Source organism: Azospirillum sp. 11R-A, from assembly GCF_049472615.1.
GTDB lineage: Bacteria > Pseudomonadota > Alphaproteobacteria > Azospirillales > Azospirillaceae > Azospirillum > Azospirillum palustre.
On sequence record NZ_JBCEBL010000031.1, the window covers coordinates 1 to 57,241 of the forward strand.

The window sequence follows — 57,241 nt, forward strand, 5'->3', positions numbered from 1 at the left end:
CAGGACCGCCTAGGCGATCTCCTGAAACGTCGATACTGATACAGTTTCTCTGCTCAAAAGATGCACAGACGATCCTCGATTGTGCCGATCCCCAACTGAGAACCAACACCCCAAGGCCGCAACGGCTACCAACTGCCGCCGCCTGCGCATCCCTTCTCGACTTCACGATCTACAATGTCCAAGATCCATTCCGATCACGACAGATCATCGTCCGGTGAACCGGCTTGATGCATCGTCATTTTAAGATCGGAAGAGCGCAAACCGGTCGGTTCGCGCTGGCAGGCAACTTTTCTATCTCTTTCAGCCGAACGGGTCAAGCCCTTTTTTCGGCATCTCCACCGAAGCGTCGGCGAAGCAATGAGAAGAAACGCAGCTGCCCCAATCCATCGGGGCCTCGGCCCTTGGCGTCTTCGCTTTCGTGAAGGGCACCGTCGGTCGAGGGCCGGGTATATACGCAGCCCTTTGCGGCTCGTCCAGGATAAAATGCACCGTCATAGCGATTTTGCCTTACCCCGCCTGTCGCAACGTAACGCTTTGCGTTCGGCGGGGAAATGGCGGCCTTACGGTGCCATCGCGCTTGCGGAAGGGGCAAGTGGGGGACGATACAGGGGCGCCCCTGCTCCAATCTTCCTATCCGGCCATGCACGACCCTGCCCTTCTGTTCGACGTCCTGTTCCTGCTGCTGGCCGCGATTCTGGTGGTGCCGCTGTTCCAGGTTCTGCGCATTCCCGCGGTTCTCGGATATCTGGTGGCGGGCGCGATGCTCGGCCCGCACACGCCGGGTCCAGTGGTCGATCTGGCGGTGCCGCAGGTGCTGTCGGAATTCGGTGTCGTCTTCCTGCTGTTCGCCATCGGGCTGGAACTGCCGGTCTCGCGCCTGCGCGCCATGAGGCATTACATCTTCGGCCTGGGGCTGATGCAGGTCGGGCTGACCAGCGCCGCCATCGGCGGTGCCGCCTGGTGGCTCGGCCTGGCGCCCGAGGCGGCACTGATCGTCGGCGGCATGCTGGCCTTCTCCTCGACCGCAACGGTGTTGAAGCTGCTGGTGGAGCGTGGCGAGACGGTCGCCCGCTTCGGCCGTATTTCCGTCGCCGTGCTGATCTTCCAGGATTTGGCGGTGGTGCCGCTGCTGACCCTGCTGCCGCTGCTGGCCGATCCCGATGCCAGCATTCCGCTGGCCCTGGCGCTCGCCGCGGCGAAGGCGGTTGCCGCGATCCTCGGCATCATGCTGCTGGGCCGCTTCGTGGTGCGCCCGGCCTATCGCTTCATCGCCTCGGCCGGCAATCCGGAGCTGTTCACCGCCACCAACCTGTTTGTGGTGCTGGCGGTCGGCTGGCTGACGGCGGAAGCCGGCATGTCGATGGCGCTGGGCGCCTTCCTGGCCGGGATGCTGCTGGCCGATACCGCCTATCGCCATCAGGTCGAGGCGGACATCGAGCCGTTCCGCGGCCTGCTGCTCGGCCTGTTCTTCATGACGGTCGGCATGTCGCTCGACCTGCCGGCGATGGCGGTGGAGGCGCAGACCATCGCGGCGCTGACCGTCGCCCTGCTGGTCGGCAAGAGCCTGCTGCTGTTCCTCCTCTGCCGGCTGTCGGGGCTGGGACTGGCGACCTCGCTCCGGATCGGGCTGCTGCTGTCGCAGGGTGGCGAGTTCGCCTTTGTCCTGATCGGCAAGGCAGTCGGCCTGTCTGTGCTGGACGGCCACACCGGACTGTTGCTGTCGTCTTCGGTGGCGCTCAGCATGGCGGTGACTCCGGCGATCGGGGCGGTCGCCCAGCGCATTGCCCAGTTGATCGAGGCCAGGCTGGGCGCCGAGGCATTCGGCATCGAAACCAGCGATCTGAAAAGCCATGTGCTGATCTGCGGCTATGGCCGTGTCGGCAAGGCGGTCGCCAAGCTGCTGACCGAGCACAACATCGCCTATGTCGCGTTGGATCTGGAGCCGCAGCGCATCGCCGCCGCACGGCATGACGGGCTGCCGGTCTATTACGGCGACGCCAGCCAAGGCACTGTGCTGCGCGCCGCCGGGATCGAACGGGCGCGGGCCGCCGTCATCACGCTGAACCGGCCGGACGCCGCCCACCGCGCCGTGGAGGCGATCCATGCCACGGCCCCCAATCTGCCGATCATCGCCCGCGCCCACGATCTGGGCCAGAGTGCTGCACTGGCGAGTGCGGGCGCCAGCGCCATCGTACCGGAAACCATGGAGGCCAGCCTGCAGTTGGCCGGCCTAGTCCTGCGCAGCGCCGGGGTCGAGGCCGCGGCGGTGGACCTCAGCCTGAAAGCCCACCGCGACGGCAATTACCGGACTTTCGCCGATCAGCAGTCGGCGGGCTGACAGACTCCAACCTTTTGGTTTTCCGTGTGATCGTTTCAAGCGTTTCCGCTTGAAACGATCACACTCTAGCGAGCGAACACCCGCGCCCGGTCGATGTGGATCGCGCAGCGGTCGCCGGCGGCGATGCCGAGCGTGGCGAGGCGTTCGCGGTCCATCTCCGCCTCCAGCGACAGGCCGGCGAGGTCGATGTCGATCCGGGCATCCGGCCCGACGACATGGATGCCGGAAATGCGTGCCGGACCGGCCGAGGCCGGGGTGACCCCAAGGTCGTGCGGGCGGACATAGGCGACCGCCGGCCCCTGCACGCCGCCCTGGGTCGGGATGGCCAGGGCGCCGCCGCCGACGTGGGCGATGCCGCCCTCCACCGTGCAGTCGAAACGGTTCACCTGGCCGAGGAACTCGTAGACGAAGGCGGAGGCCGGGTGATCGTAGACCTCCGCCGGCGTGCCGATCTGCTCGATCCGGCCCTGGTTCATCACGACGACCCGGTCGGCCAGTTCCAGCGCCTCCTCCTGGTCGTGGGTGACGAAGACGGAGGTGATGTGGATGTCGTCATGCAGCTTGCGCAGCCAGCGCCGCAGCTCCTTGCGGACCTTGGCGTCGAGGGCGCCGAAGGGTTCGTCGAGCAGCAGCACCTTCGGCTCGATGGCCAGAGCGCGAGCCAGCGCCACGCGCTGGCGCTGGCCGCCCGACAGCTGCGCCGGATAACGCCCGGCGAAGGGCGACAGCTGCACCAGTTCCAGCAGCTCGGTCACCCGCCGCTTGATTTCGGCCGAGCCGGGGCGCTCGCCGCGCGGCCGCACCTTGAGGCCGAAGGCGACGTTGTCGAACACCGTCATGTGGCGGAACAGGGCATAATGCTGGAAGACGAAGCCGACCTGCCGGTCGCGCGGCTTCAGCCCCAGCGCTTCCTCGCCATTCAGCAGCAGACCGCCACCATCGGGGCTTTCCAGCCCGGCCATGATGCGCAGCAGCGTGGTCTTGCCCGAGCCGGAGGGGCCGAGCAGGGCCAGAAGCTCCCCCGACTTCACCTCCAGATCGACGGAATCGAGGGCGGTGAAATCGTTGAAGCGCTTGGTGATGCCTGAAACCTGGATCGCCATTGGTCCCGTTTTCCTCTCCAGAGCCCGGCGATCAGTGCCGGGACGCCGCCAGCTCGTCCCCGAAGCGCCACTCCAGCGCGGTCTTCACGACCAGCGTGACCAGGGCCAGCATGGCCAGGAGCGAGGCGACCGCGAAGGCGGCGACGAAATTGTATTCGTTGTAGAGAATCTCGACATGCAGCGGCATCGTGTTGGTCTCGCCGCGGATATGGCCGGAGACGACCGACACGGCGCCGAACTCGCCCATCGCGCGGGCATTGCACAGCAGCACGCCGTAGAGCAGGCCCCATTTGATGTTGGGGATCGTCACCCGCCAGAAGGTCTGCCAGCCGGACGCGCCCAACACCAGTGCAGCTTCCTCCTCGTCGGAGCCCTGTTCCTGCATCAGCGGGATCAGTTCGCGCGCCACGAAGGGGAAGGTGACGAAGATGGTGGCGAGCACCAGTCCGGGCACGGCGAAGATGATCTGAACGCCCATGTCACGCAGGTAGGAGCCGAACAGCCCGTTCATGCCGAACAGCAGGACGTAGATCAGGCCGGAGATCACCGGCGACACCGAGAAAGGCAGGTCGATCAGCGTGATCAGCAGATTCTTGCCGCGGAAGTCGAACTTGGCGACGCACCAGGAGGCGGCGACGCCGAACAGCAGGTTGGCCGGCACCGAAATGGCGGCGACGATCAGCGTCAGCTCGATCGCGGCGACCGCGTCCGGTTCGGTCAGCGCCAGCCAATAGGCACCGAAGCCGCGGCGCAGCGCCTCGGCGAACACCGCCACCAGGGGAAGCAGCAGGAACAGCGCCAGGAACAGCAGGGCTCCGCCGATCAGGAGCGCCCGGACCCAGCCGGGTTCGGTCAGCGCGGATCGCCCCTGCGGCACCTGGATGGAGACCGGGGCGGTTATGCTGGTGCTTGCAGACGTCTCAGCGGGCATGGCGCGACCTCATCCACTGCTGAAGGAGGTTGAGGATCAGGAGCATGACGAAGGACACCCCCAGCATCGCCGTACCGACCGCGGCAGCGCCGGCATAGTCGTACTGCTCCAGCTTGATGACGATCAGCAGCGGCAGGATCTCCGTCAGGCCCGGCATGTTGCCGGCGATGAAGATGACCGAGCCGTATTCGCCGACCCCGCGGGCGAAAGACAGGGCGAAACCGGTGACCAGCGCCGGCAGGATGGCCGGCAGGATGACACTGCGGAAGGTCTGGAAACGCGAGGCGCCCAGCGAGGCCGCTGCCTCCTCCTCCTCCGCCGGCAGGTCCTGCAGGATTGGCTGCACCGTGCGGACGACGAACGGAAGGCCGATGAAGGTCAGCGCGATGGCGATGCCGAGTGGCGTGAAGGCGACCTTCATGCCGAACAGCTCGTTCAGCGGCTTGCCCAGCCAGCCGTTAGGGGCATAGAGCGCACTCAGCGCGATGCCGGCCACCGCCGTCGGCAGGGCGAAGGGCAGATCGACCAGCGCATCCACCAGCCGCTTGCCGGGGAAGTCGTAGCGGACCAGCACCCACGCAACGAGGAAACCGAAGATCGCGTTGGTCAGCGCCGCGGCGAAGGACAGCCCGAAGCTGACCTCGAAGGCGGCGAGAACGCGGGGTGTCGTCACCGCCGACCAGAACCCGCTCCAGCCAAGCCCGCTGGACCTGACGATCAGGGCGGCCAGCGGGACCAGCACGATGATGCCGAGATAGCTGAGCGTGAAGCCCAGCGTCAGCCCGAATCCGGGGAGAACGCTGGGCTTCCGGAAGAGAGGAACGGGGGCGCGGACCGTCACCGCACCCCCCTTTCCTGCCAGAGCGCCGTCGCTGTCGGCAGCGGCGACCATAGGTCAACGCCCCTTCTGGAAGATCTGGTCGAAGACACCACCGTCCGAGAAATGCTTCTCCTGTGCGGCACGCCAGCCCCCGAATTGGTCGATGGTGACCAGCTTAACATCGGCGAAGCGTCCCGCATACTGGCTCGCCAGTTCCGGGAGACGCGGACGGTAGAAGTTCTTGGCGGCGATCTCCTGTCCTTCGCGGGTATAGAGGAACTGGAGATAAGCCTCGGCCACCTTGCGGGTTCCCTTGCGGTCGACGACCTTGTCGACGACGGCAACCGGCGGCTCGGCCAGGATCGACAGGCTGGGGACAACGATTTCAAACTTGTCGGCGCCGAATTCCTGCAGAGACAGGTAGGCCTCGTTCTCCCAGGCCAGCAGCACGTCGCCGATCTCGCGCTGGGTGAAGGTCACGGTGGCGCCGCGGGCGCCGCTGTCGAGAACCGGGACGTTCTTCAGCAGCTGCGCCACGAATTCCTTGGCCTTGCCCTCGTCACCGCCGTTGGCCTGGAGGGCATAGGCCCAGGCGGCCAGATAGTTCCAGCGCGCGCCGCCCGACGTCTTCGGGTTCGGGGTGATGACCTGGACGCCCGGCTTCACCAGATCGTTCCAGTCCTTGATCCCCTTCGGATTGCCCTTCTTCACCAGGAACACGATGGTCGAGGTGTAGGGGGAGCTGTTGTTCGGCAGGCGGCTCTGCCAGTCCTTCGGCAGCAGCCCGGTATCGGCGATGGCGTCGATGTCGTAGCCCAGCGCCAGGGTCACGATGTCGGCATCCAGCCCGTCGATCACAGAACGCGCCTGCTTGCCGGAGCCGCCGTGCGACTGGCGCACGGTCAGGGCGCGGCCGGTTTCGGCTTCCCACTTCTTGGCAAACGCCTTGTTGAACTCAACATAGAATTCCCGGGTGGGATCGTAGGACACGTTCAGCAGCGAGTCCTTGGAATCGGCGGCGGCCACACCCAGCCAGGCCATGGTCAGACCGGCGGCGAGAAGAGTCAGGCGGCGAAGCGACATGACAGAAGGTCTCCTTCGGTGGCTCCTGAATTGCACGGGAATTTTTCGTGATACCCGCGGCAACTTTTCTATTTCTTGTGTAGAGTTTGCCGATGGCTGGTGCGCTTGGGAAGTGGTTTTTTCGCCGATTTCCGCGGGAAATCCGCAAGACGCAATCAACCCATTGGCGGTAAAGCAAAAAGCGCTTCCAGAAAATCCGTGCCGCCTCTTGTCGCCAAGCCCGCGCCGTCTGGGGGCAGATGGGGAAGGATGGCCGGAAGCGGCAACTTTACCGGCCTTGCCTTGTTGATTACCGACAGATCGACACTGTCAGGAGCAAACGCAATGGCTGGCCCTTCCCGGAATGTGGGCACCGAACTCCCCAAGGCCGGCACCTCGCGGGGCCTGGGGCGCCCCGCCATGTGGACCATTCTTGGCATCCTCGCGGCGCTCTCCCTGCTGCTGCTGTTCTTCCCGACGTGGTAATGGCAGCCGGCGGCCACGTGCCTTCCCGATCCGGGGCGGCATGTGGCGACCGACATGGCGACCGTGTCGCGGAGCGAGTGCATTGACAGCTGCCGGCATCGCACCTATCGGTGGAAACGGATGCCGGCACAATCCCGCCCCGTCGAGGCGCCGCCGGTGGCCGCTGCGCCAGCCGGGATTTTTCCAACGATGCAAGCCTCCGATTCACATGCCACGGAACTGATCGACCTGATTGCCCGTCTTTGCGGTCCGGCCGGAACCGGCGAGGCGCTGAAGGCAATCTCCGACAGCTGCGAGTCCGCCAGGGCCGCGGGGCTGGGGCGGGATGCGGTGGCGATGGAAAGGCTGGACGGCGTGACCGCCGGCCTGGACCCTATCCTGCGCGAATCGGCGCTGGCCTATGTCTCCGGCGATCTGCACCGTTACCTGCATATCCTGGAGATGCTGGACACCGTGCTGGATCTGGCATCGCTGGACGGCATCAACCAGATCTACTGGTCGATGCAGCGCCAGCTGTTCCTGATGCGGATGGACTTGGGCGCGGTGCCCGATTTCGTCGTCGGACACCTCTTTCCCTTCTACGAACGGTTCCTGCGGCAGGTTGCGGTGCGGCTGGAGCTGGTTCCGGCCGGACGGCAGGCAGGCATGCCCGATGCGGGACGGGTGGTCATCGTGACCAACCAGTTCCTGTCCGCCGAACACCAGCCGTCGCGCGACCTGCTGCTGCTGGCGGTGCGGTTGCAGCGCTACCTGGGCCGGACGGTGCTGGTGCTGAACACCAACATGATGCCGGACCGCTATTACAGTGCCTTCGTCCCGCCCTTCGCCGCCGCGGTCGAAGACCGGCTGTCGGGAGAGCAGACGATCCGCTGCGGCGGCGAGCGGATCCGCATGCTGTCCTCCACCGTTCCCGGCCTCACCGCCGACAAGCTGTCCGGCTTCCTGTCGGCGGTGGAGGTGTTCGACCCCGATCTGGTGATCGGCTTCGGCGGTTCGGTGATCGTCGCCGACCTGTTGGGAAACGCGTATCCGGTCATGTGCGTCCCCACCACCAGCGGGCAGACCGTGTCGCTCGCCGACATCGTGCTGGATTTCGGCGGCCATGTGCGACCGCCGGGAAGCGGACGGCTGGCACAATCCTGGCGTCCGGCACGCTTCGGCCTGTCGCTGCGCCACACCGGGGAGACGGCGGCACGGGCGGAGTTCGCCTTGCAGGAGGGCGATTTCGTCTGCGTCATCGTCGGAAACCGCCTTGATGCGGAGACCGGCGGCGGGTTCCTCGATCTGCTGGGCCGGATCCTGGATGCAATCCCGCGGGCGCTGGTGCTGTTCGCCGGCGGGGTGGAAAGCCTGCCCGGACGGCTTGCCGCCGACCGCCACGCCGGACGTCTGCGCAGCCTGGGCCATGTCGACCGCGTGGAAGCGCTGATGTCGGTCTGCGACCTGTTCGTGAACCCGCGCCGTGCCGGTGGAGGGGCGGGAGCGGCCCAGGCGATGGCCGGCGGCGTGCCGGTGCTGTCCTTCGACGGCGGCGATGTCGCCAGCGTGGCCGGACCTTCCTTTCTGGTCGACGACAACGACGCCTTCGTCGCCCGTGCCGTCGCCCTGGCGGGCGATCCGGCGCTGCTGGCCGGGGCTCGGCAGGAAGCCCGTAGCCGCATCGAGGCAGTCGAGCGGGAGGGCGCCGACAACGGCCAGCTTTCCGCCTACATGGCCGAGGCGGTCAGCCTGTTCGACAAGCGGAGATAGCGGCATGCGCTTCCTGCTGTGCGGACAGGGCACGTCGGAAATCCTGTGGTCGATCCAGGCGGCTCTGGTCGATCTGGGGCATGAGTCGGTGCTGGCGCTGCCCGACATCTCACAGGATGTGATCGACCGCCGCATTGACGCCCTGTTCGTGCTGAATTTGTTCGAGATCCCCAGGCCGACCGTGGAGATGCTGCGCGACTACATCGCGCAGTTCGGCACTCCGCCGGCCATCGTGCATGTGTGCCTGAAGCACCCGCTGGAGGAGATCGGCGCCGCCAATGCCGAACAGATCCGCGATGCCGACCGCTGGATGGCCGAGAACGACGTTTCCATGTGGTGCATGTGCCAGGGATCGGCGGAGCAGGCCGTCCGACTGGGGCTGAGCCGGGTCTTCCACGAGCCGCTGGGCGTCCATCGCTGGATCTGCACCGCCCCCGCGGCGGACGGATCGGTCGATCTCTACAAGCGCTGGATGGCACCGGACACGCCCGGACTGCAACGTCACCCCTATGCCGCGATGAAGGGACAGTTCGATGCCGATGCGGAATCGTCGGTGCGGGACCGTGTCCTCTATCTGGGACAGGGCTGGCCCGAGCATCTGGAAGCCGGGCGTGAGCCGGTGGCTCCCTCGATCCAACGCGATGCGCAAGCAGTGGCGGCGGCGATGACGGAGCGGCCGGCACTGCACAGGGTGCAGGCCATGGACCGTTGCGGGCTGGCCGACCGCTCGGCTGAGCCGGCCTGGACGCTGGACTTCAACCGCGCCTTCACCATCGCCTTCGCGGTGGAAAACCGCCGCCGCTTCGCCACCGCGCTGCGCCGCGGTCTGGGCGAAGGCTTCTCGCTGTGGGGCAATGGGTGGGAACGGTTCGGCCTCAAGGCCGGCCCGGTCTCGCCGGCACCGCGCAACGCCTACCCCGACGCGGCGGCCTGCCTGGATTTCGGCAGCCTCGCCTTCGACACGGCGATTTTTCCCAGAACGCTGGAAATCGTCAAACGCAACGGGCTGCTGGTCAGCTGGCGCCATGCCGACACCGACCGGCTGTTCGGACCGACTGAGGACCGGTTGACCTTCGCGGGAGAAGACGACGCCGTCAGCCGTCTCGCAGCTCTGTCCGTCGACGCCGACCGCCGCGCGAAGCTGCGGTCGGCGCATCTGGAGCATTGCTTCGACACCCTGGCGCTCACCGCCATCCTGCCGCGGGTCATCGGCCACGCCCGTCGCTGAAAGGGGCTATTCCCGCTTTCGCCGCTGTGCCTTGCGGACGATCGTCTCGATGCAGTCGAGCACGCGGGACGCATTCGCCAGCCGGCTTTCGGCATCCGGCGCCTCCAGCGCTGCCGACAGGCGGTCGTCCTGGGCTCGCAGGACGCCTTTCGAGCGCTTCGCCAGCGTCGCCGCCCTGGCCGAGGCGCGCTCGCCCCGCAGGGTGACCGCCACGCCCGCCGGGCCGCAGCCGAGCGAGGCGATGCCCAATGCCCGGCAGCGGCAGCGCAGCCCGGCGATGGCCAGCAACCGCTCCATCGGGACCGGCAGCGGGCCGAAGCGGTCCTCCATCTCCTCGCGCAGGGCGTCCAGCTCGCCCGCCTCGCGGGTGCGGGCGATGCGGCGGTGCAGGCCGATGCGCAGCTCCTCTTCCGGGATGTAGGCCGACGGGATGCCGTGCGGCACGGCGACCGTCACCTCCGGATCCCAGCGCGCATCGGGCTGGCGGCGGAGCGCCCGCAGGGCGTCGGCCAGGATGCGCTGGTAGAGTTCGGTCCCAACCGCACGCAGATGGCCGCTCTGGTCCTCGCCCAGCAGGTCGCCGGCCCCGCGCTGGTCGAGGTCGAGCATGCTCAGCACGAAGCCGCCACCCAGGCTTTCGATCACCTCCAGCGAGCCGAGCCGCCGCGCCGCCCGCTCCTCCAGCGGGTGGTCGGGGTCGGTCAGCAGGTAGGCGTAGCCCTGCACCGCACCGCGCCCGACCCGGCCACGCAGCTGGTGCAGCTGGCCCAGCCCGAACAGGTCGGGGCGGAACAGCAGCAGCGTGTTGGCCCGCGGAATGTCGATGCCGGATTCGATGATCGGCGTCGCCAGCAGGATATCGCTCTCGCCATCGACGAAACCCATCACCGCATCGTCCAGCGCCGCCGCTCCCAGCCGGCCATGCGCCACGGCGATGCAGGCCGACGGGACGAGCCCGCGGATCCACTCTTCCAGTTCGCCGAGGTCGGCGATGCGCGGGGTGACGCAGAAGACCTGTCCGCCGCGTCCCAGCTCACGCAACAGGGCGGCACGGGCCGTGGTCGGGTCGCGGGGCGTGACGGCGGTCCGTACCGGCCGGCGGCGGGCCGGCGGCGTATCGATAATGCTGAGGCCGCGCAGACCCGCCAGGGCGCCCTGCAAGGTGCGCGGAATCGGGGTGGCGCTGAGCGCAAGGCTGTGGACGCCCTTGATGCGCCGCTTCAACGCCTGCTTCTGCGTCGCGCCGAAGCGCTGTTCCTCATCGACCACCATCAGGCCGAGACGCTGGAAGCGGACATCCTTGGACAAGAGGGCATGGGTGCCGATGACGATGTCGACCGACCCGTCGGCCAGCCCGGCGCGCACGCGGTCGCTCTCGGTCTTGGTCATGGCGCCGGTCAGCGGCTCCAGCCTGATGCCGAAGCCGGCGAAGCGGCGACGGAACACCTCCAGATGCTGGCGGGCGAGGACGGAGGTCGGCGCCATCACCGCGACCTGATGGCCGGCGAAGGCGACCGCGGCGGCGGCGCGCAACGCCACTTCGGTCTTGCCATAGCCGACGTCGGCGCAGACCAGATGGTCCATCGGCTGGCCCTGGCGCATGGCATCGAGCACAGTCTGGATGGCGCGGCGCTGCCCCTCGGTCGGGTCGAAGCCGAACCGGGCGCCGAAGCGGCGCATACGGTCGACCGGCGGGTCAATGACCGGCGCCGACTCCCGCGCGCGGCGGCGGGCTTCGCGCAGGATGCCCTTGGCGGTCTCGCCGATCTCCGCCTCCAGCACGGCGCGGCGTTCCAGCCAATGAGCGTTCTTCAGGCTGTCGAGCTTCGCACCGGTGTCGGCCGAGCCGTGGCGCCACAGCCGGTCGAAATCGGCGGTCGGCACCAGCAACCGGTCGTCATGGGCATAGTCCAGCACCAGGAAATCGGCGGTGTCATCCTCGCCGTCGCCGGAGGCGATGGTCTCCAGACCGATCAGCCGGCCGATGCCGTAATCGAGGTGCACGACGAAATCGCCGGTCGACAATTCGGACGGGGCCAGCGGTGGCCGGACCTGCGCCTCCCCGCCGCGCTCCTCGGCATGGCGGGGAGCGACCAGCACGGTCATGCCGTCGCAGGTGAAGCCGCCGGCGCTCCGCAACGCCAGTACGGCGCAGTCTCCCGCCGCCAGCGGCGGCTCGGGCCAGCGGTCCAGCCTGGGCACCGGGCGCCCCAATGCCGAAGACATCCGCTCGGCCAGCCGGTCGGCCTCGCCCGCACCGGATCGGGCGGCGAGCAGCACGGCACGGCCCTCCCCGACCAGACCCACCGACCGGCGCAGCAGCGTGCGCTCGGTGCGTACCGCCTCCACGACAGGGCCGTTCGTCACCTCCACCGGCAGCAAGGTCCGGGCGGCCAGTTTTTCGTCCAGCGCGTCGGCATCGATCAGCCGGCGTTCCAGCGGCGGGACCGGCAGCAGACAGGGATCGTCGCGCCGGATGCGCCTGTCGATCCCTGCCTCGGCCAGATCGTCGGCCCGTGCCTCGATGCGGTCGCGCGCACCGGCGTCCAGCACGACCAGCGCCTCCGGCAGCAGGTCCAGCAGCAACGGGCAGTCATCGAAAACATTGGGAAGCTGGAGGTCGAAGGCATAGGGCCGGCGACCTTCCTCCAACTCCCGCCGCAGCCCCTCCGGCAGGGCGGATCCCAATCGGGCAAGGCTGGCAGCCAGCCGGTCGAGCATCTCCGGCCCGACGATCAGGTCGGTGACCGGCCCCAGCGCAAGCTCGTCGATCGACTCGACCGAGCGCTGGGACACCGGATCGTAGAGGCGCAGGTCACGCACCACCCCGTCGGCGATGTCGCAGCGGACCGGGCGGTCGCAGTGGCCGGGAAAGACCTCGACCACCGCTCCCCGGATCGCCACCTCGCCGGGCTCGTCGACCCGGTCGTCCATCACATAGCCGGTGCGGGCGAACCAGCCGCGCCAAGCGGCTTCGTCATAGGCCATGCCGCGGGTCAGGCGGAAATGCCCGCCCGCCCAGGCCTGCGGCGGCGGCACCCTCTGCAAGGCCAGATCGGCGGAGGCCACCACCAGCCGCCCAGAGGCCGGCTCTCCCCTTTCGGCAAGCCGCATCAACCCGGCGGCGCGGCGGCCCAGCACGGCCCGCGATGGGGCGGCACGGTCGCCGGCCGCCGTCTCGTCGATGGGCAGCAGAATGGTGTCGAGATCGGGAAAAAGGTCGCCCACCAGCCGCGCCAGCCGGGTGGCGCGCGCATCGCTGCGGGCAAGCAGCAGGGCACCGCCGGGCCGCCGGGCGAGCGCGGCGAGCCGGACGGCCAGTTCGCCCTCGCTGCCGACGGATAAGCTCGTGGGGGACGATGCCGGGACCGGAAACGGCGCATCGGGGGCGGGTTCGGCGACGGGAAATCCGTCAAGCATGTGGGCAGGCTCCGCTTTATCGCACCGCACGGCCCCCGATGGGAGGGACGCCGGGGCCGCGAAGGGTAAACACCGCCGGGTCCCCCGCGGTTGCCTACTCTTCAGTCTAGCGGAACCGTCCCGATCAGTGCAGCACCAGCCAGCCGACCAGAACCGCCAGGAAGGCGCCGGCCGTCGACCCCAGCACGGTCAGCAGCGGTGACCACCCTGCCCCGCCGGTCTTTTCCGCCGATGCGCTGTCCAGTCCGCGCAGGCTCTGGTCCATCCGCATCAGGAAAACCTCCAGGCCGCCGACACGCTCGGACAGTTCGCGCACGGACTCGGCCAGGGCTTCGGAACGCTCGCCATGAGCTGTTTCCAGGCGGGTGGTGTCGGCCCGCAGCGCCGTCACCCCCTCGCCCGCATCGCGCAGCAGCCGGCCGATGGTCTGCTGGGCGGCGGCAAGCTGGCGCTGGTCGCGGCGCAGAGCGTCGATCCGCTCGCCGATGCGGTGCAGATGCGGCCCCAGCAGCCGGTCGAGCCGCTGGTCCTCCGGATTCGGCTGGGCGAAGGTCGCCGTCTCGCCGGTGGAGGGCGACCTCACCACCGCCACCACCCGCGACGGGTCCGCCCCCTCCGGCAGGATCACCTCCGCTTCGAAGGCATGGGCGCCATCGCCGATGCCGCCGCCGGCCAGATCGGGCCGCGGACGGTCGGCCGCCACCCGTGCCAGCGTTTCCGGCGGACCGCCGTCCCACTCCAGCCGCAACTCGATCTCCAGCCGGTCGGCCGGATGGTTGCCGTCCCAGGCCCAACCGAAGACACGCCCCCCCTGCAAGGCGTCGATATGACCGACAATGGCCGCCGCTTGGCGCGCGTCGAGGGGATCGGCCACGGGGGTGGAGTCGCGAAGCTCGACGATCTTGGCAGTGGCGGACATGGGACCGGTTTCCGGTTGTTCTGGACGATTGTCGGGCTGGAAAAAGGCGCGTCTGCGCTTATGCCGCCTTGCGTTCCGTGGTGCGGCGCAGGGTGTGGCTGGGCATGCGGTGAGGAACGTAGTTCTCGTCCAGGAACTCCCGCATGTCGCGATAGCGCTGGTAGTAGGTGCGGTTGAACTTCTCGAACAGGCTCTGGTCCCAATATTCCTCAAGGACGAAGGGCTTGTCGGAATAGACGTTGTAGCAGGGGATCGCGAAGGTCTCCGCGAACTCCGCCGTGCGGCTGTCATAGCTGAAGTAAACCGACGGCGTGGCGTTCGACAGGGCCATCAGGTTGCCGTGCAGGCGATAGCCGAGCACGAGATCCTTCGACCGCACGAGGTTCTCATAATCGGCGACGACGTCCGAATACCACAGCCGCTCACGGTACAGCGCATCCATCTCGTCGTCGAAATACCACTGCTTCAGCCAGGCGCTGTCATGCAGGTGCGCCCAGGCTTCCGCCTTCTGCTCCTCGGTGCCCCAGAGCAGCTTCTTCTCCTCGACCTCGCCCTGCATCATCAGCACGGTGTCGAAGCGGCGGGAGATGTCCTTCACGAAGTCGCGGTGGCGCTCCAGATACTTGCGCACATCCGGAGAATAATGCTTGGAGACCTCGCGGCGCATGGTGATGCCGACCTTGCGCACGCTGTCGAGAGCCGGCAGGTCGATGCGCAGCTCCGGGTCGCGGTTGCGGAAGGCGGTCGGGCAACCGACGATCCGGGTGTTCTTGATGCCGAGATCCCACAGCACTTCTGCGGTGTAGGTGCCGCGCACGCCGAGCGTCGTCGATTTGTCGGCGATCATCCGCCAGATGCGCTTGCTTTCCTCGGTCAGCGTCAGCTTGCCGGTGGCCGGCGCCTGGGCCCCGACGCCGAAGCCGATGACGGGGATGCGCAGCTTGGCCAGCACCTGGATGGTCGCCGCCGGCCAGTCCATCGAATCGTGGATGTAGTTGCTGCCGCGCAGGAAAACATAGTCGTATTCGGCATTGATCCGGTCGACCACCTCCTGGCGGAACTCACGGATCTCCAGCACATCCAGCTTGTCGTAGGTCAGCAGCTTCAACGAGGAGTCGAAGACGAAGGCGTCGCCGATGTTGTGGTAGTGGTCGATGCTGCGCTGGATGTCCTGATAGCTGTACCAACGCACGCAGTCGTGATCATAGACTTCGCCCGACGGAATCATGACGAGAATGTTGGCCACAGCGGAGCTCCCTGGGTTTGGCGTCAATAGGGATGGATGATATCCGGACAATTGCCGGAACAATTCGAATTGGCGCACAGACCTTTTTTGGAAGGCCTCGTGACTTTCATTCCAATACTAGCAAGATATTCAGACGATGTCGGAGCATAATATTCCACACTTCCGAAAATATCACAGACCATCTTGTCTTTGTTTTTAAGACCGCTGAGCCACTGCCCGTTCCGGCATGGAGGGTGCAGCACCGCTGGCGGCGAGCAGGGCGTCGAACACCTCCGAATGCTGACGGGCGCACTCGGCGCGGTCGATCGGGCGGCGGATGCGGAGGCGCAGGCGGTCCCACAGGTCGGGCGTGGTCAGCGCCTCCGTCATGCGGTCCACCAGATCCTCGACACTGCCGTTGCGGAAATGCAGGCCGTCGACGCCGTGGGTCACTTTCTCCGCCATGCCGCCGATGTTGCTGGCGATGATCGGGCGACCGTGCAGGAAGGCCTCCTGAATGACGACGGGGGAATTCTCCCACCAGATCGACGGGATGATCATCCAGTCGACGTCCTTCATCAGGCCCGGCAGTTCGGCCGAGCGGTAGCTGCCGTAGAAGCGCACCCGGTCACCGGCCTTCTCCACCGCGTCGTTGAAGCGTTTCTGATAGGCCTCCGGCTGGCGTTCCAGATTGCCGCCGAAGATCATCAGCGCGCCATCCTCGCCCCAGACCTTGTCGGAGAGGCGCGACACCGCCTCCACCAGCAGGTGCGCGCCCTTGAACTCGGTCAGCTGGCCGAAGAAGGCGAAGCGGTTGCGCTTGCCGCCGCGGGTGACCGGGCGCGGCGGGGCGATGCCCTCGATGGTCAGGCCGTTCTCGATCATGCGGAACTTCTCGCGCGGCAGTCCCCAGTCGACATAGCGGTCGATCAGGAAGTTCGACGGGCTGATGTAGAAGTCGGCCTGCTCCAGGAAGGTCTTCAGGAACAGTTCGCGCTTGAAGAACTCCGCCTCGCCGATGTGCGGGAAGCAGCCGGCGCAGTCGGCCGGGCTGGAGCGGTAGCACAGCGTGTTGCGGCTGGTCTTCACCATCTGGCCGTGGTGATGACAGATCGACAGATATTCATGCAGCGTCACGACGATGGGAACGCGCGGCAGGGCTTGGCGCACCGCCTGGATCGTCTCGATCCCCAACCCCAGGAAATGGTGGAAGTTCACCACGTCCGGCTGCAGGTCGCGGACGTAACGGACGAAGTCCTTCTCCAGCCCCGGCAGGTTGCGGTTGGACAGGCGGAAATGGTCGTAGTCGTTGGCGTAGTACAGAACCTCCCGCTCCTTCTGGCGAAGCGCCATCAGGGCGGAGCCGCGGTGCTGGGCGATGGGCGGCGCCACGCGGGCCAGATAGTGGCTTTCCCAGCCCGGCAGGTCATGCAAGCCGTTGTGCAGGTTGTAGGAGGCGACCTCACCCCCGCCCAGCGAGAAGGAGGGGTGGCCATGGCTGATGATCAGCGCGCGCTTGGTCTTGCTCATCGGGTGACCGTCTGTCCAAATCGAAGGGGGTGTGAAACCGGGTGGAGGCAAGGCACTAGGCGGCAATCGACGCCTTCCAGCGCTCGGCGAAACTCCAGTCGTCGACCAGAGCGCTCATGCGCTCCAGCCTGGAGTCACGGGCATTGCGGGACTGTTCGTCGACTGCCACTAGCCGAACCTTCGGCAGCCACAGGCAGGTACCGCCTGCCGCCCGCACCCGCAGGCACAGGTCCAGCCCCTTCGGCTCCAGGCCGAGATAGCGGCCGCCATCGGCCATCGCACGCATCAGAAGCTCGCGCGGCAGCAGCGCGCAGTCGGCGGAGGCGGCATCGACCGCGGACGCCTCCTGATCCTTCAGCCAGTCGCGCGGGTAACCGGCGAAGCGGCGCTCGTAGGTGACGGCACCGCCCAAACCTTCCACAGCGACGATGCCGGCGAAGCGGACGGAGTGGTCCTCATACAGCAGGGTCGGGCTGACCATCACCGGGGCCAGTGCGGCGGACCCCACGGCGTTCGGCTTGCGGATCGCGCGTTCCAGTGCAGAGAGCCAGCCGCGTTCGGTCGGCAGCACCGATGGCGACAGCAGCAGGACACGGTCGGCTCGCACATGCGGCAGGGATGCCGCCATCGCCTCGAACGGGTCGGCGGCGGTGGGAGCGGCCACGAAGCCGACCGCCAGCCGGTAGAAGCCGGCGGCCTGCCGGACCATGCCGGCCAGCCGCTCATGGGTGCCGGCACCGGCGACAACCAGGATCTCCGCCTCGGCAAAGTCGGGGTCGTTCGCCATCCGGGCGATGTTCAGGTCGACATCCTCGCGCCCGTCGCAGACCGGCAGGATCACCGACACCCGCGGCGTCTTCAGCGCCCGGCCCATCGGATGCAGGAGGGAGGACGGGGCCGTCTTCGCGGAGGCCGCGGTGCGCAGCATCGGCCCGAGATGGGTGGAGACGACACGGTCGATGGAGGGGCTGTCAGGATTGACCGCACCCAGCATGCGGCGCAGCGAATTGCCGGTCGGCGGCTGGCAGGGCAGCGGCAGGAAGGCGATGCCATCGGCCAGCGTCAGTTCCAGATGGAATTCGGCATCGGCAGCGATGCCGGCGGGCTCGCGGGCAAAGGCGGTGAAGCCATGGCCGTCGTTGCCCGGCAGCAGCCGGCCGGCGAACAGCGGATCATGGGCGAAGGCATCGGACACGTCCTTGCGGGCCAGCCGCGACCAATCGGCGTCCAGCCGCGCGGTCATGCCGCCGCCCTTCACCGTCACCGCCCGGACCGCTTGCGTGGGGTCGAGCAGCCAGCCGCAGACGAACAGCCCGGCACCCGGCACGCGCACCGCCATGTCCAGCCCCATGCGCACGGGGGCCTGGATCTGCGACACCGTCTCCACACCGTTGTAGCGGGCGGCGATGGCGGCGGCGATGCCGCGGCGGGGGGCATCGCCCTGCAATTGGCCCAGCATGTCGCGGGCATGGGCGGAGGCGACGCCGTCGGCCAGAAGCTGCCGGTGTTCGAAGATGGCGAGATGGCGCCAGCCGTCGGCAGCGCGGAAATGGATGCGGCGGATGGTGTCGGGGGCGGCGACCGGGCCTTCCAGAACCGTCAGAAGACCGGCGGCATCGTCGGGCAGGTCCGGACGGTGGAAGGGGGCGGCGGCGATGACGTGGGGCCGCAGCTCCTCCGCCTCGACCAGCACAGGGGGCAGCACATGGGAGGCACCGGCCGGGAAGCCGTGCGACCAGCCCTGCACCATCAGCGCACCGTCGCGGAAACGGCCCAGCACCTCGGCGAAGCCGTCGGGGCGGGAGGCCTCCTGCGCCAGACCGGACAGCAGGCGGGTGCGGCGGTGTCCCTCCCCGGCTTCACCCTCGCCCATCGCCGGGCCGGAAAGCAGGGTCACGGCGACGTCCAATGCAGTGTCGAGCGACTGCGGCTGCACCTCGCGCAAGGCCGCGACCAGATGGGCGGGGTTGGTGCGGACATTCGACAAACGGGGCAGCAGCAGATGCTTGCCCTGGGCATCCTCGATCTCGATGCGGGACGGACGCATGTGGGCCAGCCCGGCAACGCGGATGGCGCCCAGGAACCAGCGCTCCCCTGCCCCGTCGGTCCAGCAGCCGCCACGGAAGCGCCCGTCGATCATGCCGTCCAGCATCACCACGCTGTCGGCCGGCAAGGGCTGGTCGATGGCGCCGAACAGCATCAGCGTGTCCTCGTCCAGCAGGACGGCGGCGGTGATGTCGGCCTTGGTGCTGCGGTCCTTCATCGGGTGCGATTCCCCTGGATAAGAGCGGCGGGAGCCGGCGAGAGAAGTTCGCCGTAAAGCGCGAGGTGGAGCGACGCGGCCTCCTCCGTCGGGCGGACGGCGGGGATGTTGGTCGACAGCCGCTCCCACAGACCGGCTTCGGTCATGGCGCGGGTCATGACGCGGGCGAGGTCGGCGGGGTCGTTGGGGCGGACATGCAGTCCGTCGACGCCGTCACGCACCGCTTCCGCCATGCCGCCGATGCCGCTGACGATGACCGGGCGGCGGTGCTGGAAGGCCTCCTGGATGACCAGGGGCGCGTTCTCCCACCAGATCGACGGCATCACCACCCAGTCGGCGGCGGCCATCAGCGCCGGCATCTCCTGCGGCCGGTAGGGACCATGGGCGGTGGCGAGACCGCGCGCAGCGTCGAAGCCGTCGGCCACCCGCTGGCGGAATTCCGGCGTCTGGTACAGGCTGCCGCCATGCACGGCCAGCGACGGGGAGAGCCCCTGGCGCGCCATGCGGGCGACGGCGTCGAGCGCCACGGTGACGCCCTTGAACGGGTTGAGGTTGCCGAAATAGGCGAAGGCGTCGCGCGCCGCACCAGGGGCAAGGTCGCGCGCCGGGGCCGGCTCGACGGATGGACGGCTGTTCGCCATCACCTCGATCCGCGCCGGGTCGAGCCCCCAGGCGACATAGCGGTCGCGCAGGAAGCGGCTGGGCGCCAGGAAGCGGTCGACCAGCCCGAACATCGCCTTGATGTGCTTCTCGCGCAGCAGGAACTGGTCGGCCGGACGGTCGGGGAAGCAGCGGTGGCAGGCGTCCGGCGATGCCTGGGTGCAGAGCGTGCGCGTCCCGCCTTCGCCGCGCGGCGGGGTCACCATCTGCCCGTCATTGGCGCAGATCGGGTAGTAGTCATGCAGCGTGTAGACGATCTTCGCATCCGGGCAGACGCGGCGGATCAGGAACAGCATCTCTACGCCCAGCAGCAGCGTGTGGTGCACATGCACGATGTCCGGCCGGAAGGCGCGCAGCAGGTTGGACAGGTCGGGAACCAGCCCGTGCAGGTCGATCTGGCTCTGATGGAAATGGTCGAAATGGCCGGCCCACAGCAGCACCTCGTCGGCACTGCGGCCCAGCGTCTGGAAACCGGTGCCGGGGCGCGGGGCGCGGTGGATGTCGTTGGTGCAGGCCAGGAACAGGCACTCGGCGCCGGCCGCCTTCAGGCCGCCGAACAGCTCATGCGCGAAGATCTCGGTGCCGCCGGGATGCAGGCTCGGGTGGTTGTGCGCGATCAGCAGCACCCGCGGCGGACGGGCGGCCACCAGCGGCCGCGCCGGCTGGCGCGGAGCCGGACGGGCGGCCTGATTGGCAGGGAGCAGCGGAAGGCGGCGCCGGCTCATGGCGCGGCCCCCCTCTCCAGAACCAGCAGGTCCTGGAAATTCTCGGCCTCGCGCTGGCCGCTCCAGTGACCGCGCATGACGACGCGGGCGGGACGCAGGCCATGGGCGGCGAAGCGGCCGAGCAGGAACTCCTCGTCATAGGCGACGGCGGCGTTGGGATGCTCTGGATCGGCCAGCAGTTCCACGCCGGGCGCATCGCGGAACGGCGGGCGGGCGGTGCCCTTGGCGATGCCCGTCCGTGCCGTGGCGTCGGCCAGGAACAGGCTGAGGAAGCAGCGCCCGCCCGGCTTCAGCACCCGCGCGATCTCCGCCGCATAGCGCTCGGTATCGGCGGTGCGCAGGTGGGTGATGACGGAGGTCAGGATGACGAAGTCGTAAGTGCCGGCCTTGAAGGGCAGCGTCGCCGTTTCCCCCTCGATCCGGCCATCGGGATTGTAGAGGCCGTTGGCGACGTCGAGATGGTGGAAGCGAAACTCCGGATAAGCCGGCGTGATGGTCGATGCGCACCAGCGGATGCCATCCAGCACGATGTCGATGCCATCGTAGGACGAGTCCAGATACTGGGTCAGCGGCAGCGCCATGCGGCCGACACCGCAGCCGATCTCCAGCACCTTGTGGTCGGGACGCAGGCCGCCGAGACGGACGAAATGGCGCAGGAATTCCGCCCCGATGGCGCGGAAGTCGCCGTCACCGATGAAATGCAGCTCCGGCGGCGGCACCGGCAGGAAGCGGTTGCGTGCGATCTGGGCGCAGAGCCACTCCAGCCGCGGATCGGTCTGGCGGCGCAGCACGGCAAGCTGCGGGGTCGGCACGATCGCATTCATCGGGTCACCTGTGCTGTCTTGCGGGTCCGGCTGCTCCGGGACGGCTGCGCCTCGTCGTCGGCACACCAGTCGCGCGCCATCAGTCCGGCCATGCGGTCGGCCCAGCGGCGGCCATGGAGCCAGCGGTTGTATTCGGAGGCGACTCCGCGGGTGTAGCCCTGATGCCGGCCGATGGAGCGGCGCTCCAGATGGTACAGCTCCACCGACGGGGCATAGCGGATGTCGAGCCCCTGGCCGCGGATGCGCAGGCAGAGGTCCGAATCCTCGAAATCGCCGATGATGTAGTCTTCGCAGAAGCCGCCGGCGGCGCTGTAGGCGGCCCGCGTGGTCAGCAGGCAGGCGCCGGTGACGCCGGGCACCGACCGCGGCCGGCAGGCGGCGGCGAAGTCGCGCGGCAGGCCCTTGAAGTAATGATGGTTGTACCAGGCGCCTTGCAGGTCGCGGTCGAAATAGAGCCCGGCATGCTGGAGGCTGTCGTCGTCGAACAGCAGCTTCGGCCCCACGGCGCCGATGCCGGGGCTCTCCTCCAGCGCCGCGACCAGCTGCGGCAGCCAGCCGGCGCGGTCGGGCACCACGTCGGAATTGAGGAGCAGCAGGCGGTTGGCTCGGGCAACGGCGACGCCGGCATTGTTGGCGGCGGAATAGCCGTAATTGGCGCTCTGCACCAGCAGCAGCATCGGCAGGCCGTAGAGCCCGTGGAAGCCGCGCAGCAGATGCACCACCTCGTCGCGCTGCTCCGGACTGTCGAGCACGAAGACCAGTTCGGCATCGGCCATCGTCGGGTCGGTGGCGAAGCAGGCGATCTGGAAGCGCAGGAACTCCAGCGTGCGGTACAGCGGGATGATGACCGACACCGCGGGCTTGGCCTTGCGCTCGCCATAGACGACCAGTTCCGGCTCGCCGCGGGTGGCGAGATGGGCGGCATGCAGCGGGGCGACGGCCGGGCCGATGACGGTCTCCAGCAGCTCGGGCGTGGCAAAGCGCGGCGGCAGGCTGCCCAGCACGGCGGCGCGGGCATCGGCATGGGCACGTGGACGCGGCGGCGGAACCAGACGCAGGGCCCCGCCCGAGGCCAGCCGAAGCTCGGCCGTCACCTGAAGCGCTTCCGCCGGTTCGGGATTGCCGGGAAGATGCAGGACGAAGCCGCTGCGGTCGATGCCGCCGGTGCCGTAGAGCTTCGCCACATCCTCGCGCGGGAAACGGTGGGCAAAGCGCTCGACCCGGCGTTCGCCGCCGAAGGGCGTGCGCACCACCAACTCCGCCGCCAGCCCATGCGGGTCGTGCAGCCAGCCGGCGAGGAACAGTCCGCCATCGGCCGTGGGAACCGCGAGGTCGAGCGAGGCGCCGATGGGCCGCTTGGCATCGGCGGCCTGCCGGCGCGGCAGTGGGGCCAGCGCCTGCAGCTCGCTGACCGCCGAGGCGGCGGACGCATCGCGGCGGCCGCGTTGAGCGAGGCAGGTCAGCAGATAGTGGCGCAGCGCGGCTGGCGTGTCGGGACGGGCGTTCAGCCGGTCGGTCAGGGTCGGCAGGCCGGTGGATTCCGCGGGAAAGCGGCGGCAGGCGACGCCGTTGGCGCCCAGCACCACCAGCAGATTGCCCGGCACGCACAGGCCGCGGTCGATCAGCAGGTCGAAGGCGATGCGTCCCTTGCCGGCCGGATCGGGTCCGATGCAGGCATCGAAGGGCGCCCGCGCCACCGCGTTCGGCGCCAGCACCACCAGACCGCTGATGGCGCCGAAGCGACCGGACAGCGCCCCGGCGCAGAGCAAAAGGTCGCCGCCCGCCGTGGCGCGGACCGCCAGCATCGCCGGCTCCGCCGCACGGTCCAGAACCAGCCGGCGGCACAGCCCGGCAAAGGCGGCATCGCGGCGAAGCGCCGGAGTTGAGCAGGCAAAGTCGAACAGGAAGCGCAGCACCCGCAGCCGGGCGGCACCGTCCAGACTGCCCAGCAAACCGGCGGGATCGAGATCGGCGGCACCGGACTCGGTGCGAAGCTCGGCGATCACGCGGTTTCTGGCGATGAAATGGATGGGCATCCGCGGATCGCGCGGTGCCGGCAGGATCGACAGGACGCGCCGTCCGCCCCAGCCGGTGTCGATGGTCAGCGTGGTGAAGGGCGGACGCACCGGCTGCCCGTCGACGCTCGGCGTGATCGGGCCGACGGCATTGGTCGCGCCATCCACCTTTCCATCCATCGTCCAGGAGACGAGGAGGAAGCGGGGACCCAGCGCCAGACATTGAGCGGGGGCGATCGACACCGAATTCGGCAGAACGGCGATGACGGTCATGGATGGGATTCCGGCAGCGTCGGTGGGTTTGAAAGTCGAAATTGGCTGACTGCGGGCAAAGGGGGACCGGCGGCGGCTTTGACACCACCGGTCCGTCCTTCTCGTTCAACGCTCAAAGAAGCAGTGGACGATCAGTGCCCGAGCAGTGCCCGGTCAGTGGATGACGAAGAAGTCGTTCGGGTGGTTGTGGATGTCCGCAGCCGAGACGCCCTTCAGCGTGATGCTGTCGCCATGGCCGAGGTCGATCACGGCGTCGCCATGCTGGTCGGTGACGCGGGCAGCCAGATCGGCGGCGTCGGTCACCTTCAGACCGTTGATGTTGCGGGAGATCTGCAGAACGTCCTCGCCGGCCTTGAAGTCCAGGACCACGTCCTGGCCGCCGCCGCCGGAGAAGATGAAGACGTCGTGGCCGGCACCGCCGATCAGCAGGTCGTCGCCCTTGCCGCCTTCCAGGCGGTCGTTGCCGTCGTCGCCGAACAGGGTGTCGTCGCCGTCACCGCCATTCAGCACGTCGTCGCCGGTGCCGCCGCGCAGCAGGTCGTCGCCCTTGCCGCCATTGAGGATGTCGTTGTGGCCGCCGCCGTACAGCGTATCGTCGCCAGCGCCGCCGTTCAGCACGTCGTCACCGTCGCCCCCCGACAGCACGTCGTCGCCCTTGCCGCCATCCAGCAGATCGCGCCCGGCACCGCCGATCAGCACGTCGTCACCATTCCCCCCCAGGATGATGTCGTCGCCCGAACCGCCGTCGATGATGTCGTCGCCGTTACCCCCCAGCAGCACATCCGCCGACGCGCCGCCATGGATCACATCCGCCCCGTTCCCCCCGAACAGAGCGTCATGTCCATTGCCGCCGAGCAGAGTATCGCTTCCGTTGCCCCCCAGCACCAGATCGTTACCCTCGCCGCCGACCAGCAGATCGTCGTGATTCGTGCCGATATGCACGTCGTAGCTGCCCCCAGGAACCGTAGCCATCGTAGGTGTCTCCTTGCGATGTGATTGGGATTTTTGGGCCTTCTTTAGGCCTCGCTCGAAAGGCTGAGCTCGCCTTTCGGTGTAACCAAATCTATCGGGCGGATAGTGTGATAAAACTCGGGCACATGGAAGAGAAAGTTGAGTCTAGGCAGCGGATTCTTGCAGTAGAACGCATTGTCGATATTTTCAAAAAGACAGTTACTTTGATTTGCTTCGAATTTCTAAGCAGTTTCCGCTTTAAAAAACGATGGTCAGACCCGCATTTTCGCCGCAGAAACGCCCCAGACTGGCTGGATTTGCAGGAAAAAGTCGAAATCGTTAAAAGAGGGTTTTTAAAATCGGATGGTCCACCCAAAGCCACAGCGGATTTTCCGACGTCGGCAGGATCGCTCATATCGGCCATGGCGAGACAGTCATCGGCGAAGAGAAAAGAAAACCATCTTATCACTCAACGACCAAAACAATGCCTGATTACTATCTTATGCAAGGATCGGCGGGACTGACTGCAATAAAACTGTATCGCTTCTGTCTCGGACGTGCAAAAGGGCCGGCGTGGGGGACGCCGGCCCTTCCACGGGGCCGCTTGCCAGGGGATGGAACCCAGGCGAGGGCCCCCACCCGCACCGGCCCGAACGGGGGAGGGCCGGGTGGGATGGCGGTTCCGCTTATTTCTCGCGGAAGGCTCTTTGAAGACCGTCGGTCAATGGCGTCAGGAAATAGTCGATGGCGCGGCGGGCATGGCCGTGGATCATCACCTCGGCCGGCATGCCGGGATGCAGTTCGACATTGGGCAGGGCCTTCAGTTCCGCCGCATCCATGCTGATCCGTGCCGCGAAGTAGTAGGCGCCGGTGCGCTCGTCCTCCAGCTGGTCGGCCGACAGCGACACCACCTGCCCCGCCACCGGCGGCACGGCGCGCTGGCGGTAGCCGGTCAGCTTCACCATCGCCTTGCTGCCAACCTCCACATTCTGGACGTCGTGGGGGGAGACGCGGGCCTCGACGATCATCGCGTCGTCCTGCGGCACGATGTCGAGGATGCCGGCACCGGCCGGGATCACACCGCCGGTGGTGAAGAACTTCAGCCCCGTCACCCGCCCCGCCTGCGGTGCGGTGACCGCCTGACGCAACAGCACGTCGTCGGCGCTGCGCAGCCGTTCCGACAGGTCGGCGACGCTGGCCTGGGCGGCCTGAAGGTCGGTCGACACCTCCGACCGCCGGGTGTTGCCGATGTTGATCATGGTCAGTTCGGCGGCGGCGATGGCCTGCTCCGCCTTGGACTTGTTCGCCATCAGCTCGCCCAGCCGTCCTTCGGAATCGGCGACGTTGCGCTGAAGCTCCAGCAGGCGCGGCTTGCGCTCATACCCCTTCGCCAGCAGGCCCTGCACCACGCGAGTTTCCTCCTGGGTGTAGCGCAGCCGGTCGGCGGTGGCGATCCGTTGGGATTCGAGCGCCGCGATTTCGTCGCGCAGCTGGGAGATCTGCTTGCGCTGGATCCCCAGCTGCGCCTCGTAGCTGTCATGGCGGGACCGGAACAGCCGTTCCTCGACCGCCACGGCCTCCGCCGCCACCGGATTGTCGCGTACCGCCTTCACCAGCTCGTCGGTGAACAGCGGCTTCGGCGCGTCCGATTGCTCGGCCCGCAGCCGGCCCAGCCGGGCCAGGGCGGTCCAATATTGCCCCTGCAACTGGGCCACCACCGCCTGGCTTTGCGTGGAATCCATCCGCAGCAGCACCTGACCGGCGCGCACGGGGTCGCCGTCCTTGACCAGCAGGTCGCGCAGGATGCCGCCTTCCAGGTGGGAGATGGTCTTGCGATGGCTTTCTACCATCACCGTGCCGGCGGCGAGTGCCGCGCTGTCCAGGCTGGCGGTGAAGCCCCAGGTCAGGAAACCGCCGAAACCCACCAGCACTGCAAGCGCGCCGGCCAGCGCCGTGCCGCGCAAGGACGGTTCGACCGGAGCCATGTCGATGGTCGCGGTCCAGACCGGCTGGGACGACAGGAGGGGCGTATCGCTGCTCATCGCTGTTCTCCGCTGCGGACAAGGCGGGCAATGGTGGTGTTGGGGCCGGCGGGAGCACCGCCGGGCTGCACCAGTTTCAGGACGTCATTGCGGGCGCCGAAATGCTCGACCGCGCCGTCCTTCATCACCACCAGCTTGTCGGCGATGGCGACGATGGAGGGGCGGTGGGCGATCATCACCACGGTCGTGCCGTCCGCCTTGACCTTCTGAACGGCGCTCAGCAGGGCCTGCTCGCCGTCATGGTCGAGGTTGGAGTTGGGCTCGTCCAGCACCAGCAGGCGCGGGCGGCCGAACAGGGCGCGGGCCAGCGCGATGCGCTGCCGCTGGCCGCCGGACAGGGAAAAGGCGCTGTCGCCGACCGGCGTGTCGTAGCCGAAGGGCAAGCGGCCGATCATCTCGTGCACGCCGGCCAGCCGGGCGGCGCGGACGATCTCCGCCGGGTCGGCGCTGGCCATGCGCGAGATGTTCTCGCCGATGGTGCCATCCAGCAACGCCACCGACTGCGGCACGTAGCCGACATATTTGCCGAAGCTCTCGCGCTCCCACAGATAGGTGCTGGTGCCGTCCAGATAGATGCCGCCGGCGGTGGGCTGCCAGACGCCGACGAGCAGGCGCGCCAGCGTCGATTTTCCCGCCCCCGACGGCCCGATGACGCCCAGCACCTCCCCCGCCTGGACCGCGAAGGTGACGTTGCGCAGCACCGGGCGATTCAGCCCGGAAGGCACATGGGTGACGCGGTCGACGGTCAGCGCGCCCTGCGGCTGGGGAAGCGGCATGGTGGAGCGGGCCGAGGCGCCGTTGTTCAGCAGGTCACGGATGCGGCGGTGCGCCTCCAGCGCCTTCACCCACTGGCGCCAGCCGTCCACCAGCTGTTCGAAGGGATGCAGCAGGCGGCCGGTAATCAGGCCGGCAGCCATCATGCTGCCGGGCGTCACCAGATTGTCGATCACCAGCGTGGCACCGGCGGCGATCACCCCGACCTGCAGGATCATCCGCAGCGAGCGCGACGCGGCAGCCAGACCGCGCGACAGGGTGGCGCCGCGGTCGATCATTCCGGCCGATCCGCTCTGCGCCGACTGCCAGCGCCGGGCCAGTGCCGGCAGCATGCCCATCGCCTCGATGGCTTCGGCATGGCGGACGGTGCCGGCGATGTCGGCGAAGACGCGGGCCGAGGCCTCGTTCGCCTGGGCCATCGGCCGCCGGGTCAGCATGTCGGTCAGCACGCCCATCACCAGCAGCACCAGGGCGGAGACGATGGCGAGCACGCCATAGACCGGATGCAGCAGGAACAGGATCGCCAGGAAGATCGGCGCCCAGGCCAGTTCCAGCGGGGCGGTCACGGCACTGCTGGTCATGAAGCTGCGCAGGTCGTTCAGGTCGCGCATGGTCTGCGCCGCATTGCGCGGGCCGCCCGACAGCGCGTCGACGATGGAGGCTTCCAGCGCCGGGACGTTGAAGCGGTGGGCGATCACAGCGCTGGTCACCAGGAAGGCGCGGGCGCGGATGAAGTCCAGCACGCCGTACAGCGCCAGCGCCCCCACCGCGATGATCGCCAGCATCGTCAGCGTTTCCAGGCTGCGGCTGCTCATCACCCGGTCGTAGACCTGCATGGTGAAGAGCGGCAGCACCAGCATCAGGACATTCACGAACAGGCTGAGGACACCGGCCAGCAGCAGGCCCTGTCCGATCTTCCGGTAGGCTTGGGTCAGCAGGGGCCGATCCACGGAACTCATCTTCGATCCTTCCTGAAGGAGGATTCGCCACCTGATGCGGCGCTGGAAATCGGGGAAAACAGGAAAAGCTGCCGGCGGCGACGGACGCGGGACAGGAAGCCGGCTGGGGGGATGCCGGATGCGGCCGGCCCGGTGACCGGGAGACCGCCTATGCGGGGACAGATCCTGACGCGGGGGGAAGCGTCGGCGGATTTGGCACGCTTAAGCTTTACACCGGAGACATTTTAGAGACGTGTGACAAGTTTTGGGCATCACCCCTTTCCAGCATTCGAAAAAGGGGTAGGCAATGGCATCTAAGTCACTGACAGAAAAAGCAGAAACCGGACTTCACCTAAGGTCTTAGGCCCTTCGGGAGAGGGTTTCCAGCAATCTGGTCAGACGCGGCCGACATCGTGCATGCTGCGCTGCATGAGTTTTGCGCAAGGCGCCGTGATCCCCCCATCCGGCCCCCTGCACCGCCCCAAACCCGCCCCCCGTTTTCCTTCCACCACGCCGGCCGCCCGATTCCGGTTGCGGCCCGAAAACCGGTTCAAGGAAACCCACACGCCATGACGACGTCCCAAACCATTCTCGTCACCGGCGGCGCCGGCTATGTCGGCAGCCACTGCGTGACCGAGCTTCTCGAGCGCGGCCACCGGGTCGTGGTGTTCGACAACCTGCGCCAGGGCCACGCCGCCGCCGTGCCGCCCGAGGCGACCTTCGTCCAGGCCGATCTGGCCGACGAGGCAGCGCTGGCCCGCGTGTTCGGGCAATGGCGCTTCGACGCGGTGTTCCATTTCGCGGCCCTGTCGGTGGTCGGCGAATCGATGCGCGACCCGCACGCCTACCTGCACGGCAACACCGTCACCTCGCTGAACCTGATCCGCGCCGCGGTGAAGGCGGGGGTGATGAAGCTGGTCTTCTCCTCCACCGCCAACCTGTTCGGCTCGCCCAAGCGCATCCCCATCGACGAGGACGAGGCGATCGACCCCGGCAGCCCGTACGGCGAATCGAAGTTCATGATCGAGCGCGCCCTGCATTGGGCGGACCGCTGCCATGGCCTGCGGTCGGCCTGCCTGCGCTACTTCAATGCGGCCGGCGCCCATCCCAACGGCCGGCTCGGGGAAGACCACAGCCCGGAAACGCACCTGATCCCGCTGGTGATGGACGCCGCCACCGGCAAGCGCCCGCACATCGAGATCTTCGGCGACGACTACGACACGCGCGACGGCACCTGCATCCGCGACTACATCCATGTCTGCGATCTGGCCGACGCCCATCTGCGGGTGCTGGACGCCTTGGACGGGCGGTCGGTCCGCTACAATCTGGGCAACGGCACCGGCTACAGCGTGCGCGAGGTGATCGCGTCGGTGGAGCGCATCACCGGCCGAGCCGTGCCGGTGAAGGTCGGCCCGCGCCGCCCCGGCGACCTGCCGGTGCTGATCGCCTCGTCCGAGCGCATCCGTCGCGACCTCGGCTGGCAGCCGCGCTTCCCGGAACTGGACAGCATCATCGGCAGCGCCTGGGCATGGCGCAGCGCGCACCCGCATGGCTTCCGCGGCCTTGCCGCCGCGGCGGAGTGAGTCGAGCAGGAAGGATACGGCAATGGTTGAGCCGGCAGGATCATGGACGCGATGAGCAACCTGAACTGGGACGATGACGACGCACCCGAACCGGGAGCGGACGATAAGGGAGCGGAGCGGACCGAGAGCCGGGCGGGCGGCAAGCCCGGCGAGGATCTCGACCTCGCCGACTTCCACGGCATGGCGCGGCTGATCGAGCGGATGCACCGCCGGTACCTCGACGTCGTCCGCGTCGGCCTGTCCAAGCAGGGCATCGAGGACATCGGCCCGGTGCAGGCGCTGATGGTCATGCTGATCGGCGAGGACGAGCTGTCGGTCCGCGACCTGATGGAGCGCGGCTATTACCTGGGCTCCAACGCGTCCTACAGCCTGAAGATCCTGGTCGATGCCGGCTACATCAACCGCGCCGCCAACCAGCGCGACCGCCGCACCGCCCGCCTCCAGCTGACCGACAAGGGGCGGGAGCTGTGGGAGGGGCTGCGGCGGATGGAGCAGGCGCAGGCCGAGGCGCTGGTGCGCAACGAGACCGAGGTCCGCGACCTGAAGGCCAGCTACCGCACGCTCCGCCGGCTCGACCGGCTGTGGGGCGACATGGTCCGCTACTCCTGCCTCGATTTCGATTGAAGGTTCCCCTCCGATGCCGCAGCCGGGTGCCATGATCCCATACGCCGCCGCCCAACCAGACGCCCCCCACCCCAACGGCCTGTCGTCGAAGGATGTGGAGCGGCTGCTCGTCTCGCCCAACGCGGAAACGCGGATCGAGACGATGAACAAGCTGTTCCACGATCTGGAGGCGGGCGCGCTGAGCCCGGCCGAACGGTCGCTGGCCATCGAGGTGGTCCATTGCTTCGCCGGCGACGCCCAGGTTGCGGTGCGCGAGGCGGTGGCCTGGCAGCTGCGCAACAGCCCGCTGCTGACCGGAGATCTGGCGGAGCGGCTGGTCCGCGACGTCGGCCGGGTGGCCTTCCCCATCCTGCGCGATGCCGCCGGCCTGACCGACGACCTGCTGCTGGACGTGCTGTCCGATCCCGATTCCGGCAAGCATGTGGCGGTCGCCAGCCGCTCCACCGTCTCCGCCCGCGTGTCCGGCGCGATCGCCGAGCGCGGCAACGTCATCGCGGTGACGGCGCTGCTGCGCAACGACGGCGCCGAGGTGCCGGACAGCGCGATGAGCCGCGCGCTCGACCGTTTCGGCCGCGTCCGCATGGTCAGCGAGGCGGCGGCGACCCGCCCCGGCCTGTCGCTGGCGATGGTGGAGCGGGTGGTCGCCTTCGTCTCCGACAGCATGCGCACCACGCTGATGCAGGCGCACGGCCTGTCGCGCGAGCTGGTCGAGCGGCTGGTCGAGCGCGGCCGGGAGGCGGCGACCATGCGCCTGCTGCGCCCGGTGCTGCGCGGGGCCGAGGACATCGACGCGGCGATCCAGTGGCTGCACACCAACCGCCGGCTGACGCCGGTCCTGCTGTTCCGCGCGCTGTGCGCCGGCGACCTGTCGCTGTTCGTCGCCGGCATGGCCGTCCGCGCCGGCATCCCGGCGGAGAATGCCCGCCGGCTGGCCTGGGACGACGGCGAGCTGGGCATGGCGGCGCTGATAAAGAAGGCGGCGGTCGCCCCCGGCCTGACCCAGCCGTTCCAGGTCGCGGTCGGCGTCGCCAAGCGGATGGAGTATGAGGGCAGCGATGCAGGCCGTGAGGATTTCCAGGCGGAGGTCATCGGCGAGCTGTTCACCGCCTGCACGCCCACCAACGACTGGATGGTCGACGACCTGCTGTTGCAGCTGTTCGACCAGAAGTCCGAGGAGGTGATCGACCGCGCGCTCGATCAGGCGGGGCTGCCCTTCTCGCCGGTGCGCACGGTGCAGTAGCCGGATTATCCTCCCGCCGGTCCCCCTCCCCCTGCCGCCGTGACGCCGCGGAGGATGTCCGACATGCTGAGGATGGCCTCCGCCACCTCGACGATCCGCTTGTTCTGGTTCATCGCGGTCTTGCGGATCAGCTTGTAGGCCTCCTCCTCCGACAGGTTGCGGGTGGACATCAGCAGGCCCTTGGCGCGGTCGATCACCTTGCGCTCGTTCAGCGCCGCCTTCGCCGTCTCCAGCTCCAGGCTGACGTCGCGCAGGCGCTGGGACTGCGCCTGCATGACGTCGAGGACCGAGCGCATCAGCTTCGGCGGCAGCCCGTCGGGGGCATAGAGCCCGGCGCCGTCCTGGCCCTGTCCATTCGATGACAGCCCGTTCACGCCCGCCCCGGCCAATCCCGACATCGCGGGGACGGCATCGACCAGCATCATGGCGACCGGCAGCACCGCGTCGGGCCCGCCGGCGTCCGCCTGCCCGAGGTCGGCGCGGGCCTGGGCCAGCTTGGCCTCGCACAGGCGGCGGAGATCGTCGGTCAGACGGTCTTCCACCGTCTTCAGCAGCTCCATCCGGCGGGTCGCCCGGTCGAACCAGATCTCCGGCGTGATGCCCGACAGCTCGCCATGGCGGGCATCGTCGCTGAGCGCCACCGCCCGCATCCGCTCCACCTCCGCCACCGCCGGGTCGGCCAGGGCGGTGCGGAAGGCGGCGGCATGGGCGGGGTCGGCGAACTCCGCGAAGATGCGGAATGCACGGTTCTGCGCGTCGATCAGATGGGCGAGCCGGCCATGCTCCACCCCGTCGAAGCGCCCGCGCGAGAAGCCGGCACTGGCGGTCGCCCGCTCCTGCCCGGCGAATTCCTTGCCCTGCACGACGTTGAACAGGGCGACCAGCGCGCGGGAGATCGCCGGATCGGCGGCGATGTCGGCCGCCTCGAACAGCACGGACAGCAGATGGCCGACGATGTCGGTGAAAGCCTTCACCGAATCCTGCGGCACCAGCGCCAGCGACGACACCTGATCGCGCAGGGCCGGCAGCCCGTCCAGCGCATAGAGCGCGATGGCGGCCCGGCTGTAGAACTGCGCGCCGCAGCTGAGGCGGTCGAGCTGCTCGTCCACGAGGTCCAGCCGGTCGCGCAGCACCGACTCCAGCGTGCGAGCGTCGGCCTGCCAGCGGGCGCGGTCCTCGGCGAAGCGGGTGCCGCCGGACCCGAGATAGATCGATGAGGCGCCGCGTTCCTTCTGCAGGGCGTGGATCAGGGCGCTGAGGTCGCGCACCAGAGCGCTGACCCCCAGAAGCTGTTCGACATCGCGGATGCGGCACAGCTTGGCGGTGCGCAGGAAGCGCGCCGCGGCGGCGCTGGTTCCACTCTTCATGGCATCGCGCTCCATACCCATCCAGCCTGTTCCCCCCGACGTCGCCCGGCCCCTGGGCCTGTACAAGCAATGGATATGCCAGGGATATGCCCGCAAAAAAGCCCCTCTCCCCTTGCGGGGATAAGGACTTCCTCCGCTGAACAGGGCTGCCCGGCCTTCACGAATCTGCCCAAGAATCGGCAGGTTCGCCGAAAATTTGGGCGGGCGGCTGCCGCAACACTGTGCAGTGCAACATCGGGGGTCCCGGCGCTGTTGTCGTCGGTATCCCCCATTCCGGAGTCGCTTCCACGATGACCAAGAATCCCTTCATGAGCGCGTGGCTGTCCTGGGCCAACCGCGCCAGCGGCATGTGGACCACCGCGGCGATGTCGGCGGCCCGGCGCAACCAGTCGGCAGCCCAGACGGCGATGTTCAAGGCCATGATGACGCCGCCGAAGGCCAAGCCGTCGAAACCGAAGCCCAGGTCGAAGCCGGCGCGCTGAGCGCCGGGACAGCAAGGCAAAAGGGCAGCGTCGCCGCAGCCATGGCTTGACGGTGTGCGGACGGAGTGGCCAAATCGACGCCCTTCCGTTTCGCGCGCAACCGTTGAGACACGCCCCATGACCTCCGTTCGCATGCCCTCCTCGCGGCCGCCGTCGCGCTGGGCGAACCTGTTCACCGACCGGCCCGTCACCTGCATCGAGGATCTGCGGCAGCTGGCGGAATGGCGCGTGCCGCGGATGTTCTACGATTACGCGGATTCCGGCTCCTACACGGAGTCGACCTATCGCGCCAACGAGTCCGACTTCGGCCGGATCAAGCTGCGCCAGCGCGTGGCGGTTGACATGACCAACCGGACGCTGGCCAGCACCATGGTCGGCCAGCCGGTGGCGATGCCGGTGGCGCTGGCCCCGACCGGCCTGACCGGCATGCAGCATGCCGACGGCGAGATCCTGGCCGCCCGCGCCGCGGCCAAGGCCGGCGTGCCCTTCACCCTGTCGACGATGAGCATCTGCTCCATCGAGGACGTGGCGGAGAACACCGACAAGCCCTTCTGGTTCCAGCTCTACGTCATGCGCGACCGCACCTTCATCGACAAGCTGATCGACCGCGCCAAGGCGGCGGGCTGTTCGGCGCTGGTGCTGACGCTCGACCTCCAGATCCTCGGCCAGCGCCACAAGGACATCAGGAACGGGCTGTCCACCCCGCCGAAGCTGACCGTCGGCAACATCCTGGACATGGCGACCAAGCCGCGCTGGTCGATCAACATGCTGCGGACCCACCGCCGCACCTTCCGCAACATCGTCGGCCACGCCACCGGGGTCAGCAACCTGTCGTCGCTGTCGTCCTGGACGGCGGAGCAGTTCGATCCGACGCTGAACTGGGACGACGTGCGCCGCATCAAGGACCGCTGGGGCGGCAAGCTGATCCTGAAGGGCATCCTCGACCCGGAAGACGCGGTGATGGCGGCGGACAGCGGTGCCGACGCGCTGATCGTCTCCAACCATGGCGGGCGGCAGCTTGACGGCGCCATCTCGTCCATCTCCGCCTTGCCGGCCATCGTCGAGGCGGTGGGCGACCGCATCGAGGTGCTGATGGACGGCGGCATCCGCTCCGGCCAGGACGTGGTCAAGGCGCTGGCGCTGGGCGCCAAGGGCACCTTCATCGGCCGCGCCTTCCTCTATGGGCTGGGGGCCGGCGGCGAAGCCGGTGTGGCCCAGTGCCTGGAGATCATCCGCAAGGAGATGGACGTGACCATGGCGATGTGCGGCCTGCGCGACATCCGGCACGTGACCTCCAACATCCTGGCGGGAAAGCCTAATTTCGCGGTCTGACCGGGGGGTGCCTCCGTCCTGGCCGGCGGCGGGATGGAACGGCGTGGAACAGAATCCGCCGCATGTTCCATCTACCGCCGGCCAAAGGGGCCGGCGGCGCGGCGGCTCACCGGGCCGGGGTTGAGGTTGGGATACTCCTCGTACTGGTTGACGGTCCAGGGGAAGACGCCCGTCGGCCCCTCGGCCTCAGGCTGAGCGACGACGGCGGCGACCAGTTCCGGACTGGGCGGGCAGCGTTCGCGGATGGCCCCGGGAAGGTCGTCGTCGAGTTCGGGGACGGTGACGGCGGGCGGGTCTTCCGGACGGGGCGCCCGCGGCCCCTCCTCCGCCCCCACCTCCCGACTGTCCCGCGAGGCGGTGCGGGCGGTCCCGAGGCCGGGGATGAGGCCGAGCCGTTCGGCCAGCCAGCGCACGGTGGCGGGATCGCCCGAGGTGACCAGCCGCTCGATCTGCTCGGCCACCAGCACCCGCAGGGAGGACAGGCGCAGTTCCGCCTCGCGGTTCAGCGCCTGCCTTTCCCACCAGACCCTGTGACGGAAATCCTTGGAGCCGTAATAGGCCCGCCACAGCGTGGTGCGGCTGCACCCCATGGCGCGCGAGACCTGGAGGAAGCTGTTGCCGCGGGCCAGCATGCCGGCGGCCATGATCCATTGCTCCTCATGGAACTGCGAACCGGGGACCAGCGAGCCTTCGGCAGGGGTCGGCGGCTCTTCGGCCCAGCGGGGGAACCGGTCGTTGGTAAAGCTGCGGCTGTCGAGGGGCATGGCAAGGCTCCGCGGTTGAAAAAAACACGCGGCAAGCCTATAAGAAATTTTCCCGGTTTATAGGATTATTTTCATTTCGCGCATCACCTCTCGTCGTCGCTCCCCACCGCTCCCGGTCAGGCGAACAGGCCGAGATGCTCGACCAGGATCGAGGTGCCGAGCGCGATCAGCGCCAGTCCACCGAGCACTTCGACGATCTTGCCCATGCGATGGCCGACGGCCCGGCCGATCAGCATGCCGATGGTGGTCATCGCGAAGGTGGCGAAGCCGATGGACAGGGCAATGGTGACGATGTCGGACCCGAGAAAGGCCAGCGAGACGCCGACCGCTGCCGCATCGATGCTGGTGCCGACCGCGGTGGCGACCAGAGTCCACGGGCTGGCGCGGCGCGCGCGCTCTCTGGCGTCGTCGCTTTCCGGCTGGAAACCCTCCCAGACCATCTTGCCGCCGACCACGCCCAGCAGCAGGAAGGCGATCCAATGGTCGACGGCGGCGACATAGCTGGCGGCGGCCAGCCCGAGCGCCCAGCCGACCAGCGGCGTGATGGCCTCGACCACGCCGAACACCAGCCCGCCCTTCAGGGCGACGGCGACGCTGGGGCGCTGCGACGCGCCACGGCCGATTGAGGCGGCGAAGGCGTCGGCCGACATGCTGAGCGACAGTACCGCGATTGAAAGAGGAGTCACGGAGCGGATCCTGCCGGACACATGAGACAGCATGTCCGAAATCCGGCCGGCGCGGACCCTCGGGCACACTGGTCTCGCTAGGCAGACGACTGTCCGCTGAACGTGCCATGCACCGCAGCGGGCGCAAGAATGTTGACACGTTCCCGGCGAGGCGCCGGAAGCTACTCCCCAACTGCGGCGACCATATATCGACAGTCATTGGGCGTCAACCGCCGAGGCGAACGGCCAATTGCACTTTCAGGACGGCCACCATCTACACCCCGAGGCGGGGATGCTTTGGCCATTACTGTCGAATTACAAATATTTCATTCTATAGCCCTGGCTATGAACCCTTGGCGTCGTCACGCCGTCGGTCACGGGCAGGGCCAATGCACCGAGACGGCTTCGTCCAGGTAGCGCGACAGGGCCGCCGCGGCTTCCGCCGGATCGGCACGCCCCGCCCCCCGGCTCCGGGCTCCGGCGGCCGCCTCGGCGAAAATGGCCGGATCGCCGGCCAGCAGGGCGAGCCGCTCCACGGCGGCGGCATAATCGGGCACGACGAACCGGGCGCCGATGACGGCCGATACGTCGCCGACCGGCAGCGAAACCGGGACAACGCCGGCAGCCAGCGCCTCGGCGGCGCTCGCGCCACCGCCGGTGCGCTGCGGATTCACATAGGCGTCGGCCGTTCGCATCAGATCGGCCATGTCGGTCACATAGCCCAGGTGGAACAGGCGCCCTGCATGCCGCGATCCTTGCAGACGCCCGGGCAGCGCCCCCGCTTCGCCGGCGAAGGCCACCGCCACCCGGGGCGCACGGTCGATGAGGGAGTCCAGCATCGCAAGGAAGGAGCCGTCGGCCTCCTCGTCCAGCCGGTTGCCGATCACCAGACACAGGAAGGCATCGTCCGGCAGGCCGTAGCCGGCCCGGCTGGCCGCCCTGGAAGGCGCCGTCCCATCCGGTTCCGGCGCACCGATCAGCGAATGCAGAAAGCGGAAAGGCCGCCACGACGCAGCGAGCGGACCGCTCGCCGGCCGGCTGCCACCGCCGAAATCCAGCACGATGCCGGCCAGCGACGGCGTTGCCCCGCTGGTGGTGGGGATGCACAGGGCGGGGCGCACCGCCGCCAGCAGGTCGGCGACGATGACCGATCCGCCCAGCGACACCACCACGTCCGGGTCGTGCCAGTCGACCGCGCGCAGGAACCAGTCGATCTTGTCCCGGCTCAGCCCGCGGCCGGTCGAGGACAGCATCCGGAAAGTGCGGCCGTCCGCCTCGATCACCTGCTTGCCGTCGAAGGCCGGCTCCACGGAGGACGCGAAGGACGGCACGAACAGGCTGTGGATGTCGGCGGGCATGATGTTGGTGTTGAGAATCACCACCTCCCGGCCGCAGCGTTCCTCCAGAACCGCGGCATAGGACAGCAGGTCGCGCGACGGCTGGTGGCGCAGCGACAGAAACTGGTTCGTCACCAGCACGACCCGCCCGGTGGCCGGGTTGCCCGCCGGGCGGGGCCGCGGCGCGATGCCGAGCCGGTCGCGGATCGCGCCGATCAGGCGGGTATAGTGGGGAAACAGCCTGTCCTCGAAGAAACCGGGCCGGCTCGCCCCGTCCATGCGCATCAGGAAAAGCTGGCGGCCCATGCAGCAGTAGATGTGAAGCAAACGGTCGAGATCCGGGCACGCGAACTCGGGTTCGATCAGGTCGAGCAGCTCGTCATAGCGGCGCAGATCGCCGGTGATCGCGGCCAGCGCGGACAGGCGCAGGACCGGATCGGCATCGCCGGTCAGGTGGCCCACCTGCATGGCGCAAGCGGCACGCTCGTCCGGCGGGGCATGGCGGAGACGCTCCAGCAATGCCTCGATCTCCCGCAAGGCGGACGCGCTTTCGACCGGCCGCAGCATGGCGCGGCAGAGCGCGGCGACGGCATCCGCGGAATTTTCCGCCGACAGCTCCATGGTTCAACCCCCGGTAAGGCCATGCTGCCGCACCAGATCAAATTTCCCGGGGCGCGGCAAGGACGGCCGGAAAACGCGGGCGGGTGCCGTGGGCACGGCAAACTGCGGGGCACGGCAAACGCCTGTCCCGCAACACTCCCCGCCCTGCCCTGTTGTACCGGGTCAACGTGCCGCACCGCCGCGCAAGGCCGGTGCAATGGGGAGTGGTCCATGAGCGAACTCCGTGAGGGCAGCGCCACCGTCACCGCGGAGGCCGAGGCCTTCTATACCGAAAGCCTCAAGCTGCTGACCCAGTCGACCATCCCGTTCCTGCTGGGCGGGACCTATGCGATCAGCGCCTATACCGGCATCACGCGGCCGACCAAGGACATCGACATCTTCTGCCGCGGCGGCGACTTCCCGCGCATCCTGTCGCATTTCCAGGAGCATGGCTTCGAGACGGAGATCGAGGACGAACGCTGGATCGGCAAGGTCAAGCATGGCGAGCTGTTCTTCGACGTGATCTTCAATTCGGCGGTCGCCATCAACCCGGTCAACGACCGCTGGTTCAAGGAGGAGCATCGCGCGGTGATCTGCGGCAGCGACGTGCCGCTGGTGGCGCCGACCGAGATGATCTTCTCCAAATCCTTCGTCCAGATGCGCCACAAGTACGACGGGCCGGATGTCGCCCATATGATCCTGAAGCAGCATGACAAAATCGACTGGAAACGGCTGCTCGCCCACATGGAGCAGTATTGGGAAGTGCTGCTGATCCACCTGCTGAACTTCCGGTTCATCTATCCGACCGAGCGCGACCGCGTGCCCGACTGGCTGGTGGCCGAGCTGCTGGAGCGGATGCAGGAGCGCGCCAAGCTGCCGGTCGCCCAGACCCGCATCTGCCGGGGCCGGCTGTTCTCGCGCGAGGATTACCTGATCGACGTCACCGAGTGGGGCTTCGCCGACGTGGTCGGGGAGGAGGGCACCAGGCAGAGCCTGAAGGAGAACGGGAATGGATGAGCGCAGGCTGACCGTCGCCGCCATCGGCGACATCCATGTCGGCGAGACCACGCAATATCCCTATCGCGAGCTGTTCCAGGAGATCGCCGGCAAGGCCGACGTGCTGGCGCTGTGCGGCGACCTGACCAACCACGGCAAGCCGCGCGAGGCGGAGATCCTGGCCGACGCCCTGCGCTCCATCGGCATTCCGGTGGTCGCGGTGTTCGGCAACCACGACTACGAATGCGGCCATCTGGAGGAGGTCCAGCACATCCTGACCCAGGCCGGGGTGCGGTTCCTCGACGGGGCGCCGCAGGAGATCGGCGGGGTGGGCTTCGCCGGGGTGAAGGGCTTCGGCGGCGGCTTCGGCAACCGGATGCTCGACAGCTTCGGCGAGCCGGCGATCAAACAGTTCGTCCATGAGGCGGTGAACGAGGCGATGCGGTTGGAGAGCGCGCTGCGGCAGTTGGACACCGAGCGGGTGTTCGTCGTGCTGCACTACGCCCCCATCGCCGCGACGGTGGAGGGGGAGCCGACGGAGATCTTCCCCTTCCTGGGATCGTCGCGGCTGGCGGAGACCATCGACCGCTTCGACAATGTGCGGGCGGTGGCGCACGGGCATGCGCATCACGGGAGCTACAGCGGGAAAACGCTGCGGGGGACGCCGGTCTACAATGTGGCGCAGACCATCCCCAAGGAGACCGGGCGGCCCTATGCGCTGATCGAGGTTTGAGGGCGGCAGATCGGGCTTCAAGCCGGCGCGAAGTCGGTCGACAGCGAAACCCGCCGCCAGCCATCGAGGATCGCCCGGTCGGCGGCGTGCTTGGCCTCGATCGCCGCGACCGTGTCGCTGCCGAGCGGCAGCCTGACCGGCGGGCCGGCGACATCGGCGAAGCTGACGAGCACATCGGCCAGCTTGGCGGGATCGCCGGGTTGGGCATGGTTGAGACCGGCGGCGATGGTCCGGACCTTTCCGGCGGTTTCGGCATAGTCGGCGATGATGGCCGGGCTGACCGACAGCGACACCGCGTCGAGGAAATCCGTACGGAAATAGCCCGGTTCGACGACGGTGACATGGATGCCGAGCGGCGCCAGTTCGGCGTGCAGCGCCTCCGACAGCCCTTCGACCGCGAATTTGGTGGAGCTGTAGACGCCGAAGCCGGCAGCGCCGCGATAGCCGCCGATCGAGGAGATGTTCAGGATACGGCCGGACCGCGCCTTGCGCATATGCGGCAGCACCGCGCGGGTGACGTTCAGCAAGCCGAACACGTTGGTGCGGTAGACCGCCTCGACCTCCGAGGCGCTCGCCTCCTCGACGGCGCCCATCAGGCCGAACCCGGCATTGTTGAGCAGGACGTCGATGGTCCCGAAACGCTCCACGGCGGAGGCCGCGGCGGCGGCTGCCTGATCTTCGCGGGTCACGTCGAGCGCGACCGGAAGCAGGTTGGGATGGTCGCCGAACCGGTCGGCGACGGCTTGCGGATTGCGGGCGGCGGCAACGACGGCGTCGCCCTTTTGCAGCGCGCGCTCGGCGACGAGTGCGCCGAAGCCGCGCGAGGCGCCGGTGATGAACCAGGTCTTCATGGTGGTTTTTCTCCTGATATCGCGGGGTATCGGGTTCAGGTTGGCGGATAATTAATTTCCCAGGGGGCATCCGCATCGGTGGCGAGGCGCCAGAAGAGGTCGGCGACGTCCCGCGCCTCCTGCGATCCCGGGCTGACGAGCGTCGCGACGGTGGCGGTGGCGATGCGCACGCCCCTGCCGGCAAGCGGTTCGGCCAGCGCCTGGACGATGTTGCGGAGCGCCACCTTGCCGACGCCAAGGCTGGCGTAGTTCTCGTGCGGGGCGACCGCGAGGCCGCCGCCGGTGACCAGGATCGTCCCCGTCCGGCCACCGAAGAGAGCGACGGCGGCGCGGATGGCATGCAGTCCGCCGGTGACGTTGATCGCCAGATCCTGCGTGACCTCCGTGTCGGTCATGCTGAACAGGTCCTGACGGCGCACCACGGCGGCGTTGAAATGGAGGGCGGTGAGGCCGCCGGTGAGGCGGTCCGCCTCGTCGAGCGCGGCACGGAGCGCCGCCGGGTCGGTGGCGTCGGCCGGGATCGCATGGGCGGTCACGCCCTGGGCGGACAGGTCGGCGGCGAGGCCGGCGAGACGTTCCGGGTTCCTGGCGGTGAGCACGACGGTCCAGCCCTCGCGGCCGAAGCGTCCAGCGACGGCCTGTCCGATGCCCGGACCGGCACCGACGATCATGATGGCCTTGGTCATGGCCGTTCCTTTCGGGGTTTCGTTTCGGGGTTTCCTCTCGGGGCTTCCGCCGGCCGGCTCCGACGGGGAGCTGCGGCCAGCCGGTGGGGGATGGATCAGGCGAGCAGCTCGGCCAGTTCGATCAGGTTGCCGAAGGGATCGCAGAAGAAGGCGAGCCGGCGGCTGATCGCAGGCAGTTCGAACGGCTCGGTCACGATGGTCACGCCACGCTCGCGCAGCGTCTCGACGGTGCGGTCGACGCTGTCGACATTCAGGCAGAAATGGTGGTAGCCGGCGTATTTCAGGCTGTCGCCGAGATCGCTGTAGGGGCGCACGTCCCGCGGGGCCGGGTCGCCGCCGCCCAGCACCTCGATGTAGAAATGGTCGTCGGTCGGCGGCGCCAGATAGGCCAGCTTCTCGTCGGCATAATCCCACTCGGCGACGACGCGGAAATCGAGCGTGTCGACGTAGAAGCGCTTGGCGGTTTCGAGGTCCGGCGTGCGGACCGCCACGTGATGGCCGCGCATGTCGGCGAAGGGGGACGCGCTGTTGCGGGCGGGGGGAGCGAAGTCGGCCATGCTCTTTCTCCTCTGGGTTGGCCCGGCACCCGCCGGGCTTGCGAGGAGAAATCTGCCGCTTTTCGATTGCGCTGATTAGTGAGACAGTTCTCGCATCAATGCTGAGCGGATTTCAGTAATGCGCACCACCGACCTTTCGGAACTGGCCGCCTTCGATGCGGTCGCTCGGCACCGCAGCTTCCGGCGGGCGGGGGAAGAGCGCGGCGTCACCGCGTCGGCGATCAGCCATGCGGTCGGCAATCTCGAAGCCCGCGTCGGCATCCGGCTGCTCAACCGGACCACCCGCAGCGTGTCGCTGACCGACGCCGGTGCAATGCTGCTGGCCCAGCTCTCGCCGGCCTTCAGCGAGATCGGTTCGGCGCTGGACGCGCTCAACCAGTTCCGCGACACGCCGTTCGGTAAGGTGCGGATCAACGCGCCCAACTCCATCGCGCCCTTCGTCTTCGGCCCGGTGATGGGAACGCTGATCGCGCAGAACCCGAAGCTGGAGCTGGAGATCGTCGCCACCGACCGGCTGGTGGACATCGTCGACGAAGGGTTCGACGCCGGCATCCGGCTGGGCGAAAGCCTGCGCGACGGCATGACGGCGGTGAAGATCAAGCCGAGGCTGAGGCTGACGGTCGTCGGCTCTCCGGCCTATTTCGAGACGCGGCCGGTTCCCAAGGTCCCCGCCGACCTGAAGGACCATGTCTGCATCCGCAACCTCTATCCCAGCGGCACGGCCTATGCCTGGGAATTCAGCCGGGCCAGCAAGATCATCGCGTTCGAGCCGGCCGGGCCGCTGTCGCTCGACGACCATGAACTGATGGTCGAGGCCGCCAGATCGGGCGTGGCGCTGGCCTATGTCTGGGAGGAGCGGGCGCGGCCCTTCATCGCGCGGGGCGAGCTGATCGAATGCCTCGCCTCCTGGTGCGCGCCCGAGGACTGGCTGTATCTCTACTACCCCACCCGCAAGCATTTGTCGGCCGGACTGCGGGCGGTCATCGAGGCGCTCCGGGTCTGAGGATGCCCGCCTCCCGCCCGCGCGCAAGGTTGGTTTGCGCGGAAGCGGGAGGCGGGGAAAGCCCCGCTCAGAACACCCAGAGCTGTTCAGGCGGCAGGTGCAGCCAGTGGGTGCCGGCGGCCAGCGGGCGGCCGAAGGCGCGCAGCGTCTGGTCGCCGCAGCGGAAGACATGCTCCCAGTGGCTGCCGAGATAGACCGAGGTCTCCAGCTCGGCTGGGACGCAGTTCTCTCCTTCGCCGTCCACCATCTCGACCTGTTCGAGGCGGATGACGCCGGTGGCCTCCTCCGACACGCCCTTGCCGGCGCGGTCCTTGCCCCACAGCGGGTGGCCGGACAGCTCGATGCGGGCGTAGCCGCCGCGCTTGTCCTGCACCCGGCTTTTGATCTGGTTGTTGACGCCCATGAACTCCGACGCGAACAGGCTGACCGGCTCGGTGTAGAGCTGTTCCGGCGTGCCAGCCTGGACGATACGGCCGCCGTCGAGCAGGACGATGCGGTCGGCGATCGCCATCGCCTCGACCTGATCGTGGGTGACGAAGACGGCGGTCAGGTTCATCCGCTTGATCAGCGTGCGGATCCAGATGCGGGCCTCCTCGCGCAGCTTGGCGTCGAGGTTCGACAGCGGCTCGTCGAGCAGGATGACCGGCGGGTTGTAGACCAGCGCGCGGGCCAGCGCCACGCGCTGCTGCTGGCCGCCCGACATCTGGTGCGGATAGCGGTCGCCGAGATGGCCGAGCCCGACGCCGTCCAGCACCGCGGCGACGCGCTGCTGGAGTTCGGCCTTGGCCACGTTGCGCAGGCGCAGGCCATAGGCGACGTTCTCGAACACCGTCTTGTGCGGCCACAGCGCGTAGGACTGGAAGACGAGGCCGAGGCCGCGCTTCTCCGACGGCACGTTGAGGCCGGCGGCGGCGTCGAACACCGGCTGGTCGCCGATGGAGATGACGCCCTTCTTCGGCTCCTCCAACCCGGCGATGGAGCGCAGCAACGTGGTCTTGCCGCTGCCCGACCGGCCGAGCAGGGCGACGATCTCGCCCTGGGCGAAGGTGGCGGTGATGCCCTTCAGGATCTCGTTGCTGCCGTAGGACAGGTGCAGGTCGTCGATGATGAGCTTAGCCATGGGAGCGTTTCCCGAAGAGCGACATCAGCAGCAGGCCGCCGCCGATCATCGCGATGTTGACGGTGGAGAGCGCGGTCACAAGGTCGACGGCACCGGTGCCCCACAGCGAGACCAGCAGCGAGCCGATCACTTCGGTGCCGGGGGCCAGCAGATAGACGCCCGTGGAGTATTCGCGCATGAAGGTGACGAAGATCAGCAGCCAGCTGGAGAACAGCCCGACCTTGACCAGCGGGATCGTCAGGTCGCGTGACACCCGGCCGGGGCTGGCGCCGACGATGCGGCCGGCCTCCTCCAGCTCGGGGCCGATCTGGAGCAGCGCGCCGCTGACCAGACGCATGCCGTAGGCGAGCCAGACCAGCGTGTAGGCGACCCAGATGGCGATCATGGTCTGGCGCAGCGGCGACAGGAAGGGCGTGAACAGGAAGACCCAGAAGATCGCCAGACCGGCGACGAGGCCCGGCATGGCGCGGGGCAGCAGGACCAGATAGTCCATCAGCCTGGTCCAACCCGACTGCCAGCGGTGGGCGGCGAGGTTCAGCATGGTGTAGACGCCGACCGACAGCGCCCCGCCGACGGACGCGATCAGCAGCGTGTTGACGATGCCGCGGGTCAGGTTGGGGAACTCCATCAGCTCGCGGAAATGCGCCAGCGTCAGCACGTCCAGCAGGTTGACGCCCTCGCCCCAGCTCGACACGAAGGCGCGCAGCACCAGACCGCTGATCGGGATCACCACGGTGAACAGCAGCCACGCGGTGATCATCGCCGCGGCCGGCCAGCGCCAGACGCCGATGGACACCGGCTTCTGCGCAGCGGCCTTGCCCTTCACCGAGACGTAGCGGTTGGCGGCACGCAGCAGGAAGCGCTGGAGCGCCACCAGCGGCAGGGCGATGCAGATGATCGCCACCACGACCACCGCCATCAGCTGGTATGAGGGCGTGCCCAGCTTGTTGGTCAGCTTGTAGAGGTAGGTCGCCAGCACCAGGATGCCCTCGGGGTCGCCCAGCACCAGCGGCAGGCCGAACAGCTCGAATCCCAGGAAGAAGACCAGCACGGCGGCGTAGAGGATGTTCGGCATCACCATCGGCAGGCTGACGGTCAGCGCCGTGCGCAGCGGGCCGGCGCCGGTCATGCGCGCCGCCTCCTCGACGTCGGAGCCCAGGCTGCGGAGCGCCGACGAGGTGTAGAGGAAGACGTGCGGGACGTGGGTCAGGCCGGCGATGACGATCAGCGTCGTCTTGGAATAGAGATACCAGGGGACGAAGCCGAAGACGCCCTTGAACCACAGCGTGACGAAGCCCGCCGGGCCGAGGCTGACCACGAAGCCGAAGGCCAGCACCACCGACGACACGAACATCGGCACGAGGATCACCGGCTCGATCCAGCGGCGGCCCGGCAAGTCGGTGCGGGCCATCAGGAAGGCGAGCATGGCGCCGACCGGCACCGCGATGGCGGTCATGCCGAAGGCAATGACGCACGAGTTGTAGAGGGCGTCGAAGAAATCCTCGTCATCCAGAACGAACTCGTAGGCGCTGAACGTGAAGGCGGTCTTGGGCTGGAAGAACGGCCCGTCGAGGAAGCTCTGGTAGACGACCAGGCCGATCGGGGCCAGCACGGCAATCGCCATGGCGACGATCACCGCGATGCGCGTCGCGCGGTTCATGGGGGATTTCCTTTTGGCGCAAATCTTCCCTCTCCCGCCTCTCGCACAAACTCCGTTTGTGCTGACGGCGTCAGGCGGATCGCAGATCCGCTGAGAGCCCCGGGAGAGGGAGGGGACCCGCGCCAAAGGCGCGGGGAGGGTGAGGGGTGAGGCGAGGATCAGGAACCACCCGGCTCCTTGGATCGCCCCTCACCCTTCCCGCCTTCGGCGGGCCCCTTCCCTCTCCCGGGGCGGGAGAGGGTGATTTCAGGTCGGACTAGATCACTTCCCCTGGAGGGCCTTCTGCCAGTCCTTCAGGAACTTCAGGCGCTTCACTTGGTCGAGGTAGGTCAGCAACTCCGGGCCGACATGGATCGGGCGAAGCGTGCTTTCCGGGATGCCGGCGGTCGGGTTGGCGCTCGCCAGGTCGGTGCGGATCGAGCCCATGTAGCGGGCCTGCATCGCCTGCTGGCCCTGCTTGGACAGCAGATAGTCGAGGAACAGCTTGGCGGCGTTCGGGTGCTTGGCGCCCTTCGGGATGAAGGCGATGCGCGACATCACGATGGTGTAGTCGGACGGCAGCACGATGCCCAGCGACTCCGGGTCCTTGTGCTGGCGCTCGTAGACGTAGGAGCCGATCATGTTGTAGCCGATGGTGTGCTCGCCGGAGGTCAGGCGCTCGATCATCGCGCCCGACGAGGTGTAGAGCTTCACCCCGGTCTGGCCCATCGCCTTCACCAGATCCCAGGTGTTCTTGTTCGCCTGCACGTCCTGGGTGATGTAGAGGAAGCCGACGCCGCTGCGCTCCGGATCGTAGGACGTGACCTTGCCCTTGTAGGCGTCCGGCTTCTCGGCAAGCAGCTTGGCGAGGTCGGCGTGGGTCTTCGGCACGTCGGCGGCGGGCACCACGCGCTTGTTGTAGGCGAAGACGATGGGCTCGGCGGTGGTGCCGAAGGCCTCGTTCTTATAGTTGGCCCAGTCGGGGATGCTCTTCGATTCGGGCGAGGTGTAGGACTGGGCGTAGCCGTCATTGACCAGCTTCATCTGCAGGTCCATCGCCGACGACCACATCAGGTCGGTGGTGCCGGTGTTGGCCGCCGCCTCGCTGATGAAGCGGTTGTACATCTCGGTCGAGTTCTGGTCGGCGTATTCCAGCTTGACCTTGGGATAGAGCGCCTCGAACCCCTTCAGCAGTTCCGACACGGCGGCCGCGTCGGTGGCGGAATAGATGCTGAGCGCGCCTTCCTGGTTCGCCGCCTCGATGATCTTGGCATAGGCGGGGTCGTAGCCGGCGGGGACCGACTGCGCCTGGGCGGTGCCGGCGGTGAAGGCGGGCACGGCGACAGTCAGGGCCGTCGCGACCAGAAGGGCCAGTTTGGTGCGCATCTCTTCCTCTCCTGCGGTTGGTTTCCACGGCGTCGTTGCGGGCCGGGTTGGTTGGGCTTACAAGCGGATTTGCCGTGACTATAGGCAATCAACCTGTCGCCAATCTGTCGCGGATGAAAATTGTTGGTGGAACGGAACAGGTGCGGTCGGATGATGGCCCATTCGGACGATAGGCGGCTCCTTTGCGCATCCTGATCGTGGAGGACGATGCGGCGCTGGCGCGCGGGGTGACCGGGGGGCTGAAGGCGGCCGGCTATGCCGTCGACCATGTCGCGTCGGGCGAGGACGCGGTGCGGCTGGAGCGGGCGGAGCCCTATGGGCTGGTGGTGCTGGACTTAGGACTGCCCGACCTGTCGGGGTTCGAGGTGCTGACCCGCATCCGCCGCCGCGGCTCCACCGTGCCGGTGATGATCCTGACCGCACGGGAGGCGGTGGCCGACCGGGTGAAGGGGCTGGATCTCGGCGCCGACGACTACCTGCTGAAGCCGTTCGACCCGGCGGAGTTCGAGGCGCGGGTGCGCGCCCTGGTGCGCCGCGGCCAGGGCACGCCGGTGCCGGAGCTGGCCTGCGGCGCCCTGCGCTACGACCGCTCCACCGCGACGGTGACGCTGAACGGCCGGGTGCTGGACTTGCGCAAGCGCGAGCTGGCGGTGCTGGAGGGGCTGATCACGCGGGCCGGCAAGGTGGTGCCGAAGGACCGGCTGGCCGGCGAGGTGTTCGGCTTCGACGAGCCGGTGGCGCCGAACGCCATCGAGCTGTATGTCGCCCGGCTGCGCAAGAAGCTGGAGCCGGACGGGCCGCAGATCCGCACCATCCGCGGGCTGGGCTACCTGATGGAAAATGCCTGATGGCGGCCATCCGGGTGGGCCGGCCGGAGCGGGTGCCGCCACATGTGCCATCTCTGCGCCGCCGGCTGCTGACCCGGCTGCTGGTGCCGCTGGGGGCGCTGGCGGTCGGGCTGGGCGTCGGCGGGTCGGCGCTGATCCACGGTTTCGTGCAGTCCACCCATGACCGGCTGCTCGCCGGCTCGACGCTCGCCATCGCCGAGAGGCTGGCCGTGGGGGACGACGACGGCGAGGTGACGGTCGATCTGCCGGCCGTCGCCTTCGGCATGCTGGAGAGCCAGGCCCGCGACAACATCTATTACAACGTCGCCCATGAGGGCGGGGTCATCACCGGCTATCTCGACCTGCCGCTGCCGGACATCCAGGCGATGCCGGCCAACGTCACGGTGTTCCGCGACGCCTCCTATCACGGCCATCCGGTGCGGGTGGCGGCGCAGGTCCGGCGGCTCTACGGCGTGCCGCAGCCGGTGCTGGTCCAGGTGGCGGAGACGACCGCGGGACGGCGCGCGTTGGAGGTCGATCTGCTGCTGTGGCTGACCCTGCTGGAGGTGGCGCTGGTCGGCGGCAGCGGGATGCTGGTGTGGGGCGCGGTCGGCCGCGGGCTGGCGCCGCTGAAGCGGCTGCGCCGGGTGATCGACGACCGCTCGGCGCGCGGCGGAATGGCATTGGTGCCGCTGCCGCTGGCGGTGGTGCCGGCGGAGGTGCTGCCGCTGGTGGTCGCCATCAACGGGCTGCTGGCCCGGCTGGACCAGTCCATCGGCACGATGCGGCGCTTCACCGCCGACGCCTCGCACCAGCTGCGCACGCCGCTGGCGGTGCTGCGCACCCATCTGGCCCTGCTGCGCCGCTACGGCACCGACAGCGCGGAAGGGCGCGCGGCGCTGGACGACGTCGAGGGGGCGGTGAAGCGGCTGGAGCGGCTGCTGGTCCAGCTGCTGGCGCTGGCCCGCGCCGACGAGGATTCGCCGGTGGTTCCCGCCGCCCCGGAGGTGACGGACCTGATGCAGGTGGCGATGGAGGTCGCCGCCGAGCAGGTGCCGGCGGCGCTGGCCCAGGATGTCGAGGTGCGCTTCGAGGGGCCCGAGGACGGCAGCGCCCTGCGGGTCGCCGGGAATGCCGTGCTGGTGGGGGAGTTGCTGGGCAATTTGCTGGACAACGCCATCCGCTACAACCGGCCGGGCGGCACGGTGACGGTGCGGGTCGCGGAAGAACCGGCAACGGGGCCGGTGATGGAAGTCGAGGACGACGGCCCCGGCATCCCGGAGGCGGAGCGCGGGCGGGTGTTCGAACGCTTCTACCGCCTGGACCGTCCGGGCGAGCCGCCGCGCACCGGCAGCGGGCTGGGGCTGGCCATCGTCCGCGCCCTGGCCGACCGGCTGGGGGCGTCGGTCCGGCTGGATGCCGGAGCCGAGGGCAAGGGGCTGAAGGTGACGGTGACCCTGCGGGGGGCGTCGGGCGAGGCCTGTGGTTTGCCCGAAATCTCCCTCTCCCCCCCGGGGAGAGGGGATTAGGCCATGCCCCACGCGCTGCCATGACAATTTTGTTAACCTGAGCTGCGCGGATATTCCGCCGGCTTCCATTGCCAGTTCGCAGCTGCGGGACTATCTGACCGCTCCGCAAGGCCTGCGCTGGCAAGGTGTTGGAAGTAAATACAGTCCGAACCACGGACGAATATTTTTTCCTCATCCCGGCACGGCCCACGGAAGAAAGAAACGGCTCCCGGCGTCTATTGCCCAGGAGACCGCACAATAAGGGTCTGGCCGCTCATCGAACCGGGCGGCCGAAAGAGGTTAGGGAAAGGGTCTGTCGCTATGCTTTGCAACATCGTCACCGTCGCCTCGTTGGGCGTTCTTTTGCTGTCGGGTATCGGCTTCAGCGTCACCAAGGCGCCGAAGCAGGACCGCCAGCACGAAACCGACATGCCTCGCCGCATGGCGGACGAGAACATCATGGGGTGATGTGGGGTCTTTACTGTGACCGTCGGGCTTTCCGGCAGTCACGAAGGTGATGGAGTCCCCCTCTCCCGTCCCGGGAGAGGGAGGGTGAGGGGTAACGTAAGACTCCCGAACCGCATGGTTCCTTGGATCACCCCTCACCCTTCCCAAGCTTTGCTTGGGCCCCTTCCCTCTCCCGGGGCGGGAGAGGGACCTTAACCGGCATCAAGCCTCCAAAATCTTATCCAGCGTGATGGGCAGGTCGCAGAGGCGCTTGCCGGTCGCATGGTAAATCGCGTTGGCGATGGCGGCGGGGACGCCGACGATGCCGATCTCGCCGACACCCTTGGCGCCCAGCGGGTTGACGATGTCGTCATGCTCCTCGACGAAGATGACGTCGATGTCGTGGACGTCGGCGTTCACCGGGATGTGATACTCGCCGAAATCGTGGTTCATGAACCGGCCCAGCCGCTGGTCGATCATCGATTCCTCCTCCAGCGCCATGCCGATGCCCCACACCACCGCACCCAGGACCTGGCTGCGCGCCGTCTTGGGATTGATGATGCGACCGGCGGCCACCGCGCTGACCACGCGGGTCACCTGCACGGTGCCGAGATCCTCGTCCACCCGCACCTCCGCGAAGATGGCGGAGTGGGTGCCGAGCGCATGCTGCATCTGCGACTTGTAATAGGGGATCGAGCGCGCCTCGTCCTCCAGCACCGGCAGATCGTTGGCGCGCATCACCTCGGTGATCGACAGGCGCCAGGACGGGTCCGCCTTGGCGATCAGGAAGCCGTCGGCGAAGATCAGCTCATCGGCCTTCAGCCCCTTCAAAGGACCGTCGTTCAGCCCGGCCGCCAGACCGGCCAGCCTGTCGCGCAGCCGGTCGCAGACCGCCTTCACGGCTGAGCCGACCGACGACACCGTCCACGACCCGCCCTGCAACGGCGCCATCGGCAGGTTGGTGTCGCCGAGCTGGAAGGACACCTTCTCGATCGGCAGGCCCAGGATGTCGGCGGCGATCTGCGTCATCGCCGTGTAGGTGCCGGGACCGATGTCGGCGGTGGCGCTGCCCACCGTCAGCGTGCCGTCGATGCCAAGCCTGGCCGACGCCACCGCCTGCCCCTGCATGGCGTCCCACACGCCGGTCGCCATGCCCCAGCCGACCAGCTGCCGGCCCTCGCGCATCGAGCGCGGGGCATGGCTGCGCCTGTGCCAGCCGAACCGTTCGGCGCCCTGTTGGAAGCAGGCGCGCAGCTCCTTGCTGGAAAAGGGCTTGCCGGTGTTGGGATCGACCTCGGTGTAGTTCTTCAGCCGCAGCTCCAGCGGGTCCATGCCGAGCTTGGCCGCCAGCTCGTCCATGGCGATCTCCAGCGCCGGGACGCCGATGGCCGCACCGGGAGCCCGCTGGTCGAGCGGGGTGTGGGTGTCCATCCGCGCCAGCTTGTAGTCCAGCCGGACATTGTCGCACTTGTACTGCTGGCCCGACCAGTTGACGACGACCTCGACGTAGTTTTCGGTCTGCGAGGTTTCCTGCACCGCCTCGTGGATGACGGCGGTGAGAGTGCCGTCCCTCTTCGCCCCCAGCGCCACGCGCTGGAGCGTTTCCGGGCGGTGGCCGAAGCTGAACATCTGCGGGCGAGTCAGCTCGACCCGGACCGAGCGCTTCAGCGCGGTCGCCGCCAGCACCGCCATGAACAGCTGGTGCTGCGGCCGCAGGCCGGAGCCGAAGGCGCCGCCGACGAAGGGCGAGATCACCCGCACCGCGTCGGTGGCGAGGTTGAAGACGTTGCAGACATAGGTCTGGGTGTTGATCGGCCCCTGCGTCTTGTCATGGACGGTCAGGCTGCCGTCATTGTGGTAGATGACGGTGGAGGCGTGCATCTCCATCGGGTTGTGATGCTCGACCGCCTGGGAGAAGTTCAGGTCGACGCTGACCTCCGCCTCGGCCAGCGCCGTGTCGGCGTCGCCGCGCGGCTTGGGCGGGGGCTGGAAGCCGCCCTTGTCCTTGCCGGGGGTGAAGGCGTCGGCCTTGGCCGCACGCAGGTCGGTCTGGTGCTCGTCCGCCTCGTAAGTGACGTGGATCAGGCGGGCGGCGTAGCGCGCCAGCTCGAAGCTCTCCGCCACCACCAGGGCGATGGGCTGGAGCGCATGGTGGATCGTCGCGTCGTAGAGCGGGCGGAAGGGCGAGCCCTTCGGCGCGTCGTCGTCCTTCCACTTGCGGTCGAACCAGGGCAGGCTCGGCCGGTTCTCGTGGGTGAAGACCTGGAAGACGCCGGGAAGCGCCAGCGCCTTCGCGGTGTCGATGGCAAGGATGCGGCCGCGGGCGATGGCGCTGGAGACGATGGAACCGTGGGCGAGGCCGGGCGTGTTGAACTCCGCCGCGTATTTGGCGCCGCCGGTCACCTTTAGCCGGCCGTCGACGCGGCTGACGGGCTTGCCGATCTGCGAACCGGGGCGAGTGTCGGGGCGCTCCAGCGGATCGGGAATGGTCGGTTTGGCGATCATGAGTGCTCCACTCCGGCGGCTTCGGCCAGCGCCCGGACGATGGCGCGCTCGGCAAGTCCGATCTTGAAGGCGTTGTGGGACTGGCCCCTGGCGTCGCGCAGCAGGACGCGCGCGGCCTCGCGGAAGGTCTCCAGCGAGGCGGGCTTGCCGGCCAGCTCGGCTTCGGCCGCCGGGTCGCGCCAGGGCCTGTGGGCGACGCCGCCGAGCGCCAGCCTTGCAGTGCGGATCGTCTGGCCGTCCATCTTCAGGGCGGCGGCCACCGACACCAGCGCGAAGGCGTAGGAGGCGCGGTCGCGGACCTTCAGGTAGGTCGAGTGCGGGGCGAAGCCCTCGGGCGGCAGGTCGATGGCGGTGATCAGCTCGTCGGCGGCGAGGCTGCTGTCGATGTGCGGGGTGTCGCCGGGCAGGCGGTGGAACTCGGCGAAGGGAATGGTGCGCGCGCCGTTGAGGCCGCTGACGCGGACGACGGCGTCCAGCGCCGCCAGCGCCACGCACATGTCGGACGGGTGGACGGCGATGCAGCGGTCGCTGGCGCCCAGGATGGCGTGGATGCGGTTGACCCCGGTCAGCGCGCCGCAGCCGGTCCCCGGCTCCCGTTTGTTGCAGGGGGTGCCGGTGTCGTAGAAGTAATAGCAGCGCGTGCGTTGCAGCAGGTTGCCGCCGTTGGTCGCCATGTTGCGCAGCTGGGCCGAGGCGCCGGCCAGGATCGCCTTCGACAGCATCGGATAGCGCGCCTGCACCCGCACGTCATAGGCGGTGTCGGCATTGCGGGCGAGCGCGCCGAGGCGCAGCCCGCCGCCTTCGGTGTCCTCGATGCGGTCGAGGCCGAGGCGGGAGATGTCGACCAGACGCTCCGGCCGCATCACGTCGGCCTTCATCAGGTCGAGCAGGTTGGTGCCGCCGGCGACGAACTTCACCGCCGCCTCGGTCGTCGTGCCGGGCTGGCCGGCGACGACGCTGAGCGCCGCATCGACGCTGTCGGGACGCTCGTAGGAGAAGGCCCTCATGGCGTGCCTCCGTCCTTGGTTGCCGGCTGCGCGTCCATCACCTGCCGGATGGCGGCGACGATGTTGGGATAGGCGCCGCAGCGGCAGAGGTTGCCGCTCATCAGTTCGCGGATGTCGTCGTCGGTCTTGGCGTGCCCTTCCTCCAGCAGGCCGACGGCGGAACAGATCTGGCCGGGCGTGCAGTAGCCGCACTGGAAGGCGTCCTGCTCGACGAAGGCCTCCTGCAACGGGTGGAGCGCGTCGCCGCTGGCAAGCCCTTCGATGGTGGTCACCGTCCGCCCCTCCGCCATCACCGCCAGGGTCAGGCAGGAGTTGATGCGGCGGCCGTCCACCAGCACGGTGCAGGCGCCGCACTGGCCATGGTCGCAGCCCTTCTTGGTGCCGGTCAGGTCGAGATACAGGCGCAGGGCGTCGAGCAGGCTGGTCCAGGGGGCGACGCGCAGGGTCTTGCGGCTGCCGTTGATGGTGAGCGTAACGTCCATCGCCTCGGGCATCGCCTCGGGAGGAGGGGCGGGCTGTTTGCGGGCGTGGCCCTGGAAGGCTGGACCTGTTGGCTGGGACATGACCGCTCCGACTGCTGGCAGGGGGTTCCACGAAAGGGATCCCGCAGGTAACAGCCCCCCTTCCGCTGCGTTCCGTGACGGCGCCCGGTTCCCTCTCCCGCCCCGGGAGAGGGAAGGGGGCCGCCGCAAAGCGGTGGGAAGGGTGAGGGGTCAGACACAGAGCCATGCGGTTCGGGAATCTTGGATTCCCCCTCACCCTCCCCACCTCCGGTGGGTCCCCTCCCTCTCCCGGGGCGGGAGAGGGCACGCAATTCGCGGAGTCCCCTGCCATGAAACTTTCCGGTTCCTGCCGCTGCGGCGCCGTTCGTTTTACGCTGAACTCGCCGACGCCGGTCCCCTACATGCGCTGCTACTGCACCATCTGCCGCAAGAGTGCCGGCGGCGGGGGATACGCCATCAATCTCGGCGGCGATGCCGACACGCTGGAGGTCGAGGGGCGCGAGGCGGTGGCGACGTGGCGGGCGCCCATCGAAGACCCCGATCATCCGGGCCAGACCCATCTGGGCCCGTCGCACCGGCATTTCTGCACGAAATGCGGCACGGCGCTGTGGGCGGAGGATCCGGCCTGGCCGGAGCTGGTCCATCCCTTCGCCTCGGCCATCGACACGCCGCTGCCGACCCCGCCGGAGCAGGTCCACATCATGCTGGACTTCAAGGCGCCGTGGGTGGAGGTGCCGCAAGGCCCCAACGACGTGCAGTTCGCCCGCTATCCGGAGGAATCGCTGGAGGACTGGCACCGGCGGCACGGGCTGCTCGACCGGTAGACACCGCGCGGTGGCGCGGTTGCTGGGGTGGCTGGCGCTGCTGGTCCTGCTGGCGCTGGGCGGGGCGGCGGCCGGGGTGTGGGCCGGGCTGATCGCGGTGCCGTCCCGCTACGACCCGTGGGCGCGGCTCGATCTGCGGGCGGAGCCGGACTGGCTGACCGGCTTCAAGCTGGCGCGGCTGACCGGCGAGCCGGAGCAATGCCGGGCGGCGCTGGGCGAAACGGGCCTGCGCTTCACCGCCCTGCCCGACCGCCCGTCGGACGAGAACTGCGCGCTCAGCGGCGTGGTGCGGGTGGCGCGGTCGGACCTTTCCGCGCCGGGGGTGGCCTTCAGCAGCGGTTTCATCGCCACCTGCGGGCTGGCCGCCGCCTGGACCCTGTTCGAGGCGAACGCCCTCCAGCCGGCGGCACAGCGGCATTTCGGGCAGAGGGTGGCGCGGGTCGAGCATCTCGGCACCTATGCCTGCCGCAACGTCTATGGCCGGGCGGACGGGCGGCGCAGCGAGCATGCGACGGCCAACGCCATCGACCTCGCCGCCTTCGTGCTGGCCGACGGGACGCGGATCGGCGTGCTGGCCGACTGGGAGGTGAAAGGAGGCAACGGGGCGGACGGGCGCAAGGCGGCCTTCCTGCGCGACCTGCGCAACGGTGCCTGCCGCTTCTTCGACGTGGTGCTGGGCCCCGACTACAACGAGGCGCACCGCAACCATTTCCACCTCGACATGGGCGCCTTCCGCACCTGCCGTTAACGTCCATCCATTCGGACTATATCTGCTGGGTGCGTCAACGATTCTACGAAAGAAAGGGTTATCTCCCGCCGGCTTTGGCCTCACCATCATTATAAGAATCGGCAGAATAAAACTGGGAGGAGGCCGATGTTGACTTTGCTTTATCGAAGCGATGCGGTGCCCCTGCTGCCTTTTTCGGCATTGGCGGACATTTGTGTGCGAAGCTCCACAAGGAATCGTCATCTGGGTGTGACCGGTTTCCTTGTTGAGCATGAGGGAACCTTCCTTCAAGTCCTGGAAGGCGAGCCGGATGCCGTGAATGGATTGTTCGGCCGCATTACGCATGACGAGCGGCACTGCAACATGGCGGTGCTGGGCCGGTGGGAACGGCCGGGACGGGCCTTCGGCTTCTGGGCGATGAATTTCGGCCCGCTGGACGACCCGGCCTTCTGGCAGGGCGAGTTCGCCGAACTGCGCGACGGCGCGGCCTTCCGGCGCAGGAGCGGCGATGCCGAAACCGCGCTGGCCGTTCTGTGCCGCGCCTATGTCTTCGCCGGCACGGTGGCGGGCACCGACCCGGTGATCCGCGGCTTCGTAATGGGCTTTCCGCCGGCAGCGAGGCAGCCGGTGAAGGTGTGAAGGGCAAGTGTGAAGGACCAAGCCCCTGATCGGGCTGGATGGTTTGAATTGATCCCTTGACGGGACGGCGCCTGCTCGTGCCATCGTCGCCCTCGCCCCGGCCCCCGTGGCCAGCCGCCGAGGAGAACCCCGTCGATGACCGCCCTGCGGCGTCTGTCCGCCCCTGCCCTGGTCCTGGCCCTTCTGGCGGCCCTGGTCGCCGCGAAGCCATGGCTGCACCGCCATCTGGAGCCGCTGGTCGGCCCGGATCTCAGCAGCGGGTTCGACATCGCCGTCGCGTCTGCCTCCTGGCTGGTCGCCGCCTGGGGCGGAGCACGGCTGATCGATCTGCTGGCGGCCGGCAACGGCGGGATCGGCCCCGACGGCGCGCCGCGGCCGCCGCGCATCCCGCGGCTGCTCGCCGATTTGATGCGCTTCTTCGTCTATGGCGTCGCCGTGGTGGCGATCCTGGCCTTCGTGTTCGAGCAGCCGGTGACCGGCCTGCTGGCGACCTCCGGCGTCGCCATCGCCGTGCTGGGCTTCGCGCTGCGCAACATGATCGCCGACATCTTCGCCGGCATCGCGCTGAACATCGAACACCCCTACCGCATCGGCGACTGGCTGGAGCTGTCGCCCGGCGTGTCGGGGCGGGTGGACGAGATCAACTGGCGCGCCACCCGGCTGATCGCCGGCGACGGCACCGCCATCGTCGTGCCGAACGGCATCGTCGCCGGCAGCCGCTTCGTCAATTACAGCCGCCCCAGCCCGGCTTTCCGCACCACCGTGCCGATCCTGCTGGACCAGGAGGTGCCGGTGGAGCGCGCCAAGCGCATCCTGCTGTCGGCCATGCTGTGTGCCGACGGCGTGCTGACCACCCCGCGGCCCGACGTGGTGGTGGAGGCGGTGACGCCCAACGGCATCTCCTATCTGGCGCGCTACTGGCTGGACGATTTCGGGCGGGTGGCGCTGGTGCGCGATTCCGTGCTGGCGGCGGTGGTGGGCAACCTCGCCCGCGCCGGGATCGAGCCGGCCCG

At 68.3% G+C, this 57,241-nt stretch carries 48 protein-coding genes and 1 riboswitch (1 of these 49 cut by a window edge); of the genes, 20 read left to right on the forward strand and 28 right to left on the reverse strand.

Annotation, left to right across the window (positions count from 1 at the left end; translation table 11 throughout):
* Window positions 1-592 precede the first annotated feature (592 nt).
* Window positions 593-2,338: a monovalent cation:proton antiporter-2 (CPA2) family protein gene (locus VH569_RS29295; RefSeq protein WP_423320094.1), complete on the forward strand. Its 1,746-nt coding sequence runs from the start codon at window positions 593-595 to the stop codon at window positions 2,336-2,338.
* A 65-nt stretch (window positions 2,339-2,403) separates the two neighbouring features.
* Here the strand turns inward: VH569_RS29295 and VH569_RS29300 are convergent, their stop codons facing one another.
* From VH569_RS29300 to VH569_RS29315, 4 genes are read right to left on the reverse strand one after another with little or no spacing between them, the layout of a single operon-like run.
* Window positions 2,404-3,441: a sulfate/molybdate ABC transporter ATP-binding protein gene (locus VH569_RS29300; RefSeq protein ID WP_377810718.1), complete on the reverse strand. Its 1,038-nt coding sequence runs from the start codon at window positions 3,439-3,441 to the stop codon at window positions 2,404-2,406.
* Window positions 3,442-3,472: 31 nt separating this feature from the next.
* Window positions 3,473-4,372, reverse strand: a complete 900-nt coding sequence (gene cysW, locus VH569_RS29305; RefSeq protein ID WP_423320096.1) for a sulfate ABC transporter permease subunit CysW — start codon at window positions 4,370-4,372, stop codon at window positions 3,473-3,475.
* Window positions 4,362-5,264: a sulfate ABC transporter permease subunit CysT gene (gene cysT, locus VH569_RS29310; RefSeq protein WP_423320097.1), complete on the reverse strand. Its 903-nt coding sequence runs from the start codon at window positions 5,262-5,264 to the stop codon at window positions 4,362-4,364. The genes cysW and cysT overlap by 11 nt, the downstream gene beginning before the upstream one ends.
* Before the next feature lie 3 nt (window positions 5,265-5,267).
* Window positions 5,268-6,275: a sulfate ABC transporter substrate-binding protein gene (locus tag VH569_RS29315; RefSeq protein ID WP_098737752.1), complete on the reverse strand. Its 1,008-nt coding sequence runs from the start codon at window positions 6,273-6,275 to the stop codon at window positions 5,268-5,270.
* 249 nt (window positions 6,276-6,524) lie between these two features.
* Between VH569_RS29315 and VH569_RS29320 the strand changes: the two genes are divergently transcribed.
* The 3 genes from VH569_RS29320 to VH569_RS29330 all read left to right on the forward strand — a co-directional run bounded on the left by VH569_RS29320 (window position 6,525) and on the right by VH569_RS29330 (window position 9,717).
* Window positions 6,525-6,740: a hypothetical protein gene (locus VH569_RS29320; protein ID WP_423320098.1), complete on the forward strand. Its 216-nt coding sequence runs from the start codon at window positions 6,525-6,527 to the stop codon at window positions 6,738-6,740.
* A 189-nt stretch (window positions 6,741-6,929) separates the two neighbouring features.
* The gene (locus VH569_RS29325) at window positions 6,930-8,489 is read left to right on the forward strand and encodes a glycosyltransferase (RefSeq protein ID WP_423320100.1); all 1,560 of its coding nucleotides are present in this window, start codon (window positions 6,930-6,932) and stop codon (window positions 8,487-8,489) included.
* 4 nt (window positions 8,490-8,493) lie between these two features.
* Complete coding sequence (locus VH569_RS29330) at window positions 8,494-9,717, forward strand: glycosyltransferase family protein (RefSeq protein WP_423320101.1); 1,224 nt, start codon at window positions 8,494-8,496, stop codon at window positions 9,715-9,717.
* Between the two features lie 6 nt (window positions 9,718-9,723).
* Here VH569_RS29330 and VH569_RS29335 read toward each other — a convergent pair whose 3' ends face one another.
* The 9 genes from VH569_RS29335 to VH569_RS29375 form a co-directional block, all read right to left on the reverse strand.
* The gene (locus VH569_RS29335; protein ID WP_423320102.1) at window positions 9,724-13,137 is read right to left on the reverse strand and encodes a DEAD/DEAH box helicase; all 3,414 of its coding nucleotides are present in this window, start codon (window positions 13,135-13,137) and stop codon (window positions 9,724-9,726) included.
* Window positions 13,138-13,261: 124 nt separating this feature from the next.
* Window positions 13,262-14,056, reverse strand: coding sequence for a hypothetical protein (locus VH569_RS29340; protein WP_423320104.1), 795 nt, complete (start codon window positions 14,054-14,056; stop codon window positions 13,262-13,264).
* Window positions 14,057-14,114: 58 nt separating this feature from the next.
* Window positions 14,115-15,302, reverse strand: coding sequence for a polysaccharide pyruvyl transferase family protein (locus VH569_RS29345; RefSeq protein WP_423320106.1), 1,188 nt, complete (start codon window positions 15,300-15,302; stop codon window positions 14,115-14,117).
* 195 nt (window positions 15,303-15,497) lie between these two features.
* The gene (locus tag VH569_RS29350) at window positions 15,498-16,811 is read right to left on the reverse strand and encodes a glycosyltransferase family 4 protein (RefSeq protein WP_423320107.1); all 1,314 of its coding nucleotides are present in this window, start codon (window positions 16,809-16,811) and stop codon (window positions 15,498-15,500) included.
* 55 nt (window positions 16,812-16,866) lie between these two features.
* Complete coding sequence (locus tag VH569_RS29355) at window positions 16,867-19,074, reverse strand: hypothetical protein (protein WP_423320109.1); 2,208 nt, start codon at window positions 19,072-19,074, stop codon at window positions 16,867-16,869.
* Window positions 19,071-20,459, reverse strand: coding sequence for a glycosyltransferase family 4 protein (locus tag VH569_RS29360; protein ID WP_423320111.1), 1,389 nt, complete (start codon window positions 20,457-20,459; stop codon window positions 19,071-19,073). Before VH569_RS29360 ends, VH569_RS29355 begins: the two co-directional genes overlap by 4 nt.
* A complete protein-coding gene (locus VH569_RS29365) occupies window positions 20,456-21,283 on the reverse strand; it encodes a class I SAM-dependent methyltransferase (protein WP_423320113.1) in 828 nt (275 codons plus the stop codon). The genes VH569_RS29360 and VH569_RS29365 overlap by 4 nt, the downstream gene beginning before the upstream one ends.
* The gene (locus VH569_RS29370) at window positions 21,280-23,571 is read right to left on the reverse strand and encodes a glycosyltransferase (RefSeq protein ID WP_423320115.1); all 2,292 of its coding nucleotides are present in this window, start codon (window positions 23,569-23,571) and stop codon (window positions 21,280-21,282) included. Before VH569_RS29370 ends, VH569_RS29365 begins: the two co-directional genes overlap by 4 nt.
* Before the next feature lie 153 nt (window positions 23,572-23,724).
* The gene (locus VH569_RS29375; protein WP_098737762.1) at window positions 23,725-24,543 is read right to left on the reverse strand and encodes a calcium-binding protein; all 819 of its coding nucleotides are present in this window, start codon (window positions 24,541-24,543) and stop codon (window positions 23,725-23,727) included.
* A gap of 125 nt (window positions 24,544-24,668) precedes the next feature.
* Here VH569_RS29375 and VH569_RS29380 point away from each other — a divergent pair, with 125 nt between their 5' ends.
* The gene (locus VH569_RS29380; protein ID WP_423320118.1) at window positions 24,669-25,046 is read left to right on the forward strand and encodes a hypothetical protein; all 378 of its coding nucleotides are present in this window, start codon (window positions 24,669-24,671) and stop codon (window positions 25,044-25,046) included.
* A gap of 162 nt (window positions 25,047-25,208) precedes the next feature.
* Here VH569_RS29380 and VH569_RS29385 read toward each other — a convergent pair whose 3' ends face one another.
* On the reverse strand, window positions 25,209-26,564 hold the full coding sequence (locus tag VH569_RS29385; RefSeq protein WP_423320120.1) for an HlyD family type I secretion periplasmic adaptor subunit: 1,356 nt from the start codon (window positions 26,562-26,564) through the stop codon (window positions 25,209-25,211).
* Window positions 26,561-28,297 (reverse strand): type I secretion system permease/ATPase, encoded by a 1,737-nt coding sequence (locus VH569_RS29390; protein WP_423320122.1) that lies wholly within the window; start codon window positions 28,295-28,297, stop codon window positions 26,561-26,563. The genes VH569_RS29385 and VH569_RS29390 overlap by 4 nt, the downstream gene beginning before the upstream one ends.
* 548 nt (window positions 28,298-28,845) lie before the next feature.
* Between VH569_RS29390 and galE the strand changes: the two genes are divergently transcribed.
* From galE to VH569_RS29405, 3 genes are read left to right on the forward strand one after another with little or no spacing between them, the layout of a single operon-like run.
* On the forward strand, window positions 28,846-29,859 hold the full coding sequence (galE, locus tag VH569_RS29395) for a UDP-glucose 4-epimerase GalE (RefSeq protein ID WP_423320124.1): 1,014 nt from the start codon (window positions 28,846-28,848) through the stop codon (window positions 29,857-29,859).
* 51 nt (window positions 29,860-29,910) lie between these two features.
* A complete protein-coding gene (locus VH569_RS29400; RefSeq protein WP_423320126.1) occupies window positions 29,911-30,483 on the forward strand; it encodes a winged helix DNA-binding protein in 573 nt (190 codons plus the stop codon).
* Between the two features lie 31 nt (window positions 30,484-30,514).
* Window positions 30,515-31,723, forward strand: coding sequence for a DUF2336 domain-containing protein (locus VH569_RS29405; protein ID WP_423320128.1), 1,209 nt, complete (start codon window positions 30,515-30,517; stop codon window positions 31,721-31,723).
* A gap of 5 nt (window positions 31,724-31,728) precedes the next feature.
* Here VH569_RS29405 and VH569_RS29410 read toward each other — a convergent pair whose 3' ends face one another.
* Window positions 31,729-33,090: a nitrate- and nitrite sensing domain-containing protein gene (locus VH569_RS29410; RefSeq protein ID WP_423320130.1), complete on the reverse strand. Its 1,362-nt coding sequence runs from the start codon at window positions 33,088-33,090 to the stop codon at window positions 31,729-31,731.
* A 290-nt stretch (window positions 33,091-33,380) separates the two neighbouring features.
* Here VH569_RS29410 and VH569_RS29415 point away from each other — a divergent pair, with 290 nt between their 5' ends.
* Together VH569_RS29415 and VH569_RS29420 are read left to right on the forward strand one after the other, a co-directional pair.
* Window positions 33,381-33,572 (forward strand): hypothetical protein, encoded by a 192-nt coding sequence (locus tag VH569_RS29415; RefSeq protein WP_423320132.1) that lies wholly within the window; start codon window positions 33,381-33,383, stop codon window positions 33,570-33,572.
* Window positions 33,573-33,689: 117 nt separating this feature from the next.
* Window positions 33,690-34,904: an alpha-hydroxy acid oxidase gene (locus tag VH569_RS29420; protein ID WP_423320134.1), complete on the forward strand. Its 1,215-nt coding sequence runs from the start codon at window positions 33,690-33,692 to the stop codon at window positions 34,902-34,904.
* A gap of 71 nt (window positions 34,905-34,975) precedes the next feature.
* On the opposite strand, the gene VH569_RS29425 is transcribed toward VH569_RS29420, so the two are convergent.
* From VH569_RS29425 to VH569_RS29435, 3 genes are all read right to left on the reverse strand, one after another.
* Window positions 34,976-35,668, reverse strand: coding sequence for a hypothetical protein (locus VH569_RS29425; protein WP_423320136.1), 693 nt, complete (start codon window positions 35,666-35,668; stop codon window positions 34,976-34,978).
* 116 nt (window positions 35,669-35,784) lie between these two features.
* Complete coding sequence (locus tag VH569_RS29430; RefSeq protein WP_423320138.1) at window positions 35,785-36,354, reverse strand: manganese efflux pump MntP family protein; 570 nt, start codon at window positions 36,352-36,354, stop codon at window positions 35,785-35,787.
* Window position 36,355: 1 nt separating this feature from the next.
* Window positions 36,356-36,526, reverse strand: a riboswitch (yybP-ykoY riboswitch).
* Between the two features lie 181 nt (window positions 36,527-36,707).
* On the reverse strand, window positions 36,708-38,291 hold the full coding sequence (locus VH569_RS29435) for a glycosyltransferase (RefSeq protein WP_423320140.1): 1,584 nt from the start codon (window positions 38,289-38,291) through the stop codon (window positions 36,708-36,710).
* Window positions 38,292-38,501: 210 nt separating this feature from the next.
* On the opposite strand from VH569_RS29435, the gene VH569_RS29440 reads away from it, so the two are divergent.
* Window positions 38,502-39,287, forward strand: coding sequence for a nucleotidyltransferase domain-containing protein (locus VH569_RS29440; RefSeq protein ID WP_423320142.1), 786 nt, complete (start codon window positions 38,502-38,504; stop codon window positions 39,285-39,287).
* Window positions 39,280-39,999 (forward strand): metallophosphoesterase family protein, encoded by a 720-nt coding sequence (locus VH569_RS29445; protein WP_423320144.1) that lies wholly within the window; start codon window positions 39,280-39,282, stop codon window positions 39,997-39,999. Before VH569_RS29440 ends, VH569_RS29445 begins: the two co-directional genes overlap by 8 nt.
* 17 nt (window positions 40,000-40,016) lie before the next feature.
* Here VH569_RS29445 and VH569_RS29450 read toward each other — a convergent pair whose 3' ends face one another.
* The 3 genes from VH569_RS29450 to VH569_RS29460 all read right to left on the reverse strand — a co-directional run bounded on the left by VH569_RS29450 (window position 40,017) and on the right by VH569_RS29460 (window position 42,093).
* The gene (locus tag VH569_RS29450; RefSeq protein WP_423320145.1) at window positions 40,017-40,850 is read right to left on the reverse strand and encodes an SDR family NAD(P)-dependent oxidoreductase; all 834 of its coding nucleotides are present in this window, start codon (window positions 40,848-40,850) and stop codon (window positions 40,017-40,019) included.
* A 35-nt stretch (window positions 40,851-40,885) separates the two neighbouring features.
* Window positions 40,886-41,536 carry an SDR family oxidoreductase gene (locus tag VH569_RS29455; protein WP_423320147.1) on the reverse strand — a complete coding sequence of 217 codons (651 nt, stop codon included), beginning with the start codon at window positions 41,534-41,536 and terminating at the stop codon, window positions 40,886-40,888.
* Between the two features lie 95 nt (window positions 41,537-41,631).
* Entirely contained in the window at window positions 41,632-42,093 is a 462-nt protein-coding gene (locus VH569_RS29460; protein ID WP_423320148.1) for a VOC family protein, read from the reverse strand.
* A 118-nt stretch (window positions 42,094-42,211) separates the two neighbouring features.
* On the opposite strand from VH569_RS29460, the gene VH569_RS29465 reads away from it, so the two are divergent.
* Complete coding sequence (locus VH569_RS29465) at window positions 42,212-43,096, forward strand: LysR family transcriptional regulator (RefSeq protein ID WP_423320150.1); 885 nt, start codon at window positions 42,212-42,214, stop codon at window positions 43,094-43,096.
* 67 nt (window positions 43,097-43,163) lie between these two features.
* On the opposite strand, the gene VH569_RS29470 is transcribed toward VH569_RS29465, so the two are convergent.
* From VH569_RS29470 to VH569_RS29480, 3 genes are all read right to left on the reverse strand, one after another.
* Window positions 43,164-44,216, reverse strand: coding sequence for an ABC transporter ATP-binding protein (locus VH569_RS29470; protein ID WP_423320151.1), 1,053 nt, complete (start codon window positions 44,214-44,216; stop codon window positions 43,164-43,166).
* Window positions 44,209-45,876: an ABC transporter permease gene (locus VH569_RS29475; protein ID WP_109051465.1), complete on the reverse strand. Its 1,668-nt coding sequence runs from the start codon at window positions 45,874-45,876 to the stop codon at window positions 44,209-44,211. The genes VH569_RS29470 and VH569_RS29475 overlap by 8 nt, the downstream gene beginning before the upstream one ends.
* A gap of 261 nt (window positions 45,877-46,137) precedes the next feature.
* On the reverse strand, window positions 46,138-47,241 hold the full coding sequence (locus tag VH569_RS29480) for an ABC transporter substrate-binding protein (RefSeq protein WP_423320153.1): 1,104 nt from the start codon (window positions 47,239-47,241) through the stop codon (window positions 46,138-46,140).
* Window positions 47,242-47,423: 182 nt separating this feature from the next.
* On the opposite strand from VH569_RS29480, the gene VH569_RS29485 reads away from it, so the two are divergent.
* From VH569_RS29485 to VH569_RS29495, 3 genes are all read left to right on the forward strand, one after another.
* Window positions 47,424-48,089, forward strand: a complete 666-nt coding sequence (locus VH569_RS29485; RefSeq protein ID WP_377810687.1) for a response regulator transcription factor — start codon at window positions 47,424-47,426, stop codon at window positions 48,087-48,089.
* Window positions 48,089-49,597, forward strand: coding sequence for a sensor histidine kinase (locus VH569_RS29490; RefSeq protein ID WP_423320155.1), 1,509 nt, complete (start codon window positions 48,089-48,091; stop codon window positions 49,595-49,597). Before VH569_RS29485 ends, VH569_RS29490 begins: the two co-directional genes overlap by 1 nt.
* Before the next feature lie 300 nt (window positions 49,598-49,897).
* Window positions 49,898-50,044, forward strand: a complete 147-nt coding sequence (locus VH569_RS29495) for a hypothetical protein (RefSeq protein WP_167421730.1) — start codon at window positions 49,898-49,900, stop codon at window positions 50,042-50,044.
* A gap of 201 nt (window positions 50,045-50,245) precedes the next feature.
* Here VH569_RS29495 and VH569_RS29500 read toward each other — a convergent pair whose 3' ends face one another.
* The 3 genes from VH569_RS29500 to VH569_RS29510 are packed head-to-tail and all read right to left on the reverse strand — an operon-like array spanning window position 50,246 to window position 54,017.
* The gene (locus VH569_RS29500; protein WP_423320157.1) at window positions 50,246-52,528 is read right to left on the reverse strand and encodes a xanthine dehydrogenase family protein molybdopterin-binding subunit; all 2,283 of its coding nucleotides are present in this window, start codon (window positions 52,526-52,528) and stop codon (window positions 50,246-50,248) included.
* Entirely contained in the window at window positions 52,525-53,535 is a 1,011-nt protein-coding gene (locus VH569_RS29505) for an FAD binding domain-containing protein (protein ID WP_423320158.1), read from the reverse strand. Before VH569_RS29505 ends, VH569_RS29500 begins: the two co-directional genes overlap by 4 nt.
* Window positions 53,532-54,017, reverse strand: a complete 486-nt coding sequence (locus VH569_RS29510) for a (2Fe-2S)-binding protein (protein ID WP_423320205.1) — start codon at window positions 54,015-54,017, stop codon at window positions 53,532-53,534. Before VH569_RS29510 ends, VH569_RS29505 begins: the two co-directional genes overlap by 4 nt.
* Window positions 54,018-54,367: 350 nt before the next feature.
* Here VH569_RS29510 and VH569_RS29515 point away from each other — a divergent pair, with 350 nt between their 5' ends.
* The 4 genes from VH569_RS29515 to VH569_RS29530 form a co-directional block, all read left to right on the forward strand.
* Entirely contained in the window at window positions 54,368-54,862 is a 495-nt protein-coding gene (locus VH569_RS29515; protein WP_423320160.1) for a GFA family protein, read from the forward strand.
* Between the two features lie 10 nt (window positions 54,863-54,872).
* Entirely contained in the window at window positions 54,873-55,610 is a 738-nt protein-coding gene (locus VH569_RS29520) for an extensin family protein (RefSeq protein WP_423320161.1), read from the forward strand.
* Between the two features lie 126 nt (window positions 55,611-55,736).
* Window positions 55,737-56,228: a BLUF domain-containing protein gene (locus VH569_RS29525; protein WP_423320162.1), complete on the forward strand. Its 492-nt coding sequence runs from the start codon at window positions 55,737-55,739 to the stop codon at window positions 56,226-56,228.
* 135 nt (window positions 56,229-56,363) lie between these two features.
* Window positions 56,364-57,241, forward strand: partial view of a mechanosensitive ion channel family protein gene (locus VH569_RS29530; protein ID WP_423320163.1) — the 5' portion only. 604 nt of this gene lie beyond the right edge of the window; only the first 878 of its 1,482 coding nucleotides appear in the window; its start codon is at window positions 56,364-56,366; the stop codon falls past the right edge of the window.

Coding starts and splice junctions, on each gene's coding strand:
- VH569_RS29300 (WP_377810718.1), bottom strand. CDS start 3,441: ATGGCGATCCAGGTTTCAGGCATCACCAAGCGCTTCAACGATTTCACC.
- cysW (WP_423320096.1), bottom strand. CDS start 4,372: ATGCCCGCTGAGACGTCTGCAAGCACCAGCATAACCGCCCCGGTCTCC.
- cysT (WP_423320097.1), bottom strand. CDS start 5,264: ATGGTCGCCGCTGCCGACAGCGACGGCGCTCTGGCAGGAAAGGGGGGT.
- VH569_RS29315 (WP_098737752.1), bottom strand. CDS start 6,275: ATGTCGCTTCGCCGCCTGACTCTTCTCGCCGCCGGTCTGACCATGGCC.
- VH569_RS29320 (WP_423320098.1), top strand. CDS start 6,525: ATGGCCGGAAGCGGCAACTTTACCGGCCTTGCCTTGTTGATTACCGAC.
- VH569_RS29325 (WP_423320100.1), top strand. CDS start 6,930: ATGCAAGCCTCCGATTCACATGCCACGGAACTGATCGACCTGATTGCC.
- VH569_RS29330 (WP_423320101.1), top strand. CDS start 8,494: ATGCGCTTCCTGCTGTGCGGACAGGGCACGTCGGAAATCCTGTGGTCG.
- VH569_RS29335 (WP_423320102.1), bottom strand. CDS start 13,137: ATGCTTGACGGATTTCCCGTCGCCGAACCCGCCCCCGATGCGCCGTTT.
- VH569_RS29340 (WP_423320104.1), bottom strand. CDS start 14,056: ATGTCCGCCACTGCCAAGATCGTCGAGCTTCGCGACTCCACCCCCGTG.
- VH569_RS29350 (WP_423320107.1), bottom strand. CDS start 16,811: ATGAGCAAGACCAAGCGCGCGCTGATCATCAGCCATGGCCACCCCTCC.
- VH569_RS29355 (WP_423320109.1), bottom strand. CDS start 19,074: ATGAAGGACCGCAGCACCAAGGCCGACATCACCGCCGCCGTCCTGCTG.
- VH569_RS29360 (WP_423320111.1), bottom strand. CDS start 20,459: ATGAGCCGGCGCCGCCTTCCGCTGCTCCCTGCCAATCAGGCCGCCCGT.
- VH569_RS29365 (WP_423320113.1), bottom strand. CDS start 21,283: ATGAATGCGATCGTGCCGACCCCGCAGCTTGCCGTGCTGCGCCGCCAG.
- VH569_RS29370 (WP_423320115.1), bottom strand. CDS start 23,571: ATGACCGTCATCGCCGTTCTGCCGAATTCGGTGTCGATCGCCCCCGCT.
- VH569_RS29375 (WP_098737762.1), bottom strand. CDS start 24,543: ATGGCTACGGTTCCTGGGGGCAGCTACGACGTGCATATCGGCACGAAT.
- VH569_RS29380 (WP_423320118.1), top strand. CDS start 24,669: ATGGAAGAGAAAGTTGAGTCTAGGCAGCGGATTCTTGCAGTAGAACGC.
- VH569_RS29385 (WP_423320120.1), bottom strand. CDS start 26,564: ATGAGCAGCGATACGCCCCTCCTGTCGTCCCAGCCGGTCTGGACCGCG.
- VH569_RS29390 (WP_423320122.1), bottom strand. CDS start 28,297: ATGAGTTCCGTGGATCGGCCCCTGCTGACCCAAGCCTACCGGAAGATC.
- galE (WP_423320124.1), top strand. CDS start 28,846: ATGACGACGTCCCAAACCATTCTCGTCACCGGCGGCGCCGGCTATGTC.
- VH569_RS29400 (WP_423320126.1), top strand. CDS start 29,911: ATGAGCAACCTGAACTGGGACGATGACGACGCACCCGAACCGGGAGCG.
- VH569_RS29405 (WP_423320128.1), top strand. CDS start 30,515: ATGATCCCATACGCCGCCGCCCAACCAGACGCCCCCCACCCCAACGGC.
- VH569_RS29410 (WP_423320130.1), bottom strand. CDS start 33,090: ATGAAGAGTGGAACCAGCGCCGCCGCGGCGCGCTTCCTGCGCACCGCC.
- VH569_RS29415 (WP_423320132.1), top strand. CDS start 33,381: ATGACCAAGAATCCCTTCATGAGCGCGTGGCTGTCCTGGGCCAACCGC.
- VH569_RS29420 (WP_423320134.1), top strand. CDS start 33,690: ATGACCTCCGTTCGCATGCCCTCCTCGCGGCCGCCGTCGCGCTGGGCG.
- VH569_RS29425 (WP_423320136.1), bottom strand. CDS start 35,668: ATGCCCCTCGACAGCCGCAGCTTTACCAACGACCGGTTCCCCCGCTGG.
- VH569_RS29435 (WP_423320140.1), bottom strand. CDS start 38,291: ATGGAGCTGTCGGCGGAAAATTCCGCGGATGCCGTCGCCGCGCTCTGC.
- VH569_RS29440 (WP_423320142.1), top strand. CDS start 38,502: ATGAGCGAACTCCGTGAGGGCAGCGCCACCGTCACCGCGGAGGCCGAG.
- VH569_RS29445 (WP_423320144.1), top strand. CDS start 39,280: ATGGATGAGCGCAGGCTGACCGTCGCCGCCATCGGCGACATCCATGTC.
- VH569_RS29450 (WP_423320145.1), bottom strand. CDS start 40,850: ATGAAGACCTGGTTCATCACCGGCGCCTCGCGCGGCTTCGGCGCACTC.
- VH569_RS29455 (WP_423320147.1), bottom strand. CDS start 41,536: ATGACCAAGGCCATCATGATCGTCGGTGCCGGTCCGGGCATCGGACAG.
- VH569_RS29460 (WP_423320148.1), bottom strand. CDS start 42,093: ATGGCCGACTTCGCTCCCCCCGCCCGCAACAGCGCGTCCCCCTTCGCC.
- VH569_RS29465 (WP_423320150.1), top strand. CDS start 42,212: ATGCGCACCACCGACCTTTCGGAACTGGCCGCCTTCGATGCGGTCGCT.
- VH569_RS29470 (WP_423320151.1), bottom strand. CDS start 44,216: ATGGCTAAGCTCATCATCGACGACCTGCACCTGTCCTACGGCAGCAAC.
- VH569_RS29475 (WP_109051465.1), bottom strand. CDS start 45,876: ATGAACCGCGCGACGCGCATCGCGGTGATCGTCGCCATGGCGATTGCC.
- VH569_RS29480 (WP_423320153.1), bottom strand. CDS start 47,241: ATGCGCACCAAACTGGCCCTTCTGGTCGCGACGGCCCTGACTGTCGCC.
- VH569_RS29490 (WP_423320155.1), top strand. CDS start 48,089: ATGGCGGCCATCCGGGTGGGCCGGCCGGAGCGGGTGCCGCCACATGTG.
- VH569_RS29495 (WP_167421730.1), top strand. CDS start 49,898: ATGCTTTGCAACATCGTCACCGTCGCCTCGTTGGGCGTTCTTTTGCTG.
- VH569_RS29500 (WP_423320157.1), bottom strand. CDS start 52,528: ATGATCGCCAAACCGACCATTCCCGATCCGCTGGAGCGCCCCGACACT.
- VH569_RS29505 (WP_423320158.1), bottom strand. CDS start 53,535: ATGAGGGCCTTCTCCTACGAGCGTCCCGACAGCGTCGATGCGGCGCTC.
- VH569_RS29510 (WP_423320205.1), bottom strand. CDS start 54,017: ATGGACGTTACGCTCACCATCAACGGCAGCCGCAAGACCCTGCGCGTC.
- VH569_RS29515 (WP_423320160.1), top strand. CDS start 54,368: ATGAAACTTTCCGGTTCCTGCCGCTGCGGCGCCGTTCGTTTTACGCTG.
- VH569_RS29525 (WP_423320162.1), top strand. CDS start 55,737: ATGTTGACTTTGCTTTATCGAAGCGATGCGGTGCCCCTGCTGCCTTTT.